The organism is Shinella granuli (genome assembly GCF_004341885.1).
GTDB classification, from domain to species: Bacteria; Pseudomonadota; Alphaproteobacteria; order Rhizobiales; family Rhizobiaceae; genus Shinella; species Shinella granuli.
Map to the genome: position 1 here is coordinate 1 of NZ_SLVX01000006.1, position 54,078 is coordinate 54,078.

General features: G+C 66.8%; 57 protein-coding genes (1 of these 57 only partly in view). 21 read left to right on the forward strand and 36 right to left on the reverse strand.

Annotated elements, in window-relative coordinates:
- Window positions 1-190 precede the first annotated feature (190 nt).
- On the reverse strand, window positions 191-631 hold the full coding sequence (locus EV665_RS11580; protein WP_133034240.1) for a hypothetical protein: 441 nt from the start codon (window positions 629-631) through the stop codon (window positions 191-193).
- A 44-nt stretch (window positions 632-675) separates the two neighbouring features.
- On the opposite strand from EV665_RS11580, the gene EV665_RS11585 reads away from it, so the two are divergent.
- Complete coding sequence (locus EV665_RS11585) at window positions 676-1,539, forward strand: MurR/RpiR family transcriptional regulator (protein WP_133034241.1); 864 nt, start codon at window positions 676-678, stop codon at window positions 1,537-1,539.
- 118 nt (window positions 1,540-1,657) lie between these two features.
- Here the strand turns inward: EV665_RS11585 and EV665_RS11590 are convergent, their stop codons facing one another.
- The 15 genes from EV665_RS11590 to EV665_RS11660 all read right to left on the reverse strand — a co-directional run bounded on the left by EV665_RS11590 (window position 1,658) and on the right by EV665_RS11660 (window position 12,554).
- Entirely contained in the window at window positions 1,658-1,957 is a 300-nt protein-coding gene (locus EV665_RS11590; RefSeq protein WP_064329072.1) for a DUF6522 family protein, read from the reverse strand.
- Window positions 1,954-2,421 carry a group III truncated hemoglobin gene (locus EV665_RS11595; protein WP_133034242.1) on the reverse strand — a complete coding sequence of 156 codons (468 nt, stop codon included), beginning with the start codon at window positions 2,419-2,421 and terminating at the stop codon, window positions 1,954-1,956. The genes EV665_RS11590 and EV665_RS11595 overlap by 4 nt, the downstream gene beginning before the upstream one ends.
- A complete protein-coding gene (locus EV665_RS11600; RefSeq protein ID WP_133034243.1) occupies window positions 2,418-3,203 on the reverse strand; it encodes a DUF2189 domain-containing protein in 786 nt (261 codons plus the stop codon). The genes EV665_RS11595 and EV665_RS11600 overlap by 4 nt, the downstream gene beginning before the upstream one ends.
- Before the next feature lie 15 nt (window positions 3,204-3,218).
- Window positions 3,219-3,428 carry a hypothetical protein gene (locus tag EV665_RS11605; protein ID WP_133034244.1) on the reverse strand — a complete coding sequence of 70 codons (210 nt, stop codon included), beginning with the start codon at window positions 3,426-3,428 and terminating at the stop codon, window positions 3,219-3,221.
- Complete coding sequence (gene ccoP, locus EV665_RS11610; RefSeq protein ID WP_133034245.1) at window positions 3,425-4,303, reverse strand: cytochrome-c oxidase, cbb3-type subunit III; 879 nt, start codon at window positions 4,301-4,303, stop codon at window positions 3,425-3,427. Before ccoP ends, EV665_RS11605 begins: the two co-directional genes overlap by 4 nt.
- Window positions 4,304-4,306: 3 nt before the next feature.
- Window positions 4,307-4,477 carry a cbb3-type cytochrome c oxidase subunit 3 gene (locus tag EV665_RS11615; protein WP_133034246.1) on the reverse strand — a complete coding sequence of 57 codons (171 nt, stop codon included), beginning with the start codon at window positions 4,475-4,477 and terminating at the stop codon, window positions 4,307-4,309.
- A 4-nt stretch (window positions 4,478-4,481) separates the two neighbouring features.
- Complete coding sequence (gene ccoO, locus EV665_RS11620) at window positions 4,482-5,213, reverse strand: cytochrome-c oxidase, cbb3-type subunit II (RefSeq protein WP_133034247.1); 732 nt, start codon at window positions 5,211-5,213, stop codon at window positions 4,482-4,484.
- A 2-nt stretch (window positions 5,214-5,215) separates the two neighbouring features.
- On the reverse strand, window positions 5,216-6,874 hold the full coding sequence (ccoN, locus tag EV665_RS11625; RefSeq protein ID WP_133034248.1) for a cytochrome-c oxidase, cbb3-type subunit I: 1,659 nt from the start codon (window positions 6,872-6,874) through the stop codon (window positions 5,216-5,218).
- 20 nt (window positions 6,875-6,894) lie between these two features.
- Window positions 6,895-7,338 (reverse strand): Rrf2 family transcriptional regulator, encoded by a 444-nt coding sequence (locus EV665_RS11630; RefSeq protein ID WP_133034249.1) that lies wholly within the window; start codon window positions 7,336-7,338, stop codon window positions 6,895-6,897.
- Between the two features lie 172 nt (window positions 7,339-7,510).
- A complete protein-coding gene (locus EV665_RS11635; protein WP_133034250.1) occupies window positions 7,511-8,200 on the reverse strand; it encodes an MOSC domain-containing protein in 690 nt (229 codons plus the stop codon).
- The gene (locus EV665_RS11640) at window positions 8,197-8,736 is read right to left on the reverse strand and encodes a thioredoxin domain-containing protein (RefSeq protein WP_245507698.1); all 540 of its coding nucleotides are present in this window, start codon (window positions 8,734-8,736) and stop codon (window positions 8,197-8,199) included. The genes EV665_RS11635 and EV665_RS11640 overlap by 4 nt, the downstream gene beginning before the upstream one ends.
- Window positions 8,737-8,882: 146 nt before the next feature.
- Window positions 8,883-9,599 (reverse strand): hypothetical protein, encoded by a 717-nt coding sequence (locus tag EV665_RS11645; protein WP_133034251.1) that lies wholly within the window; start codon window positions 9,597-9,599, stop codon window positions 8,883-8,885.
- 34 nt (window positions 9,600-9,633) lie between these two features.
- Window positions 9,634-10,281 carry a MarR family winged helix-turn-helix transcriptional regulator gene (locus EV665_RS11650; RefSeq protein ID WP_133034252.1) on the reverse strand — a complete coding sequence of 216 codons (648 nt, stop codon included), beginning with the start codon at window positions 10,279-10,281 and terminating at the stop codon, window positions 9,634-9,636.
- A gap of 186 nt (window positions 10,282-10,467) precedes the next feature.
- Window positions 10,468-11,862 carry a DUF4360 domain-containing protein gene (locus EV665_RS11655; RefSeq protein ID WP_133034253.1) on the reverse strand — a complete coding sequence of 465 codons (1,395 nt, stop codon included), beginning with the start codon at window positions 11,860-11,862 and terminating at the stop codon, window positions 10,468-10,470.
- A 101-nt stretch (window positions 11,863-11,963) separates the two neighbouring features.
- Entirely contained in the window at window positions 11,964-12,554 is a 591-nt protein-coding gene (locus EV665_RS11660; protein WP_064329086.1) for a DUF4360 domain-containing protein, read from the reverse strand.
- Window positions 12,555-12,777: 223 nt separating this feature from the next.
- On the opposite strand from EV665_RS11660, the gene EV665_RS11665 reads away from it, so the two are divergent.
- Complete coding sequence (locus EV665_RS11665) at window positions 12,778-13,032, forward strand: hypothetical protein (RefSeq protein WP_133034254.1); 255 nt, start codon at window positions 12,778-12,780, stop codon at window positions 13,030-13,032.
- Between the two features lie 9 nt (window positions 13,033-13,041).
- Here the strand turns inward: EV665_RS11665 and EV665_RS11670 are convergent, their stop codons facing one another.
- The 5 genes from EV665_RS11670 to mtnK are packed head-to-tail and all read right to left on the reverse strand — an operon-like array spanning window position 13,042 to window position 18,466.
- Entirely contained in the window at window positions 13,042-14,160 is a 1,119-nt protein-coding gene (locus EV665_RS11670; RefSeq protein ID WP_133034255.1) for a RuBisCO large subunit C-terminal-like domain-containing protein, read from the reverse strand.
- A complete protein-coding gene (locus EV665_RS11675) occupies window positions 14,160-15,161 on the reverse strand; it encodes a transketolase family protein (RefSeq protein ID WP_133034256.1) in 1,002 nt (333 codons plus the stop codon). The genes EV665_RS11670 and EV665_RS11675 overlap by 1 nt, the downstream gene beginning before the upstream one ends.
- A 2-nt stretch (window positions 15,162-15,163) precedes the next feature.
- On the reverse strand, window positions 15,164-16,099 hold the full coding sequence (locus EV665_RS11680) for a transketolase (RefSeq protein WP_133034257.1): 936 nt from the start codon (window positions 16,097-16,099) through the stop codon (window positions 15,164-15,166).
- Window positions 16,100-16,103: 4 nt separating this feature from the next.
- Window positions 16,104-17,198, reverse strand: coding sequence for an S-methyl-5-thioribose-1-phosphate isomerase (gene mtnA / locus EV665_RS11685; protein WP_133034258.1), 1,095 nt, complete (start codon window positions 17,196-17,198; stop codon window positions 16,104-16,106).
- The gene (mtnK, locus tag EV665_RS11690) at window positions 17,195-18,466 is read right to left on the reverse strand and encodes an S-methyl-5-thioribose kinase (RefSeq protein ID WP_133034259.1); all 1,272 of its coding nucleotides are present in this window, start codon (window positions 18,464-18,466) and stop codon (window positions 17,195-17,197) included. Before mtnK ends, mtnA begins: the two co-directional genes overlap by 4 nt.
- Window positions 18,467-18,612: 146 nt before the next feature.
- On the opposite strand from mtnK, the gene EV665_RS11695 reads away from it, so the two are divergent.
- The 5 genes from EV665_RS11695 to EV665_RS11715 all read left to right on the forward strand — a co-directional run bounded on the left by EV665_RS11695 (window position 18,613) and on the right by EV665_RS11715 (window position 22,977).
- Complete coding sequence (locus EV665_RS11695) at window positions 18,613-20,130, forward strand: sugar ABC transporter ATP-binding protein (protein ID WP_133034260.1); 1,518 nt, start codon at window positions 18,613-18,615, stop codon at window positions 20,128-20,130.
- The gene (locus tag EV665_RS11700) at window positions 20,127-21,173 is read left to right on the forward strand and encodes an ABC transporter permease (RefSeq protein WP_162853041.1); all 1,047 of its coding nucleotides are present in this window, start codon (window positions 20,127-20,129) and stop codon (window positions 21,171-21,173) included. The genes EV665_RS11695 and EV665_RS11700 overlap by 4 nt, the downstream gene beginning before the upstream one ends.
- A gap of 46 nt (window positions 21,174-21,219) precedes the next feature.
- A complete protein-coding gene (locus EV665_RS11705; protein WP_133034261.1) occupies window positions 21,220-22,263 on the forward strand; it encodes a substrate-binding domain-containing protein in 1,044 nt (347 codons plus the stop codon).
- Window positions 22,264-22,378: 115 nt separating this feature from the next.
- Window positions 22,379-22,654 (forward strand): type II toxin-antitoxin system Phd/YefM family antitoxin, encoded by a 276-nt coding sequence (locus EV665_RS11710; RefSeq protein WP_133034262.1) that lies wholly within the window; start codon window positions 22,379-22,381, stop codon window positions 22,652-22,654.
- Window positions 22,654-22,977, forward strand: coding sequence for a type II toxin-antitoxin system RelE/ParE family toxin (locus EV665_RS11715; protein ID WP_133034263.1), 324 nt, complete (start codon window positions 22,654-22,656; stop codon window positions 22,975-22,977). Before EV665_RS11710 ends, EV665_RS11715 begins: the two co-directional genes overlap by 1 nt.
- A gap of 50 nt (window positions 22,978-23,027) precedes the next feature.
- Here EV665_RS11715 and EV665_RS11720 read toward each other — a convergent pair whose 3' ends face one another.
- The 3 genes from EV665_RS11720 to EV665_RS11730 all read right to left on the reverse strand — a co-directional run bounded on the left by EV665_RS11720 (window position 23,028) and on the right by EV665_RS11730 (window position 27,033).
- On the reverse strand, window positions 23,028-25,082 hold the full coding sequence (locus EV665_RS11720) for a bifunctional aldolase/short-chain dehydrogenase (RefSeq protein ID WP_133034264.1): 2,055 nt from the start codon (window positions 25,080-25,082) through the stop codon (window positions 23,028-23,030).
- 61 nt (window positions 25,083-25,143) lie between these two features.
- On the reverse strand, window positions 25,144-26,115 hold the full coding sequence (locus EV665_RS11725) for a sugar-binding transcriptional regulator (RefSeq protein WP_064329097.1): 972 nt from the start codon (window positions 26,113-26,115) through the stop codon (window positions 25,144-25,146).
- Window positions 26,116-26,292: 177 nt separating this feature from the next.
- Window positions 26,293-27,033, reverse strand: a complete 741-nt coding sequence (locus EV665_RS11730; protein WP_133034265.1) for an SDR family NAD(P)-dependent oxidoreductase — start codon at window positions 27,031-27,033, stop codon at window positions 26,293-26,295.
- A gap of 98 nt (window positions 27,034-27,131) precedes the next feature.
- Here EV665_RS11730 and EV665_RS11735 point away from each other — a divergent pair, with 98 nt between their 5' ends.
- The gene (locus EV665_RS11735) at window positions 27,132-27,755 is read left to right on the forward strand and encodes a TetR/AcrR family transcriptional regulator (RefSeq protein WP_133034266.1); all 624 of its coding nucleotides are present in this window, start codon (window positions 27,132-27,134) and stop codon (window positions 27,753-27,755) included.
- Window positions 27,756-27,758: 3 nt separating this feature from the next.
- On the opposite strand, the gene EV665_RS11740 is transcribed toward EV665_RS11735, so the two are convergent.
- Entirely contained in the window at window positions 27,759-28,175 is a 417-nt protein-coding gene (locus tag EV665_RS11740) for a DUF2000 domain-containing protein (RefSeq protein ID WP_133034267.1), read from the reverse strand.
- Window positions 28,176-28,304: 129 nt separating this feature from the next.
- Between EV665_RS11740 and EV665_RS11745 the strand changes: the two genes are divergently transcribed.
- Complete coding sequence (locus EV665_RS11745) at window positions 28,305-28,796, forward strand: Lrp/AsnC family transcriptional regulator (RefSeq protein ID WP_133034268.1); 492 nt, start codon at window positions 28,305-28,307, stop codon at window positions 28,794-28,796.
- Between the two features lie 122 nt (window positions 28,797-28,918).
- Here the strand turns inward: EV665_RS11745 and EV665_RS11750 are convergent, their stop codons facing one another.
- On the reverse strand, window positions 28,919-29,839 hold the full coding sequence (locus EV665_RS11750; protein ID WP_162853042.1) for a GntR family transcriptional regulator: 921 nt from the start codon (window positions 29,837-29,839) through the stop codon (window positions 28,919-28,921).
- A 133-nt stretch (window positions 29,840-29,972) separates the two neighbouring features.
- Between EV665_RS11750 and EV665_RS11755 the strand changes: the two genes are divergently transcribed.
- The 9 genes from EV665_RS11755 (at window position 29,973) to EV665_RS11790 (ending at window position 38,845) form a co-directional block, all read left to right on the forward strand.
- On the forward strand, window positions 29,973-31,157 hold the full coding sequence (locus EV665_RS11755; protein WP_133034270.1) for a C45 family autoproteolytic acyltransferase/hydrolase: 1,185 nt from the start codon (window positions 29,973-29,975) through the stop codon (window positions 31,155-31,157).
- Entirely contained in the window at window positions 31,139-32,080 is a 942-nt protein-coding gene (locus EV665_RS11760) for an ABC transporter permease (protein ID WP_064329103.1), read from the forward strand. Before EV665_RS11755 ends, EV665_RS11760 begins: the two co-directional genes overlap by 19 nt.
- Window positions 32,077-32,910, forward strand: a complete 834-nt coding sequence (locus EV665_RS11765) for an ABC transporter permease (protein ID WP_133034271.1) — start codon at window positions 32,077-32,079, stop codon at window positions 32,908-32,910. The genes EV665_RS11760 and EV665_RS11765 overlap by 4 nt, the downstream gene beginning before the upstream one ends.
- Window positions 32,911-32,914: 4 nt before the next feature.
- A complete protein-coding gene (locus EV665_RS11770) occupies window positions 32,915-34,585 on the forward strand; it encodes an ABC transporter ATP-binding protein (RefSeq protein ID WP_133034272.1) in 1,671 nt (556 codons plus the stop codon).
- A gap of 27 nt (window positions 34,586-34,612) precedes the next feature.
- Complete coding sequence (locus EV665_RS11775; protein ID WP_133034273.1) at window positions 34,613-35,464, forward strand: alpha/beta hydrolase; 852 nt, start codon at window positions 34,613-34,615, stop codon at window positions 35,462-35,464.
- Between the two features lie 33 nt (window positions 35,465-35,497).
- On the forward strand, window positions 35,498-37,042 hold the full coding sequence (locus EV665_RS11780; RefSeq protein ID WP_064329107.1) for an ABC transporter substrate-binding protein: 1,545 nt from the start codon (window positions 35,498-35,500) through the stop codon (window positions 37,040-37,042).
- 61 nt (window positions 37,043-37,103) lie between these two features.
- On the forward strand, window positions 37,104-37,328 hold the full coding sequence (locus tag EV665_RS32835; protein WP_245507699.1) for a hypothetical protein: 225 nt from the start codon (window positions 37,104-37,106) through the stop codon (window positions 37,326-37,328).
- Between the two features lie 3 nt (window positions 37,329-37,331).
- On the forward strand, window positions 37,332-38,201 hold the full coding sequence (locus EV665_RS11785; RefSeq protein WP_245507700.1) for a C45 family autoproteolytic acyltransferase/hydrolase: 870 nt from the start codon (window positions 37,332-37,334) through the stop codon (window positions 38,199-38,201).
- Complete coding sequence (locus EV665_RS11790; protein WP_133034274.1) at window positions 38,201-38,845, forward strand: FMN-binding negative transcriptional regulator; 645 nt, start codon at window positions 38,201-38,203, stop codon at window positions 38,843-38,845. Before EV665_RS11785 ends, EV665_RS11790 begins: the two co-directional genes overlap by 1 nt.
- An 86-nt stretch (window positions 38,846-38,931) precedes the next feature.
- Here EV665_RS11790 and EV665_RS11795 read toward each other — a convergent pair whose 3' ends face one another.
- The 10 genes from EV665_RS11795 to EV665_RS11840 form a co-directional block, all read right to left on the reverse strand.
- Window positions 38,932-39,855, reverse strand: coding sequence for a cysteine peptidase family C39 domain-containing protein (locus EV665_RS11795; protein WP_133034275.1), 924 nt, complete (start codon window positions 39,853-39,855; stop codon window positions 38,932-38,934).
- A gap of 225 nt (window positions 39,856-40,080) precedes the next feature.
- Window positions 40,081-42,105, reverse strand: coding sequence for a methyl-accepting chemotaxis protein (locus tag EV665_RS11800; RefSeq protein WP_245507701.1), 2,025 nt, complete (start codon window positions 42,103-42,105; stop codon window positions 40,081-40,083).
- A gap of 669 nt (window positions 42,106-42,774) precedes the next feature.
- Window positions 42,775-44,451 (reverse strand): ABC transporter ATP-binding protein, encoded by a 1,677-nt coding sequence (locus tag EV665_RS11805; RefSeq protein ID WP_133034276.1) that lies wholly within the window; start codon window positions 44,449-44,451, stop codon window positions 42,775-42,777.
- Complete coding sequence (locus EV665_RS11810; RefSeq protein ID WP_133034277.1) at window positions 44,448-45,392, reverse strand: acetamidase/formamidase family protein; 945 nt, start codon at window positions 45,390-45,392, stop codon at window positions 44,448-44,450. The genes EV665_RS11805 and EV665_RS11810 overlap by 4 nt, the downstream gene beginning before the upstream one ends.
- A 215-nt stretch (window positions 45,393-45,607) precedes the next feature.
- The gene (locus EV665_RS11815; RefSeq protein ID WP_133034278.1) at window positions 45,608-47,224 is read right to left on the reverse strand and encodes an ABC transporter substrate-binding protein; all 1,617 of its coding nucleotides are present in this window, start codon (window positions 47,222-47,224) and stop codon (window positions 45,608-45,610) included.
- A gap of 21 nt (window positions 47,225-47,245) precedes the next feature.
- Complete coding sequence (locus EV665_RS11820; RefSeq protein ID WP_133034279.1) at window positions 47,246-48,166, reverse strand: ABC transporter permease; 921 nt, start codon at window positions 48,164-48,166, stop codon at window positions 47,246-47,248.
- Window positions 48,166-49,014, reverse strand: coding sequence for an ABC transporter permease (locus EV665_RS11825; RefSeq protein ID WP_064329114.1), 849 nt, complete (start codon window positions 49,012-49,014; stop codon window positions 48,166-48,168). The genes EV665_RS11820 and EV665_RS11825 overlap by 1 nt, the downstream gene beginning before the upstream one ends.
- Entirely contained in the window at window positions 49,014-49,598 is a 585-nt protein-coding gene (locus EV665_RS11830; protein WP_064329115.1) for an ANTAR domain-containing response regulator, read from the reverse strand. The genes EV665_RS11825 and EV665_RS11830 overlap by 1 nt, the downstream gene beginning before the upstream one ends.
- A complete protein-coding gene (locus EV665_RS11835; RefSeq protein ID WP_133034280.1) occupies window positions 49,595-50,731 on the reverse strand; it encodes a transporter substrate-binding protein in 1,137 nt (378 codons plus the stop codon). Before EV665_RS11835 ends, EV665_RS11830 begins: the two co-directional genes overlap by 4 nt.
- A 182-nt stretch (window positions 50,732-50,913) precedes the next feature.
- Window positions 50,914-51,618 carry a GntR family transcriptional regulator gene (locus EV665_RS11840; RefSeq protein ID WP_064329117.1) on the reverse strand — a complete coding sequence of 235 codons (705 nt, stop codon included), beginning with the start codon at window positions 51,616-51,618 and terminating at the stop codon, window positions 50,914-50,916.
- 283 nt (window positions 51,619-51,901) lie between these two features.
- On the opposite strand from EV665_RS11840, the gene EV665_RS11845 reads away from it, so the two are divergent.
- The 3 genes from EV665_RS11845 to EV665_RS11855 form a co-directional block, all read left to right on the forward strand.
- Window positions 51,902-52,546 (forward strand): flavin reductase family protein, encoded by a 645-nt coding sequence (locus EV665_RS11845; RefSeq protein WP_064329118.1) that lies wholly within the window; start codon window positions 51,902-51,904, stop codon window positions 52,544-52,546.
- A gap of 272 nt (window positions 52,547-52,818) precedes the next feature.
- Window positions 52,819-53,538 carry an ABC transporter permease gene (locus EV665_RS11850; protein WP_064329119.1) on the forward strand — a complete coding sequence of 240 codons (720 nt, stop codon included), beginning with the start codon at window positions 52,819-52,821 and terminating at the stop codon, window positions 53,536-53,538.
- A protein-coding gene (locus EV665_RS11855; protein ID WP_133034281.1) for an ABC transporter permease crosses the window boundary here: on the forward strand, window positions 53,538-54,078 show its 5' portion. Its footprint extends 185 nt past the window's final position; 541 of the gene's 726 nt are visible here — the first part of the coding sequence; it begins with the start codon at window positions 53,538-53,540; its stop codon lies off the right edge, out of view. The genes EV665_RS11850 and EV665_RS11855 overlap by 1 nt, the downstream gene beginning before the upstream one ends.

Consider the following 54,078-nt stretch of genomic DNA (forward strand, 5'->3'; position numbering starts at 1 on the left):
GCTGTTGGATCGCAAAGTTCCCGTCAACGATCATCGCTGGAGCGATGTAATTTGTTTTCTCGATAATGCGATAATTTCACCGGAAGTCAATGGATGACGGGTGTTTGGCGGGCTTTAGTGTAATCTGTTTTCTTTTCAGGTGAAAATGGGAGAAATTTTCATGGCCTGCGCCTGGTGAAAGCGGTGAGGCTCATCGCGGTTGCCTTGAATCCTGTATCGATTTCAACCCGTTCCAGAGCTGATCTAGAGGCATGGAAAAGGGAAGGAGCCCCGGAAAACCGGCGTAAACGTGAAAATGGGACCATGTTCGGACGGTCTGATTTTCACGGGTGGCAGGCTTCTGTTTCGCGCCGCGCATCGATTTGGCATCAACACGTAAAAATTTTTCTGAAAAAGAGAGCCCGCCGGCCTGAAAATCCGTGTCGCGACGGCCGCCACGATCCGCTTCGGCGTGAAATCCGCCGTTCTGTCGGTGGGCGGCGCTTTCCATGGCTGAAGATCCGGGCGGTGTCACGCGGGAGGATGGGAGGGCATCCCGGAACGGTCCGGTGAATTTCAGGCGCCGATCGCCAAGCCCATTGATGCGCGCCGGCACTGTGTTATGACTGGCAGACAAGAAATTCGTTTTCATTTGCGCGCCGGACCGACGCGCCGTGCAGGGGGAGGCCGCAGCCGATGGACCTTTTTCACGCCTTGTCGGATGAGGACGGCCGGCTGTCGGGGCTCGATCGCAAGCTGGCGCAACTGGCCCTCGACGACGTCGATTTCGTCGTCAATTCGTCGATCGGCGAGCTGGCCGACCGCGCCGGGGTGTCGCCGCCGACCGTCACGCGCTTCTGCCGCCGGCTCGGCTGCAAGGGCTATCCGGACTTCAAGGTGCAGCTTGCCCGGCTCACTTATGTGGGCCTGCGCTACGTCAAGCCGGAAGTGCCGACCGAAACGCCCGAGGAAGTGGCCGAGGACATCATCGCCAAAGCGCAGAACGCCCTGTTCCAGCTGCATCGCCAGCTCGATTTCGCCTCGCTCGACATGGCGGCCCGCCTGCTGCGCGGCGCCGATTTCATCCAGGCCTTCGGGGCGAGCGGCAATTCGGCGATGATCGTCAACGAGCTGCACAACCGGCTCTTCCGGCTCGGCTGCCGCATCAACGCCTCGAACGACCACAACATGAACGCGATGATCTCCGCGGCCGCCCAGCCGGGCACGGTGGTGTTCGGCTCCTCCTTCACCGGCCGCGACCCGGCGCTCGTCCACTGCCTCGAACTGCTGCGCCGGCGCGGCATCCCCACCATCGTCCTCACGCAGGGCGGTTCGCCCGTCGCGGCGGCGGCGGATGTGGTGATCTCCGTCGAGCTGCCGGAGGGCAAGAACATCTTCCGGCCCACCTCGACACGCTATGCCTATCTCGCGGTCATCGACATGCTGGCCAATCTCGTCGCCTATGCCGACCGGACCAAGGCGATGAAGACCCTGCGCAGCATCAAGGAGGAGCTGGTCAGCCGGCGCGACGGCGACGACCGCCAGCTCCTCGGCGACTGACGGGCCGGCCGTCCTGCTGGAGAATTTCCGCTTTTCTTCGAATTGCGAAAACGCTCCATCTATTTGTTTTTACGTAATTCCGGACGCAAAACCGCTTCGCACTTTTGCTGGAATTGCTTTACCGCGAGGGTTTCGGCGCCCCGGCGGAAAGCACCTCGACGTGCTGCGTGCCGACCGTGCCGTCCGCCTCGACGACGGCCTGCCAGCGGCGGTTGCCGCAGCGCACCGAAAGCCGCCAGCGCCCGGCATCCTCGCCTTCGCCGCGCTCGACGCGCGAGGCGACGAGGCCGCGGCGCATGTAGTCGCGCAGCGTCTGCGTCGGCCAGCCGAAACGCGCGGCGAGCATGTCTGCCGGCAGGAGGAATTCTCCGGCTTCGTCCCGGCTGAGGACGAGGGGGCTGGCATCGGCGGCACTCATGAAATTGCTTCCCGCGAAATCGGCGTGACCGCCATGGAATCCTCGCCGCGGCTGAAGGCGATGGCGAGGCGGAAGGAATGGGCGATGCGCAAGGCCCGGTCGAGGAAGAGATCGGCGACCTCGGGCGGGCAGAGCCGCTCGACGGTCGCGCGGAACAGCGTGAGCCAGCGGCGGAAATGCTGTTCCTCAAGCTCGGGTATGGCAAGGTGCGGCGGCAAGGGGCGGCCCTCGTAGCGGTCGGTGCGCAGAAGCGTTGCAGACCAGAAGTCGCGCATCTTTGCAAGATGCACCGGCCATTCCTCCGGCGCGATCGCGCCGTCGAAGATCGGGCCGAGCAGTGGATCCTTGCGGATCCCGTCATAGAAACCGTGCACCACGGCATGGATCATCGCTTCGTCGAGCACTTCCGGCAGCGGCTTGCCGTCGATGACGATGGTGCGGTCGGGGGCAGGGCGGCCTCTCATCGGATCGCCCTGTAGCTGTGCCAGGTGCCATGGCCGAGCAGCGGGAAGATGACGACGAGGCCGAGGAACCCCGTCGCGATGGCGACGACGGTGAGCGCCAGCACGATGGCGCCCCAGGCGAGCATGACCGGCAGGTTGCGGAAGGTGAGCGAAATGCTCGTGCCCATCGCGGTGAAGGCGTCCGTCTTTTCCGCCAGCAGCATGGGAATGGCAAAGGTGCTGATGGCGAAGGAGAAGGCGGCGAAGAGCCCGCCGACCGCCGTGCCGACGACGATCATGCCGAGCCCTTCCGGCGTGGAGACCAGCATGGCGACGACATGGTCGAGGCCGGGAAAGGGCCTCAGCCCGACGAAGAGCGCGTAGATGATGACGGCGGCGCGCATCCAGACCAGCATCAGCAGGCAGAGGATCGCGCCCGTATACCAGACCTGCGCGCCGGATTCGGTTTTCACGAAGATCATGCGTGCAAGGCTCGGCGTCACGCCCTCCTCAAGGTCCCGGCTCTTGCGGTAGAGGCCGATCGCCACCAGCGGGCCGACCACCATGAAGCCGGCAAGCGCGGGGAAGAGGATATAGTCGAGCTCCAGGCGGAAGAGGCCCCAGACCACCGCCAGCGACAGGAGGAAGACGGCGAAGCCGTAGGCAAGGCTCGGCAGCGGATTGCGCCAGAGGTCGCGCCAGCCGGCGGCGAGCCAGCCGAGCGCCGCGCCGGCCGGCAGGTTACGGCGGCGCTGTTCGGCGAGCGGCACGGGCGCGTCACCGGTCTTGTCGGTCGTTCCCATGATATCCTTCCTCTCTCAGCAGGAGGGCCGCGCGGCGCGATACGCACCGTCCCGGCCTTCCGTCTTCAGGTGTTGCACGCAATCGGGCTGGGAGGTCAGCGCGACATGGACGAGATGCGCATTGGCGCCGGCAAAGAGCGCAAGGCCCGCCGCGACGATGAGGAACGCGGCGCGCCGCCAGTTGATGCGGCCGGGCGGACGCGTCTCGCTTGCCGCGCTGCTCATCGCCCGTCCTCCGCCAGCGTGCCGACATAGAGCGCCAGCAGCTTGATATCGACCGGCGAAAGGCGGCCTTCCCAGTGCGGCATGTGGCCCTGCCGGCCGGAATAGATCGAGGTGAAGACGCTCTGCGCGTCGCTGCCGTAGATCCAGGCGGCGTCGGTGAGGTCGGGCGCGCCGGCCTCCGTGCTGCCGCGGCCGTCCTCGCCGTGGCAGGCGACGCAGTTGGCGGCGAACACCTCCCTGCCGGCCTCGACCTCAGCGGTGTCGGCCGCGCCCATCGGCAGGGCGGAGAGCGAGCGCACATAGGCGGCGACGGCCCGCACCTGCCTGTCGTCGAGGATGCCGTCGCGGCCGAAGGCCATCATCTGCGAGATGCGCGTCTCCTCGTTGGCGGCGTTGATGCCGATGCGGATCGTCTCGGCGATGGTCTCCGGTTCGCCGCCCCACAGCCAGGCCTTCGCCGCAAGGTTCGGGAAGCCCGGCCCGCCGGTGCCGCGCGTGCCGTGGCAGGCGGCGCAATTGTCGATGAAGAGCGTGCGGCCGGTCTCGCGCACATGCTGCATGAGGGTGTCGTCCGCGGCGATCTCCTGAAGGCTCGCCCCGGCGATGCGGCCGGTCCAGGCGGCACGGGCCGCGGCGGCGTCCTCGACCTGCCGCGTCACGACATCGCGCTGGTCGATGCCGAGCAGGCCCTTCGTATAGGAGACGCCGAGCGGCCAGGCCGGCATCAGGATCCAGTAGCCGATGGCAAAGAGCGTGGTGACGGTGAGGAAGAAAACGACGACGCGCGGGATCGGCGTTTCCAGCTCCTCGATGCCGTTCCATTCGTGCCCGGTGGTGGCCCGTCCGGTGGCGGGATCGTGTCTTTCGGTTGCCATGCCCTAGTCCCCCGGCCGGTCGTCTTTGTCGAGAATGCTCTTCTTGGCGCGATCGAAACGCTTCCGGTTGCCCGGCCAGAGCGCGTAGACGACGACGCCCGCGGCAAGCAGGATCAGGTAGAACAGCCCCCAGCTCTTGGCGAAGGCGACGACGCTGTTGTGGTCGATCTCCATCGCCTCACTCCGCCTTTGCCGTCTGCTGCTGCGCCGCCTGCGTCAACTGGCCGACGATCTGGAGATAGGCGACCAGCGCGTCCATCTCGGTCAGGAGACCGGGATTGCCGTCGAAGGCGCGCACATTGGTCGCCTCGCCGTAGCGCTCGCTGACGCCGGAAGTGCCGGCATCGTCGGGGTTGGCCTGTGCGCGGGCGTCGGCGGTGGCGTTCTCGATCATCGCATCCGTATAGGGTACGCCGACGGCGCGCTGGGCGGCAAGGTGCGCGCTAAGATCGTCGATCCTCAGCGCATTGCGCTTCAGCCAGCCGTAGCGCGGCATCACCGATTCCGGCACCACGTCGCGCGGATTGACGAGATGGGCGACATGCCAGGCGTCGGAATACTTGCCGCCGAGGCGGGCGAGGTCCGGGCCGGTGCGCTTGGAGCCCCAGAGCATCGGGTGGTCGTATTTCGATTCCACGGCCAGCGAATAGGGACCGTAGCGCTCCACTTCGTCGCGCAGCGTGCGGATCATCTGCGAATGGCAGGCGTAACAGCCCTCGCGGATGTAGAGGTTGCGGCCGGCGAGCTCCAGCGGCGTGTAGAGCCGCATGTCGGGCGCCTCCTCCACCGTCTCGTGGATGGTGAAGAGCGGGGCGATCTCGACGAGGCCGCCGATGGAGGCGACGCCGACGATGGCCAGCACGAAGCCGATGGCGTTGCGCTCGAGCTTGCGGTGGAAGAACTCCTTCATCGTCATTCTCCTGCCGGGGCCGCGCCGGCCTTGCCGTAGAGGGGAACGTCGCCGGCAGGCTCTGCAGCGCGCGCCCTTCGCGCCATGCGGATCGTCATCCAGACGTTGAACGAGCAGACGACGGCGCCGGCAAGGAACAGCAGTCCCCCGAAGGCGCGGGCGATATAGTAGGGATGCATGGCGACGAGGCTGTCGATGAAGGAATAGGCGAGCGTGCCGCTGTCGTTGTAGGTGCGCCACATCAGGCCCTGGATGATGCCCGAATTCCACATGGCGAAGACGTAGACGACGGTGCCGGCGAGCGCGAGCCAGAAGTGCACCTCGATCAGTTTGGGCGAATACATGCGCTCCTGCTTCCACATCCACGGCACGAGGGCGTAGAGCGAGCCGAAGGTGATCATCGCCACCCAGCCGAGCGCGCCGGCATGCACATGGCCGACGGTCCAGTCGGTATAGTGCGAGAGCGAGTTGACGGCGCGGATCGCCATGAAGGAGCCTTCGAAGGTGGAGAGCCCGTAGAACACGGCCGCGACCATCATGAAGCGCAGGGTCGCGTCGTCGCGCACCTTGTGCCAGGCGCCGTTGAGCGTGGCGAGCGCGTTGCCGGCGGACGCCCAGGACGGCACAAGCAGCACGATCGAGAAGGTCATGCCGAGGGTCTGCACCCATTGCGGCAGGGCGGTGTAGTGCAGGTGGTGCGCGCCCGCCCACATATACATGAAGGTGATGCCCCAGAAGCTGATGATCGAGAGGCGGTAGGAGAAGATCGGCCGCTCGGCGCGCTTCGGCAGGTAGTAGTACATCATGCCGAGGAAGCCGGCGGTCAGGAAGAAGGCGACGGCGTTGTGGCCGTACCACCATTGCGTCATCGCATCCTGCACGCCGGAAAACAGCGAATAGCTCTTGGCATGGCCGAAGGAAACGGGCACGGCGAGGTTGTTGACGATGTGCAGCACCGCCACGACCAGGATGAAGGCCATGTAGTACCAGTTGGCGACGTAGATATGCGGTTCCTTGCGGCGCTGCAGCGTGCGGATGTAGATGAGGAAATAGACGACCCAGACGACGACCAGCCAGATATCGGCATACCATTCCGGCTCGGCATATTCCTTCGACTGGGTCATGCCCATCAGGTAGCCGGTCGCGGCGATCAGACAGAAGAGATTGTAGCCGATCAGCACGAACCACGGGGCGAACTGGCCGGGCAGTCGCGCGCGACAGGTGCGCTGGAGCACATGGAAGGAGGTGGCGATCAGCGCATTGCCGCCGAAGCCGAAGATGACGCCCGACGTGTGCACGGGCCTGAGGCGCCCGAAGCTCGCCCAGGCGCTGTCGACGAAGGTCAGCTCCGGCCAGGCGAGCAGCGCGGCCACCCAGACGCCGACGAACATGCCGGCCACCGCCCAGGCGAGCGACAGGATGATGCCGGCCCGCGTCGGATCGTCGTAATATTCGGAAAGCCTTTCTTCCGGCGGCTCCGGATCAAACAGCGCGGACAGCACAACGAAGCCGAGGCCGAGGCTGAAGACCAGCACGATATAGCCGTGCACGGCCAGCGGATCTCCCCGCCCGGCCACCGCCATGGCAAGCCCCGTCAGGGCGAGCGCGCCGAGCACGAAGAGGGCCAGATGGCGCTCCGAAACTGTCAATCCCGATATCATCGATCTCTCCCCTCCGTGTCTCACGCCGCTTCGGCAATGCCCAGCAGCGGCCCGAGCGCGGCCCTGTTGCGGACAATATCCTCGAGCGTGTATTTATCGAGAACCGCAAGGAATGCGGCGAGCGCCTCGTGCAGCATACCCTTCAGCCGACAGGCCGGCGAGATGGCGCAGGCCCGCCCGCCTGCCTGCATGCATTCGGCCAGCGAGAATTCCTCTTCCGTCGCCCGGACCAGCGCGCCGACGGCGATCTCGGCGGGCGCCTTCGCCAGCTTGATCCCGCCCGCCCGCCCGCGCGTCGTCTCGACAAGGCCGAGATCGCGCAGGGTCTGCGCCACTTTCAGGAGGTGGTTGCGCGAAAGCCCGTAGGCCTCGGCCACGTCGTTCACCGTGCATACGCGGTCCGGCCGCGTCGCCACGTAGATCAGCATGCGCAGGGCATAGTCCGTGTGAAGCGTCATCCGCATGGCGTCGTCTCCCGGCCGGGGCTTTTAAAAAGTATTCTGGATACCACTTTTAACGCAAGCCCCGCCCGGTCGAAAGTGCAATAGCGTCGCAGGTGCCGGGATATTGCATGATCCAACGCCAAAGCGTTGCCGGTTGGGCGGGCAAGGCTGCGGGCAGCGGCGCTGCGGGATGTCAGCCGGCGCCGGTGAGGCGCTTCGTCCAGTCCTCGACCCGGTTGCTCTCCAGCCGTCGGGCGGCATGGGCGCGCCAGCCGTCGGCAAGGCGCCCGAGCGCGGCGATGCCGGCCAGTTCCGCACGGTTGAGCGGATCGATGTAGAAGGCGCGCCAGATGCGTGCCAGCGTCCATTCCGGCGCGCGGCGCTCGCGCAGGACGAGGCGGTCGGCGGGCGAGACGGTGCCGGGCGTGAGCACCCGGTAGTACCAGCCGGTCCGCCCGCTCGATTGCACCAGGCGCGCCATCTCCGTCCGGCCGAAGCGCTCGTTCAGCTTCCAGCAGGGCTGGCGTCCCTGGCTAACCTCGATGACCGCGGTGCCGAGCTGGAAGACGTCGCCGATCGCCACCATGCGCTCCGTCAGCCCGGCCGTCGAGAGGTTCTCGCCGAAGGCGCCGGGGCCGGCAAGAAGCGGATGCGGCCCCAGATCGCGGGCCCAGTCGGCATAGTGCTCGAAGGGATAGTGGTGCACGGCCTTTTCCGGCCCGCCATGCCGCATCGTATCGCCCTGCCTGTCGCCGGCAAAACCGGTTTCTGAGAGATGGAGCGCATGGTGGACCGGCGCCTTCACGATGCCGCTCGGCACGCCGTGCGCGCCGAGCGGCGCGACGGCGCCGATGCGCAGGCTGAGCAGTGTGACCTCCGTCATGGTTCGACGACCGGAGGCATCGGTGCCGCGCAGCGGCCGTCGGCGCAGGCGCCGTCCCCGGCCGTGGCGGAAAGCGCCATGGCGATCCGCGCCCCGACGGCGATGTCGTCCTCCACGCCGAAGGCCTGGTGCAGGATGGTGCCGTCCCGCCCGATCAGCACGGAGGAGGGCGTTCCGCGCAGCCTGAAGCGCTGCATCGTCACCGGGATATCCGATCCTTCTTCCGCGAGGTCGACGCCCACGGGGGATTTCAGCCGGTATTCGTGGAGGAATGCCCCGAGGGTGACCGGCGACATGGCCGCATGGTGCTCGAAGACCGTGTGGATGCCGATGACCTGCAGGTCGGTATGGGCGAAGACGCGCTCGATGCGCTGGACCTGAGGAAGGGCCTGCGCCACGCAGCCGGGGCAGAGAAGCTGGAAACTGTGCAGGAAGACCGGGCGGCCGCGCAGGCCGGCGAGCGTCAGCGGGACCGGCGTGTTGAACCATTCGCTGACGGCCAGTTCCGGGGCAAGCGGCGTCTCAGGCGCGGTCATCGTCGCCTCCCTGCCGGCAGGCCTCGGCCGGGCCCGTTGCATCGCGGGGGCCAGTGGGGGTAAATCTCGGCACGTTCTTTCCTTTCATTTGCCTGGAGGGGAGGAATGGCCGGTCCGGCAATGGCAGTTGCCGGACCGGCGCCGGATCATTCGGCCGGCACGACCTTACCGGGCAGGCTGAGATCGCCCGAGGCGACCTTGAACACGTTGCTGACGCACAGCAGCGGCGCATGCAGGTTGCCGTTGACCTTCAGCCCTGCCGTCACGCCGTCGAAGGCGGCGCCCTTAATGCCGCCGATCAGCGACAGGGGAATGGCGACGTCCACCGTGTCGCCCTTGAAGCTGGTCGGGTATTGCGGGCTGTCGATGAGGAGCGGCACGCCGGGCCAGGTCTCCGGCACCTTCGGCGTGGTGCCTTCCGGGATGTCGATGACCTTGAGCCCGCCGCCGCAGGCCTTGTCCTCGGCCAGCACCACCCAGTGCGGATGCCAGACATGGCGGTTCTTGCCGCCCTTGACCGCATCGTCGAAATCCGGATGGAAGGTGACGGCCAGCGCGACGATGCCCTGGCCCGCGTCGAAGCCGATCGCGCCGCTGTCGAGGCTCGTCGGCCAGACATAGGCATAGACGCTGGAGCCTTCGAACCTGCCCGTCGCGTCGGGCTTGTCCTTACCGGCCTCGCCGCGCACGCGGGTGGTGAAGATCGCGCTGTCGCCCCGTGTGACGATCGTCGTCTCGATGATGTCGAAGGCGGCCTCTACCGCTTCCGCAGGCTCCGCCTTGATGGAATGGGCCGAGGCTGTCGTCAGCCAGAACAGGGCCGTTCCGGCGGCGAGCGCGCCGGTTGCAAATCTGCCGAGCATGATGGTCTTCCTTTCGTTTGCCTGGAGGGTGGAACTATCCCGCTTGGAATGCATCCCAGGTGGCAGCCCGGGATGCGGGATCGGCTTCATCGTGGTCGCGGCAATCGACGCGCAGGTCTCGCTGGCCGAAGGCGGCATCGACGAAATGGCAATGATGGGGGCGCGCGGCATCCGCATGCGCGAAGGGGGAGAAGTGGCGACAGGTCACGCACATGCGCTGGACGGGGATCGCCTCCGCCACCTGCAGGCGGCGGATCATCTTGACCAGCGTGAGGAGCAGGTCCTCCTGCTCGCGGTCATCGAGCGCGCCGAGGGCCGTGGCGGCAAGGCCGTCGCCGGTGTCCGAGGCCTTGAGGATTGCAAGACCTTCCGCCGTCGGCACCACGCGCACCGCGCGCCGGTCGCCCGCTTCCGGCCGCTTCTTCAGACAGGCCTTGCGCTCCAGCGCATTGATCGAATCCGTCGCCGTCGGCTGCGAGACGCCGAGATGGGCGGCGATCTCGCGCACGCCGAGGCCATCCGCCCCGCGCCCTTCCAGCAGTGTCAGGATGGCAAGCTGCGTCGGGTTGAGCCCGCTCGCCTTCGAGCGGTTCCACTCGTCGATGCGCATGGCCATGCCGATACGGGAAAGGCCTTCGCGAAGGCGCTCGGTGATCGCATGGGGGTTCCTGGGCGTTTCCATGCGGAGATTATATAGGAGTCCTATATATATTCAAGGGTGCAGGGAAGATCGAGCCGCCCGGGGACGGGCGGCGGCCTGACACAGGAATGAGGGAAGGGGCTGCCGCGGGACGGCGCCGGGCGGTTCCCCGCCCGGAGCATTGCGTTTCGAGCCTTGCGCCGCGGCGGGCGCGGCGCCTGGATGGCGTCAGAATGACGCCTTCAACTGGCCGCCGATGTTCCAGTCCGGCTTGTCGTTTTCGCGGAAGGTCGCGGAAACCGCGGTGTCGAGCTGCCAGCGTTCGTCGAACTTCCAGCCGACGCGCCCGCCGAGCGTCGCGAAGTTCTGGTCGTCTGCCTTGCCCCTGGCATCGCCCACCCAGTCGACCGAGGCCTTTGCGCCATCCTTGCCGGCGAAGGTGCGGCCGACCGCGCCGAGGATCGTGTAGTCCAGCTTTTCGTCCAGCCTGCGGCTCCAGGCGAATTCTGCGCTCACCGTGTCCGAGGCCGAACGGCCGCCCTTGATATGGCCTGCGAAGAGGTTCTTGCCGGACGCGTCCTCGTCATAGCCGTCGAGGTCGAGCCAGGCGCGGGTGAAGCGGGTGGAGAGCGCGAATTCGTTCGCCGCGTCCGGCGCATAGATCACGCCGGCCCGGCCATAGGCGCTGAACAGCGAGCCGGAGGCGTTGCCGCTGGCAAGGACGATCGAATCGAGGTTCTGGTAGCTGCGCGAGAACGAGGCCGAGATGTCGGGCGATCCCCAGGCGCCGACTTCGCCGAAGGCGCGCCAGGTGGCCGGCGCGCTCGTATAGCGCACCGCGCCGGCGAAAAGGCCAAGCGTGTCGAGCGCGACATCGGTGCGGTTCGCATGAACCACGGCCGCGCCGCCGAGAACGCTGACGCCGCTGCCGGCCTCCCAGCGTCCGTTGAAGCCGGCCGCCGCATCGGAGCTCGCGAAGGCGGCGACATAGCTGCCCTCGTCGAACCGGCTCTGCTGGCCGAGCAGGTTCTGCGCGGTGTCCATGAGGTCGAGCGCGATGGACTGCCGCTGGCGGGCGATCTGGTCGAGCGAGGCGACCACCGAGGCCGTGGTGGTGTAGCCGATGCGGGCGAAATCGATGGAATCGATCGCCAGCGTGGATTCGAAGCCGTTCTCGTCGAGCGGCCCGGCCGCGCCGAGGATCACGGCGAGGTCGAGCGTCTCCGAGCCCGAAACGCCCACCCTGTCGGAAATGGCGACATCGTCCTGCAGCGGGCCCTTGATCTCGTATTGCAGGATCTGCTTGCCGTCCTGCACGGTGCGCAGCGAGGCGGTCTGGCCGTCCTCGGTCGTGGCGAAGCCGCGATAGTCCACGGCATAGACCGTGTGCCCGCCCGGCTGGGTGACGGGTACGGAGAGCCTGCAGGTGGTGGTCGCGCGCCTCTTGCCCGATGCGCCGCCCGCCATCGCGGAAAAATCGTCGAAGAGAATGCTCGTCGCATTGCCGTCGGGCGAATGCGTTGCGGAGAACGTTCCGTCCGCACAGCCGTTCGCCGCATGGGCAAGCCCTGGAAGCGGGACCGAGGCGGCGGCGAGGAGGGCGAGGCGGATCGGAAGACGCATACGAAAATTCCCTGATGGAGGCCGGGCGGCGAGGGCGCCGCCCGGTTCATGAAGGTGAAGGATAGGGCGTTTTCCCCTTCAGGAAACGCGCCACGCCGGATTTAGCGGCACGTACGCCACTGCAGGCGATAGATGATCGCGGCCTTCACGTCCTGCGTATCGACCGTCGCCATGGCTTCCTGGCCGCGCGTGGTGTTGACGCGGATGCTGGAATTGGTGCGCAGGTTGATGTCCTCGCCGCAGGCCGACCAGATCAGCGATTCCGCCGTCAGCTTGTTGGAGATCAGGTAGTCCTTCTCCTGCGGGCCGGTAAAGGTCTGGCGGAACGCCGGGCCGCGCGTGCCGGCGAAGAAATATTCGACGTTGAACTGCGAGCGGGCGCCGCGCGGCAGCTGGTTGAAGCCGCGATAGTCGATGGCGAGCACCGAGACGCTGCGGCCCTGCGGCACATGGACCGGGATCGCGACGTTGCAGGTCTTGCGGTCGAAGGACTTTCCGGTCTCGCCGCCGGCTTCCACGACATATTCGTCGAACAGCAGGCTGAGCGCCTTGCCGTCGGGGCTCAGCGTCGCCGAGACGCTGTTGGCCGGGCAGCCGCTGCCGCCGTAGCCGGGCTTGCCGAGCGAAATGTCGTCTGCCTGGGCAGCCGTGGCGAGAAGGAGGGATGCAAGCAGGATACCAGCGGTTTTCATGGGATTTCCTCGATTTCGAACCGAACCTGACGTTCGTTCAAGATATGACAGCGGCGACCTGAACCGTCCCTGAGCGATACGTTCATTCTGGAGTCATCCGGCTTGTGCCAATCTGTACGCTGCGCAGTTAACAGCGTTTTAAAGAAAAATGTCCGTAAACGAGCCTTTAAAGGGCAAAACCGTGGCAACCATCCGCCCGGCCGCCGGAGGCGAGGAGAGCCAGATGCGTATTGTCCCCGCCATTCCAGGAATGTTCGTGATCGCTCTGGCAGGCGCCGTGCTTGCCGGCTGCACCACGGAGCGCGCGGCGGATGTCCGCCCCGGCTATTCCGGCGCGGTCTCGCCGGCCATGCGCGCGCACCAGCGGCGGCAGGCGATCCGCGCCGAGGAGGGCGGCTACCGGCGGCTCTACCGGCCGCGCGACTGCCGCTACGGCGCGCGCAATTGCGGCGGCTATGCGACGTTCGACCCGTCCTGATCCGCAAGGTCAGGCATAGACCGCTTCCGCAAGTCGCCGGCAGCCGTCGATAAGGTTCGGCTCCTGCAGCAGCGCGCCGCCGACGAGATACATGACGTCCTTGCCGTAGACCGCGCGCATCTCCGGCACGCGGGCGAAATTCACGCCGCCGCCCGGCGCCGGGACGCCCGCCTTCGGCCCGCCCATCTCCACCGCGCAGGCCTCCGCGATCGACCGGCATTCCTCGCGGGTGAAGCCGAAGCGGCCGCCGAAATTCGGAAACACCACGGCGTCCGCGCCCATCAGCCGGTGCAGCACGCCGTAGAAGGCGCGGTGCGAGAAACCGCAATCCGGCGAAACGACATTCGCGCCGGAAAAGGCGGGATGCGCGACGATGGGCAGGGAAAAGTCCGGATCGGCGGCCAGCATGCGCGCCACGTCGTAGCCGGCAAGCGCCGGGGCGATCATGACGGCGCCCGCGCCGGCGGCCTCCGCTTCCTTCGCCCTTTCGAGGATGGCGTCGGCCGGGCCGGTGATGTTGGGCACGAAGCTGGTCCGTCCGCCGCTCTTCGCATTCGCCTCGCCGACGGCCTCGACGCAGGCCTTCAGCCGCTCGGAGAAGGGCGCGGTCCTCTGGTCGACCAGCCCGTGGTCGTCCTTCACGTAATGCATGCCGCCGAGCGCGAAATCATGGGCGAGGCGGGCCAGCGCGGCCGTGGAAAGGCCGACGGGCTTGATCGCCGACATGAGGAGCGGGATATCGCCGATGCCCGCGCGGGCGCGGAGCCCCGTGATGCCATGACGCGGCCCCTTGCAGAGCGAAAGAATGCCCGGCGAAAGGCCGATGTCCTCGACCTTGAGGCCCGGCTTGATCGAGCTGTTGCCGAAGACGATGTTGAGGAACTGCAGGAAGTCGCCGCCGACATCGTCTTCGGAATAGGAGATCGTCGCGAGAAAGCCCGGTCGACCGTCCGGGGCCTGCTCCAGCGTTTCCAGCCTGCCGAGGATCTCGTCCTCCACATAGCCCTTCGGCACCACGTCGCGCGGGATCTCGACCGTCTGCTCCAGCGCGATGTCGAGCGCCCGGGCTTTGGCCTCCGCCGCATCGGCCGCGCGGACGAAATAGCGGACGGTGAAGCGCGGCGCCATCAGAGCGCCTCGGCCTTCTGGGCCGAATGCACGTGATCGAGGCGCACCTCCGCCAGTTCCTCCTCGCCGATACCAAGCGTCTTGCCGAGCAGCGCCTCGATGGCGGTGACGAGCGCCCCGGCGTCGAGCCCGTATTTCTTCATGAGATAGGGTTTCGACGCGCCGTGCGCGAAGGTGTCGTCGAGGCCGAGGCGCCTGAGGCGGATGCCCAGCCCCTCCTCGGCGAGGATTTCCGCCACCAGCGAGCCGAGGCCGCCGACGATCGTGTGGTTCTCCAGCGTCACGATGCCCTTTTTGCCGCGGGCGGCCTGCAGGAGGCCGTCCCGGTCGAAGGGTTTCAGCGTCGAGGCGTGCAGGTGGTGGACGTAAACGCCGCGCGTCTTCAGCGGCTGGATCGCACGCAAGGCCTCCTCCGTGCAGACGCCCGAGGAGACGACGAGAATGTCGTCGCCCTCCGAAAGCGTGCGCAGCCGGTTGAATTCGAAGGGCGTCGAGAAGAGGCGGGGCACCTCGCCGCGCAGGACGCGCACATAGACCGGCCCGTCGATGCTGTCGGCGACGTCGAGCACGGTCTCGACTTCCGTCGCGTCCCCCGTCTCGAGGATCGTCATGTTCGGCACGGCACGCAGCACGGCGATGTCCTCGATCGCCTGGTGCGTGATGCCGCCGGGCGTGGTGATGCCGGGCAGGAAGCCCATCAGCCGCACCTTGCGGTTGGAATAGGCGATGGAATTGATGAGCTGGTCATAGGGCCGGCGATAGAGGAAGACCGAGAAGGTGTGCAGGAACGGCCGGAATCCCTGCATGGCGAGGCCGCCGGCGAAGGAGAGCATGTTCTGCTCCGCCATGCCGAGCGACAGGAATTGGTCCGGATGCCGGTCGCGGAACCCGTCGACCTCGCAGGACGAGGTGAGGTCGGCGGAAAGGCACAGAACCTCCGGCCGCGCGCTGGCGAAGGCCTCGAACGCCCTGGCGTAGGGACGGTTGACGATCTCGACCATGGTCAGGCCCCTTCCATCGCGTTCACGTCGACGCCGAGTTCGGCGGCGAGCGCCGCCTGCATTTCCAGCCGTTCCTCGGCGCTCTTGAAGCGAACGTAGTGGAGGCGCGGAAAGCGCTTCTTCAGAAAATCCATGCCCTGATAGGGCGAGGTGTTGGCGAGGATGACCAGCGGCTTGCCGGCCTCCGCGCTCTCCGCCGCAGCGCGGAGCGCTTCAAGATCGTGTCCGTCCACCGCGCGGCAGGTGACGCCGAAGGCGGCGACGCGGGCGGCAAGATCGCCGAGGTCGAGCACGGAGGACATCGCCCCGTCGCATTGCTGGCGGTTCACGTCGACGATGACGCGGATATTGTCGATCCCGTGATGGCTCATCGCCGCAAGGCATTCCCAGGTCTGCCCCTCCTGGAACTCGCCGTCGGACATGTAGACCCAGATCTTGCCCCGCTCCTTCTTGCGCAGCCGCGCCCAGGCGACGCCGGAGGCCATGGAAAGGCCCTGCGCCAGCGAGCCCGTCGTCACCTCCATGCCGGGGCTGTGCTCGGCGCCGATCATCTCGACCGAACCGCCGTCCTTGTTGAAATGGTCGAGCGCATGCTCGTCCATGCGGCCCGTCTCGATCAGCGCGGAATAGATGACGAGCGCATAATGGGCGGGCGAGATGAAGAAGCGGTCGAAGTCCGGCCCGGCCGGGCCATGGTAGCCCGCGCCGGTGAAGGCGTCGGGATTATGCGCCGAGGGCACGCCGCGGAAGGGCAAGGGCACCTTGGGCAGCGTGGGCTCGCCGAGCGTCAGAAGTTCGTTGTAGAGCAGCGCCAGGCTCTCGGCGGCCGAGCAGGCCTGGCTGAGATAGCCGCCATTGTTCTTCATCGTGTGGAAGAAGACGCGCCGGCGGATGCCGAGCGCGATGTCCTCGGTGGATTTTTCGTTCGCAAGGCTCATCGTCTCAGCTCCGTTCGGGAAAGAGCGCCTTCAGGCCCTCGGGCGAGGGCGTGGCGATGCCGCGTTCCGTGATGAGGCCGGTGATGAGGCGCGCGGGCGTGACGTCGAAGGCGGGGTTCGCCGCCGGGCTGCCCTCCGGCGAGATGCGCACGCTGGCGATGGAACCATCCTCTGCGCGGCCCTGCACGAAGCTCACCTCGTCGCCGGCCCGCTCCTCGATCGGGATGTCCCTGATGCCGTCCTCCACCGTCCAGTCGATGGTGGGCGAGGGGAGCGCCACATAGAAGGGCACGTTGTTGTCGCGCGCGGCGAGCGCCTTCAGATAGGTGCCGATCTTGTTGCAGACGTCGCCGTTCGCCGTGGTGCGGTCGGTGCCGACGATCACCAGGTCGACGTCGCCGTGCTGCATGAGATGGCCGCCGGCATTGTCGACGATCAGCGTGTGCGGCACGCCATGGCCGTTCATCTCCCAGGCGGTGAGGTAGGCCCCCTGGTTGCGCGGCCGCGTCTCGTCGACATAGACATGGACGGGAATGCCTTCCTCGACGGCCATGTAGATCGGCGCGGTCGCGGTGCCGTAGTCGACGGTCGCCAGCCAGCCGGCATTGCAATGGGTGAGGATGCGCACTGGCTCGCCCGGCTTTTTCTTCGCCGCGATCTCGCGGATCACGTCGAGGCCGTTCGCGCCGATGGCGCGGTTGAGCTCGACGTCCTCCTCCGCGATTTCAGCGGCGCGCGTATAGGCAGCGGCCGTGCGCTCGCCTTCCGGCAGCGGGCGAAGGTGCTCGCGCATCGCGTTCAGCGCCCAGCGCAGGTTGATGGCGGTCGGGCGCGTTTCGTTGAGCTCTTCCCAGACGGCGTCGAGATGCGCATCCGACGGGTCCGTCGCCATGGCGATGGCGACGCCATAGGCGGCGGTGACGCCGATCAGCGGCGCGCCGCGCACCCACATGTCGCGGATCGCGGTGGCGATGTCGGCGACGGTCGTGAGCGTCACGACGCGGAACTCATGCGGCAGCCAGCGCTGGTCGATGATGTCGACCGAGCGGCCGTCCTCGTTCAGCCAGATCGTATGGTAGTGGCGTTCTCCGACTTTCACGCGAGGATCTCCTTTTCAAGCCGCTCCACGGTCTCGCGGATGTCGCGGAGGCTGTGGATGCGCTGCCGGTTGACGGCGAGGTGACGCCCGAGCTTCAGCGCCTTGGTCTCGCAGGGCGCGCGGCGGTCGGGGTCGGCGATGGTTTCGAAATCGGCGTTGTGGGCAAGGCCCAGGATGCGGCGATGGATCTCGATGCCGGCGAAACCCAGCATCTCGCGCCAGATCTCGTCGATGACGATGGCGAGCGCCTGCTCGGCGGCGAGCGGGTCGCCACGATCCTCGAAGAGGCTCGCCTGATAGAGGATGCCCTTGCGCTCCGTGCGCCAGAGATGGGCGAATTCGGCCCGGAACGTTTCCCAGAGCGTCTCGATCGTATCGAGCAGATAAGCGCGCATGCCGTCGCGTGCGCCGGGTGCCGCCTCATGGCCGGCTTGCGAAAAATAGCTCATCCAGAAATTGGCGATCAGCATGCCGACGTCGAAGCTGATCGGGCCGTAGAAGGCGAATTCCGGGTCGATGACGCGCGTCTCGTCGTCCGTCACCATGACGGAGCCGGTGTGCAGGTCGCCGTGGCAGAGCGTCTCGGCCTTGGCGGAGAAGAGGTGCTTCAGCCGCTGCGCCTCCACCTTGAGGTCGCGGTCGGCGCGCAGATCCGCCACGATCGGGTCGAGCTGCGGCGTGGTGTGGCGGTTGAGCGCCGCCTCGAAATAGGGATCGGAAAAGACGAGGTTTTCCGTGATGTCGCAAAGCTCGACATTGTCGGCGAAGAGCGCGAGATCCGCCTTCTTCTCCCGCGTTGCCATGGAAAGGTCCGAGCCGCGGAACAGCGTGCGGGCGGCAAAGAGCCCGAGGTCGCGGCCGATCCTCGGCAGTTCGCGCCCGTCGATCAGCGCGCGGCGCAGGATGACGTGCGGCGTCAGGTATTCCATGACGATGAGCGCCTGCGCCTCATCGAAGACGTAGATCTCCGGCACCATGCCCGGATCGCGCGCGGCCTGCCGCGTCAGCGCGTGATATTCGAAGAAGGAGCGCTTCAGCGGCAGCGGCCAGCTTTCGCCGACGAGCCGCACATAGGGCAGCGCCTGCTTGACGATTGCCGCGCCCCGATCCCCCGTCACGATGAAGACGAGGTTGAGGTTGCCGTCGCCGACCTCCTTGACGCTCCAATGGGACGAATCCGCCCCGATTTTCGCCTTCAGGACGGCGTTGCCGCCCAGCCGATCCGGCAATGTCTCGACGCTCAGCGCCGCGAAGACCTGGCTTTCCATATGCTTCTCCTCCTCGACGGGACGCGGCCTCCGCCGCCAGTCGTCCCACCATCCTTGCGCACAGCTAAGGCGGCATTCTGTCAAATGTCAATGGCCTTGACATTTGATGAGAGCCTATCCTAACCTGCCGTCATCGGGAGGAAAGAATGAGCGGTGAGGCGGTGTTTCGCATCGAGGGCGTGCGCAAGTCCTTTGGGCCGGTGACGGTGCTCCAGGGGGTGGACCTCGACCTCCGGGCCGGCGCGGTGACGGTTCTGATGGGCGCGAACGGCGCCGGCAAATCCACGCTCGTGCGCATCCTCTCCGGCGTCTACACGCGCGATGCCGGCGCCATCACGCTCGCTGGCCAGTCCTTCGAGCCGGGAACGCCCGCCGAGGCGATCCGCGCCGGCGTCGTCACCGTGCACCAGAACATCAATGACGGCGTCGTCGCCGATCTCGACGTCGCCACCAACCTCACGCTCGACCGGCTGAACGGGCGCGGCGCGAAACTGTTCTTCAATCCGCGCCGGGTGCGCCGCGAGGCCGCCGCAGTGGCCGCCCGCATGGGCCTTGCCATCGATCTTGCCGCCAATATCAACGACCTGACGCTCGCCGACCGCCAGATGGTGGCGATCGCCCGGGCCATGGCGCACGAGCCGAAGGTGCTGATCCTCGACGAGCCGACCTCCTCGCTCTCCAGCGCCGAGGCCGACCGCCTGTTCGATCTCGTCGACCGGCTGAAGGCGCGCGGCGTCGCCATTCTCTATATCTCGCACCGCATGTCGGATATCCGCCGCCTTGCCGACAGCATCCTCTCGCTGCGCGACGGCCGCATCACCGGCCGTTTCGAAGGGCCGGAGCTCGATTACGAGGGCGCGGTCAACGCCATGCTCGGCCGCAAGGTCTCGGCCGGCGCGGTCGCCGTGCGCGAGGCGGGCGCTCCGGTCTTCAGCGTGCGGGGCCTGAAGCTCTCCGAGCAGGCGCGGCCGTTCGATTTCGACCTCGGCGACGGCGAGATCGTCGCCGTCACCGGCCTCGTCGGCGTCGGCAAGACGGCGCTCGCCGAAACGCTCTTCGGCGCCCGCGCGCCGGCAGCGGGCGAGATGGCACTCGACGGCCGGGGCTATGCGCCGAAAAGCACGGGCCAGGCGATCGCCCGCGGCGTCTTCCTCGTCGCCAAGGACCGCGCGATCAGCGGCATCGTGCCTGATTTCAACATCTACGAGAATATCAGCCTGCCGTTCCTGCGCCGGCTCTCGGCCTTCGGCGTCGCGAGCCGGCGTGCGGAGAGGGCGAAGGCGCGCCGGCAGATCGACGCGCTCGGCGTCGTCTGCCGCAGCGAGCGCGACGAGATGCAGACGCTGTCGGGCGGCAACCAGCAGAAGGTCATGGTCGGCCGCTGGCTTTCCGAGCCCGCGCGCCTCCTCATCCTCGACGAACCGTTCCAGGGCGTCGACATCGCCGCCCGCCGCGACATCGGCGAGAAGCTGCGCGCCTCGGCCGCCGGCCGCTCCACCATCCTCTTCCTCACCGAACTCGACGAAGCCTTCGAGGTCGCCGACCGCATCATCGTGATGTCGGAGCAGACCATCGTCGGCGCGCACCGCAACGCCGATATCGACGTCGAGCGGCTGCTCTCCGAGATCGCCGGGCAATTCTATCAACAGGTCCATGCATCATGAGCAGCGAACAGAGCAAACAGGCGGCCGCCGGCCCCGTCCCGCCGGCCCTCAATGTCAGGGAAGCCGCCATCAAATACGGCTTCCTCGTGCTGCTCGCCGGCATGGTGCTCTATTTCTCGCTGGTGACGGGCGGTTTCGCCTCGCCGCAGAGCGCTGTCTTCATCCTGCAGTCCGTCTCGATCACCGGCATCCTCGCGCTCGGCGTCACGGCGACGCTGGTCGTCGGCGGCTTCGACCTTTCCATCGGCTCCGTCGCCACCACGGCGATGATGGCCTCGTCCTATGTCATGGTGGTGATGGGCGGCGACGCGCTGACGGCGACGCTGGTCTGCCTTGCCGTCGGCGTGCTCGTCGGCCTCGTCAACGGCATCATCATCGTCTACATGCGCGTGCCGGATCTTCTCGCCACGCTCGGCATGATGTTCCTCCTGCTCGGCCTCCAGCGCATCCCGACCGAGGGGCGCTCCATCGCGACCGGCATGACGCTGCCGGACGGCTCGACGGCGACGGGCGCCTTCAGCCCCGCCTTCCTCGCGCTCGGCCGCCACCGCTTCGATCTGGTCCTGCCCAATCTCGTGCCGGTCTCGGTCGTCGTGCTGATCGTGCTCGCCATCGTCATATGGTTCTTCTTGGAATACACCCGCTTCGGCCGCATGATGTACGCCGTCGGCTCGAACGAGCGGGCGGCGAGCCTCGCCGGCGCCCCCGTCAACGCCTACAAGATCTCGGCCTACATCATCTCCGGCGTCTTCGCCTCGATCGGCGGCATTCTGCTCGCCGCCCGTCTCGGCCGCGGCGACATCGCCTCCGGCAACAACCTGCTTCTCGACGCCGTCGCCGCCGCGCTGATCGGCTTCGCCGTGCTGGGCGCCGCCAAGCCGAACGCCTTCGGCACCGCCGTCGGCGCGCTCTTCGTCGGCATCCTCCTGCAGGGCCTGACGATGATGAACGCGCCCTATTACACGCAGGATTTCATCAAGGGCGCCGTGCTCGTCATCGCCCTGATCTTCACCTTTGCGCTCTCGAAAAGAGGCAAACGCTGAGACCGCTCAGCGGACAACCAAAAGTTCACCAGTGGAGGAGACTGACATGAACCTTACTCGCAGAACCCTGGGCAGGATAACGCTCGGGCTGATGGGCGCGGCGGCCTTCGCCGTGCCGTCCTTCGCCGCCGACATGCCGGCGCCCTTCGACAAGCCGGGCGACGTGAAGATCGCGCTCGTGCGCTACCTTTCGACCGGCGACTTCTTCCAGTCCTATCTCGCCGGCGTCGAGGCGCAGGCGAAAGCCATCGGCGTGGAGTTGCAGGTCTTCGACAGCCGCCAGGACGCGGCCCTCCAGGCCGACATGGTCGACCAGGCGATCGCGCTCGGTGTTCAGGGCATCATCATCCAGCACGGCCTGACGGAATCCATGAAGGAGGCCGCCCAGCGCGCGGTCGACGCCGGCATCAAGGTCGTCGCCTTCGACGTCAACGTCGAGAACGAGAAGATCCCGCAGATCGAGCAGTCCGACCGCGACCTCGCGCGCCTGGCCCTCGAGCAGGCGATCAAGGACAATGGCGAGAGCTTCAAGGCGGGCTATGTCTACGTCGCCGGGATCGCGCCGCTCGACCGCCGCGACGAGACCTGGAAGGAATTCAAGGCGAAGTATCCGGGCATCAACGAGGCCGCCCAGTTCGGCACGATGGACAACCCGATCGCCAACTCGGTCGCCAACCAGGCCCGCTCGGTGATCTCCGCCAATCCCGACATCACCGTGATGTTCGCCCCCTATGACGAATTCGCCAAGGGCGTGAAGATCGCCGTCGACGAGGCGGGCCTCTCCTCCAGCGTGAAGATCTACTCCGCCGACATCTCGACCTCCGATATCGCCGCCATGCGCGAATCCGGCTCCGCCTGGGTGGCGACGGCCGCGACGAACCCGGCCGTGGTCGGCCAGGTCTCCGTCCGCTCGCTGGCCATGCTGCTCGCCGGCGAGGATCCCGGCAAGCAGGTCATCGTCCCGCCAACGCTGATCACCCAGCAGGACCTCAACGACCAGGACATCAAGAACATGGAGGAGCTCGGCGCCAAGCTGCCGCAGTTCGCCCATGCCGACGTCGCCATGCCGGCCTGGATGCCGAAGCCCTGATTTTCGGGCACGTTGTGATTGAGGAAGGGCGGTCCACAAGGCCGCCCTTTCCATTCGGCCCAAGGTTGTCCCGGACCATTTAAAGGACTATATTTGGTCCAAAGGAGCCGTCGCGATGAAGCTTTCCGAACAGGTCCGGCCGATCAGCTACTTGAAGGCGCATGCGCCGGAGGTCGTCCGCTCGCTGGCGGAAACCCGCAGGCCCGTGGTGCTGACCGTGCATGGCGAGGCCAAGGCCGTGCTTCAGGACGTCGGCCAATATGAAGAGACCCAGGAGACCCTGGCCCTCCTCAAGGTGCTGGCGCTGACCAATCGCCAGGTGGACGAGGGCAAGGTGCGCCCCGCCGGCGAAGCCTTCCCGCAGATCCGCCGGCGCCTCGCCGAACGCTGATGGGCTGGCGCGTTCTTCTCTCCGAGGACGCCGAACGGGATATCGAAGACCTCTATCGCTTCATCGCGCGCCGCGACGGGGCAGAAACCGCCGAGCGCATTCTCGGCGAGGTCGAGGCGGCCGCGATGAGCCTCGAAGAATTCCCGGAGCGCGGGAACATCCCGAAGGAATTGGTTTCCATCGGGATCAGCGACTATCGCGAGATCCATCACAAACCCTGGCGCGTGATCTACCGCATCATGGGATCGGACGTCGTCATCTATTGTGTCGTCGACGGCCGCCGGGACATGCAGTCGTTTCTCGAGCGCCGGCTTCTTCGATAGGGTTTCGGGGCGAGCCGCAAGTCGCCCCTTTGTCTTCTCTCTTCGATAGCTCAGCGCATCGCTGCCGCGATATTGCCGCCGTCGACGGTGGTCACGTCGGCGGTCGTGCGTTCGGCGAGCGCGTGGTGCACGAAGGCGCGGGCGACGTCGTCCGCGGTCACTTCGAGGCCGAGCAGGTTGCCGCCCATATAGTCCTTGACGGAAAGGCCGCGGGCCGCGGCGCGGCTCTCGATCATCTCGTCATTGAGCAGGCCCGAGCGGATACGGTCGGCGTTGACGGCGTTGACGCGGATATGGTCGGCGCCGTGCTCCAGCGCGTATTGCCGCGAGAGGAACAGCGTCGCGGCCTTGGGCAGGCCGTAGGCGCCGAATTTCGCCCCCGGATTGACCGCCTGCTTGGAGGCGTTAAAGAGCAGCACGCCGCCGGTCTTCTGCGCCTTCATGATGCGCACGGCGTTCTGCGCGACGCTCTGGTGGGCGAAGAAGTTCAATTCGAAGCTCTTGCGCAGCAGCGCGTCGTCCATCGTGGCGATCGGGCTTTCCCATGCCGCGCCCGCATTGGAGACGACGATGTCGACGCCGCCGAAGGTGGCGACGGCCTGATCGAAGGCGGCGCGCACGCAGGCGGGATCGGTGATGTCGGCGGCGATGCCGATCGAATGGTTGCCGGCGGCCTTCGCCACCGCGGCCGCCTTCCCGCCGTCGAGGTCGAGCACGACGGCATGCGCGCCTTCCGCCACGAAGGCCTTGACGATCGCCGCGCCGATGGCGCCCGCGCCGCCGGTGACGAGCACGACCTGGCCGGTGAACGGCTTCGGCCTGGCGCCCGCCAGCTTCGCCTGCTCCAGCGACCAGTATTCGAGGTCGAAGAGGTCCGGCCGGCTGACCGGCTCGAAGCGGCCAAGGGCTTCCGCGTCGCGCGCCGCCTCGATCCACATCTCGCCGACATCGACGGCAATCGTCGCGTCCTTGTAGGTGCGGCCATGGCCGAACATGCCGAGGCCGGGCACCAGCGTCAGGCGCGGCATCGGATCGAGCATGATGCGCTTGACGTCGTCGCGGGCGTCGTTGCTGCGGAAATAGTCGGTGTAGTCGGCCGCGAAGGCGGCGACCCGTTCGTCGATCACGGCGCGATAGCCCGCAAGGTCGTCCTTCGCCGGGGCCGGCAGCACCATCGGCCCCGTCTTGATGCGGATCGAGAGGTCGGGCGTCGAGACGCCGCGGGCGGCCATGTCCGCGACTTGCGCCGCGTTGACGAAATCAAGGATCGCCGGGGAGGCGCGGAAGACGCTGACCATGCGGTCGTAGCGGCCTTCGCCCCTGTCGACGGCGACGGCGCCGCGCAGCATCGGCGCGATGTCGCCGGGGTCGGCGAGCGCGGCGGGAAGGGCGGCCGGCGTAAACGGGTTGCGGCCGTTCCGCTTCACATGATCCTCGGCCAGCGTGACATGGTGGATCATCCGGTCATAGGCTTCCTTCGCCGTCTCGCCGAAGGTGAAGATGCCGTGCTTGTCGAGGATCAGGCCCTCGACCGTCGGATCCCGGTCGAACACCTCGGCGGCCGCCTTGGCGAGGGCGAAGCCGGGCATGATATAGGGCACGAAGCCCATCTTCCTGCCGAAGAGCTCGGCGCACATGCTTGCGCTCTCCGCCTGGTCGGCGATGGCGAGGATGGCGGTCGAATGGGTGTGGTCGACGAACTTGTGCGGCAGGAAGGCGTGCAGCAGCGCCTCGACGGACGGGTTCGGCGCGCCGGGATCGATGAGGTTGGCGCGCAGCAGCGTCACCATGTCCTCGTCCGAGAGTTTTGCGAGCTTGCGGCTCTTCAGCAGCGGGCCGATCTTCACCGCGGGCAGGCCCGGCGGCTCAATCGTGCCCATGTCCCAGCCGCTGCCCTTGACGCAGAGCACGGCATGCACGTCGCCGACGAGGTCGGTCATCTCCGTCTTCACCGAGGTGTTGCCGCCGCCATGCAGCACGAGCCGCGGCTCGCCGCCGAGAAGCCGCGTCGTATAGGTGCGCAGCGCCAGGTCGCGGTTGACGCCCTTTGCCGCATAGCCGGCGACGACCTGTTCCGCCTCGTCGTCGCGCCAGAGATTTTCCATCGTGTTCAGCCTCCCGATAAACCGGCCCGGCCGGCATCGGCGGACCGCATATTTTCCTGGCTCAGCGCCCGGCCTTGCCGAGCCCCTCGCGGTTCCAGCGGTCCAGCACCCGCCGCGCCATCGATGCCGTGACGATGAGATGCGAGGCGAAGCCGCCCTTCAGCGCCGCCATCAGCGGCTCGAACTTGCTGTCCTCCTGCACGACGAGCATGCGCTTGCGGATCGCGCGGATGGAGGCGAGGTCGGCGGAGATGCAGCGCCGGTTGTGCTCGCAGTCCATCCACTGGCCGTCGTGGTCGATGAGCTGCCCGGCGATGACGCCGGCCGCGCCCCGCTCGCCCATCGCGTGCATGTCGGCGGCCGAGAGCGCACCGCATTTGACGAGATGGCTGTCATCCTCGATGCCACCGACGGAATAGAGCGCGAGCTGGCAGTCGGAAATCGTCGCGAGCTGTTCCCGGATGACCGGCTCGCCGCGCAGCTCCTCGGCCAGCCGCTCGGAGGACAGCACGAGCGGTGCGTAGAAATTGATGCCCTCCGCATTGAGGCGGCGGGCGATTTCCGTGGTGCACTGGTCGGGACGATAGGAATAGGGCGCGCCGAGATTGCCGCAGAGTTGCACGACGGTGACGCCGCTGAGATCGGCGAAGGGCATGACATCGGCGATGTGATAGACGGTGCGGCCCCAGGCGACGCCGATCCGGTCGCCCTTGTTGATGAGTTCGAGGAAGACCGAGGCGGCGACAACGGGCATTTCGGCGGCCGGGTCCATGGCCTGCCGGTCCTCCGGCACCAGCCAGGCCGTCGTCAGCCCCGTGGCGTCCTCCAGTTCGCGGGCGAGAACGTCGTCGGAAAAGAGGTCCGTCGAGGTGGTGATGGTGACGATGCCCATCTCGCGCGCCTTGCGCAGATACATGGCGATGGAGGCGCGGGAGATTTCCAGCTTCTGCGCCACTTCATCCTGCCGCAGCCCATGCGTATAATAGAGCCAGGCGGCCTTGTGGATGATCTGGTCGTTGGCGCGGATGGGCATTGAGGGTCTCTCGCGAAGGGGTTCTGACATTATTCATTGTCGCTGACAAAAGTCAATGCGCCGGAAACGCGCTGCCCGGAAGCCTTACGGCTATGCGTTTTCCTTCACACGAAAACAGCGGAAGGGCATCGGCCGCTTCCGCTGTCCGGGTCTTCCATGAAAGGCGCGCCGCGCGTCCTATGCGTTGGTGCCGCCGTCGATGACGTGTTCGGCGCCCGTCACGAAGCGGGCCTGCGGGCCCGCCAGCCAGGCGACGAATGCCGCGATGTCGTCCGGGCTGCCGAAGCGTGGGATCGCCATCGTCGCGCGCTGCATGTCCGCCGTCTCCCCTGTTGCCGGGTTCATGTCCGTATCGGTGGAGCCCGGATGGATGATGTTGGCGGTGATCCCTCTTGGCCCGAGGTCGCGGGCGATGCCGCGCGTGAAGCCTGACAGCGCCGCCTTGCTCAGCGCATAGAGGCTGATGCCCGGCCAGGGCACGCGCTGCGCCAGGTTGCTGCCGATGGTGATGATCCGGCCGCCATCGGGCATGTGGGCGATGGCCTGCCGGGTGGCGACGAAGACGGCGCGCACATTGACGTCGATCGTGTGGTCGAAATCCTCCAGCGTCAGGTCGGAGAGCGGCGCGGCATGGAAGATGCCGGCATTGTTGACGAGGATGTCGATGCGGCCCCCGGCCTTCGCCGTTGCGTCGACGGCCGCCGCAAGGGCCGCGGCGTCGCGATTGTCGGCCTTGATGGCGACGGCCTTCCCGCCGGCGGCCTCGATGGCCGCAACGGTGGCCGCGGCTGCCGCCTCCGCGCTGGCATAGGTGAGAGTGACGCGCGCGCCTTCCTGCGCCAGCCGCCGGGCGATCGCCGCGCCCATGCCCCTGCTGCCGCCGGTGACGAGGGCGGTTTTTCCGTCGAGATTTGCCATGTCCTACCTTTCTGTATTGATCGATACATAATTACTGGCCGTCTTGCCGAAGCGCGTCAAGTGAATTATTTATCGGTCGATACAAAAAGGAGGCGAGAATGGCGCCACGCGGCCGACCCCGGGCGTTCGACAGGGATGCGGCCCTGCGCAAGGCCATGGAGGTCTTCTGGGCGAAGGGGTATGAGCGCGCCTCGCTCGCGGACCTCACCGAGGCGATGGGCATCAACGCGCCCAGCCTCTATGCGGCGTTCACCAGCAAGGAAGCGCTGTTCCAGGAGGCGCTGGCGCTCTATTCCGCAACGGAAGGCTGCGACATCTGGGAAGGCGTGCCGGCCGCCCCGACCGCGCGAGCCGCCTGTGCGCACCTGCTGCGCGCCACCGCCGAGGCCTTCGCGCGCGACGAAAAGCGCCGTGGCTGCCTGGTCGTGTTGTCCGCGCCGCAGACGGAAGGGTCCAGTCCCTCCATATGTGAGGCGCTGAAACACCATCGCGCGGCGACCACGGCCGTGCTGCGCGAGCGCCTGCGGCGGGCGGTTGCGGAGGGCGACCTTCCCGCGGCGGCCGATGTCGAAGCCATCACGGCCTATGTCGTCACCGTGCAGCACGGCCTCTCCATCCAGGCGCGCGACGGCGCGTCCCGCGAGACGCTGCTGGCCATCGCCGACTGCGCGATGGCGGGCTGGGAGAACCTCGTGTCCGTCGGCCGCCCGCCGGCGGCGTAGTTGTCAGCGGAGCAGTTTCAGGGAACCCGTCAGGGATTTGATCCATCGGCTTTCGCCGACGAGCCCGAGCCCATCGATGCTCTCCTCGCCGAGATCGCGCTCGGGGAACGTCGCCTCGTAGTCGGCATAGCTGTGCAGTGCGCGCGCGAAGGACGGGAAGGCGACGATGACGCGGCCGTCCTGCCGCGGCAGCGCCTTGGCCAGCAGCGCGCCGATCGTCCGGCTGTTCGCCTGCAGCACCGGCACGGGCCTGTTGGCGCTGATGTCGATCGTCGCCTGTCGGCGGTCGGTGAGCTGGCGGGCGCCGAGCGCCGGCATGGCCGCCCCCATGCCGATCGAGACGGCCGCGATCGTATTGGCGAGATGGCCCGGCGGCAGGTCGGGATTGACGATGATGGCGAGGCGGATGTCCTGAAGCATGATGGCCTTTCTCCTGGTTGCGGTGCCGGCAAGACTACAGGGGGAAGGCAGGCAGGTTCTTTCTGATCTTGCTGGAAAGAGCGAAATAAAGGTAGATTCTGCCCGTTGTAGCAAACATAGGGGCAGGATATGCCGGATACGCTCGCCGCATCGGATGTGAGGATCCTGAAGGCGCTTCAGGAGGACGGGCGCTTGAGCAATCAGGCGCTTTCGGGCACGGTGGGCATGTCCGCCTCGCCGTGCTGGCGGCGGGTGCGGCAGCTGGAGGACGAGGGGATCATCCAGCGCTACATGGCGGTGCTGGGGCGGCGGGAGATCGGCCTCGGGGTCCTCGCCTTCATCCGCGTCAAGATCGACAGCCACACCGAGGCGGAGGCAGAGGCCTTTGCCAGCGCGGTGATGAAGCTCGATTGCGTTGTTGCCTGCTACAGCATCGCGGGGGATGCGGATTTCCTGCTGCAGGTCGTCTCGCAGGATCTCGACACCTATTCCGACTTCGCCATGAGCGTCGTGCGGCGGCTGCCGGGCATCAAGGAGATGCAGACCACCTTCGTCCTCAAGGAGATCAAGCCCTTCAGCGGCCTGCCCTTGCCTGCCGAAAACGCCCGCCGCGGCCGCTAGGGTTTCGACCGGGCGCGGGATCGCCGCGCCCGGCCCGGCACAAGCGCTTCACCGAGGAATGGACCATCGTCATGGAGGGCAGGCAGCCGTGACCGGGGCTGCTTCCTCCGGGCGTGCGGCGGTCAGTCGCGTTCGCCCGTGCCGTATTCCAGCGCCTGTTTCAGGTGCTGGCGCAGCAGGGCCTCGGCCCAGTCGAGATCGCCGTTTTCCACCGCGTCGAGAATGGCGAGGTGCTCGCGGCAGGACTGCTCGATGCGTTCGGCCGGCAGCTCGAAGAAGGCGGCCGATTCCTGCATGCGGCGCAGGTTGTTCTGGTGGCGGATCGCGTCGGTGAGGAACCGGTTGCCGGAAAAGCCGGCAAGGTTCTCGTGGAAGAAGGCGTTGACGCGGAACCACTCGTCGCTGCCCGAGCGGCTGGCGGGATCGCCAAGGATGCGCTCGTGCGCGCGGCGGATCTGCGCGGCGATCTCCCTGTCCACCTTGAAATACGGCGTGCGCAGCGCCGAACATTCGACGATGGTGCGGAACTCGTAGCTCTCCCGATAGGCGTCGTCGCCGACCAGCGTATCGACGAAGCGCCAGCCATGGCCGGGCAGGCGCTGCGCCAGCCCCTCGGCGGCAAAGCGCATCAGGAGCTTGCGCACGGTGCCGCGCGACACGCCGTAGCGCGGCATGAGCTCGGCCTCCGACACGTCCTGCGGCAGGGCGCCCTGTGCCCGCTCGCGCAGCATGCGCCGGTAGAGGTCCTCGATCGGCGAGACCGGCAGGATTTCGGCAAGGTCGAGCGTCGAGACGTCGCGCGCGACGCGCAGGCCTCGTTTCTCCATCGGCTGCAGCACGCCCTTTTCCACGAGCAGGTCGAGCGCGCCCGCTATCGGCGAGCGCGACACGCCGAAGAGCCGCGCCAGCTCGGGCGCCGAAATGCGGGTGCCGACCGTCAGGTCCGCATCGCGGATCCGGTCGATGATCCGGCGGGCCAGATCGAGCTGCAGGGTGCTGGGGCCGTCCGCCTGCTCGGCGTCCGAAAGGTCCGTGTCGTCCATGGGTTCCTCATGATCATTCGCATTATAGCGCGAACACAACGCAATGCGACCCGGTAAATTTCCAAAATTAGTGCTTTTCATATCTACAAAATACATTAAGCTGCGATCAAAGACGGAACCGAGGCAGCGGCATATGGCAGAGATCACCCCTTTTCCCCTCATCGAGATAAGCGGCCCGCCGCGCGAGCGTGGCCGCCTGTACGGCGAGAAGGCGCGCGAGCGCATCCGCCTCTCGGCCGGCCTCTACACCAGCCAGCTCCACAGGCTCGGCTTCGACGACGCCAATATCGAGCGCCTTGTCGCCGCCTTCCTGCCGCGCATCCGCGACTGGGCGCCGGACCTGGTGGCGGAGATGGAGGGCATCGCCGAAGGGGCGGGCATCGGCCTCTCGGCCATCGTCCTCGTCAATGCGCGCACCGAGGTGCTGCAGCTTGCAAGGCTGGAGGCGGGCGCTGCCGACGAGGAGCCGGACGGCTGCACCGGCGCCGTGCTGCTGCCGGAGGTGACGCGCGACGGCACGGTCATCCACGGCCAGAACTGGGACTGGCGCGCCGAATGCGCCGATACCTCCGTCGTGCTGCGCATCCTGCGCGACGACGGGCCGGATATCCTGACCTTCACCGAGGCCGGCGGCCTTGCCCGCAGCGGCTTCAACGCCGCCGGCATCACGATCACCGCCAACTATCTCGAAAGCGACCGCGATTATCGCGAGATGGGCATTCCGCTGCCCTTCATCCGCCGCCGGGCGCTGGAGGCGCGGCATTTCGCGATGGCGCTGCGCGTCGTCGCCATCACGCCGAAATCCGGCTCCAACAACATGATGCTGAGCACCGCCGAGGGTTATGCGGTCGATCTCGAATGCGCGCCGGACGAGGCCTTCCCGATCTACCCGCAGGACGGCATGATCGTGCATGCCAACCACTGGCAAAGCGCCGTCGCCCTTTCCAAGCTAAAGGAAACCGGCCTTGCCAATGTGCCCGACAGCCTCTACCGCGATCACCGCGTCCTGACGGTCCTGCGGGAAAGCGGCGGCAAGCTCGGCGTCGAGGACCTGAAGCGCGCCTTCTTCGACGATTTCGCCGCGCCCTTCTGCGTCTGCCGCGCGCCGCTCGCCAAGGAGGGCGGCAATCTCTCGGCGACGGTGGCGATGATCCTCTGCGAGCCGGCGAAGGGCGTCATGGAGATCGCCCCGCTGCCGGCGATCAACCGCACCTTCGCGCGCTATGAGCTGGCCATGGACGACGACGCCTTCGCCCGTGCGGCCGGCGCCGCCGATGAAACGCTCGGCAGGGGGAAACGATGGTCCGCTTCCTCCTGACCCGCATCGCCACGGCGATCCCCACGCTGTTCCTCGTCTCCGTCACCGTCTTCGCGCTGATGCGGGCGATCCCCGGCGATCCGGCGGCCCTGATGCTGGGGGACCTCGCCCAGCCCGGCCAGCTGGAGGCGCTGCGCGCCGAGATGGGCCTCGACCAGCCGATCATCGTGCAATATCTCTACTGGCTCGGCGACGTGCTGAGTGGCGATTTCGGCCGATCGATCGCGACGCGCCAGCCGGTGCTGCCGCTGATGCTGGACCGCTTCTCCGTCTCGGCCACCATCGTCCTCGTCGCCGTCTTCTTCGCGACGCTGATCGCGGTGCCGGCCGGCATGTTCGCCGCCTGGCGGCAGAACCGCGCCGGCGACATTGCCGTCATCGCCACCTCAACGCTGCTGCTCTCCATCCCCAGCTTCTGGCTCGGGCTGATGCTGCTCTTGATCTTCGGCCTGCAGCTCGGCTGGTTGCCGGTGGTCGGCTACGTGCCGTTCAGCCGCGATTTCGGCAGCGCGCTGCTCTACATCATCCTGCCCGTCGTGACGCTGGTCCTGGTGGAATCCGGTTCGATCACCCGCATGGCGCGGGCGAGCACCATCGAGGTGGCGCGGCTGGAATACATCACCCATGCGCGGGCCAAGGGGCTTTCGGAGGCGACCGTCATGTGGCGCCATGCCTTCAAGAACGCCTTCGCTCCCACCCTGACGCTGATCGGCCTCGTGCTCGGCAGCCTGCTCGCCAACATCGCCGTCATCGAGACCGTCTTCACCATTCCCGGCCTCGGCCGTCTGCTGGTGGATGGCATCTATGCCCGGGACTATCCCGTCGTGCAGGGCTGCATGCTGTTCACCGCCTTCCTCTACGTGGTGGTCAACCTGCTGGTCGATCTCCTCTATCCGCTTCTCGATCCAAGGGTGACGGCATGATCGCGCGGGCATTCGGCCTTCCGGCACTGCGTTTCAACGGCCTGATCGGCGTCCTCGTCGTCGGCCTCCTTCTCCTCGTCGCAGTCTTCGGCCCGTGGCTCGCGCCCTACGATCCCCTGAAGCTCGATCTCATGGCCCGCTTCCAGGGCCCGTCCGCGGCGCACCTGCTCGGTGCCGACGAGTTCGGCCGCGATCTCCTCAGCCGGCTGATCCACGGCGCGCGCACCAGCGCCTGGATCGCCTTCGCCACCGTGGTCTTCGCCATCGTCTTCGGCACGGTCCTCGGCGTGCTCGCCGGCTTCCTGCGCGGCTGGACGGACCGCATCCTGATGATGGTCAACGACGCGCTGCTCGCCTTTCCCGGCCTGCTGCTCGCGCTCGGCTTCATGGCGGTGTTCGGCGCCAGCCGCAACGGCATCATCGTGGCGCTCGGCATCGCCTACATGCCCGTCGCCGTGCGCGTGGTGCGCGGCACGGTGCTGTCGATCCGCGAGCGGGAATTCGTCGAGGCCTCGCGGGTGATCGGCAACAGCGGCGTCGTCACCATGCTGCGCCATGTGCTGCCCAACTGTCTCGCGCCGATCATGGTGCTGGCGACGACGATGTTCGGCTGGGTCGTGCTGTCGGAAAGCGCACTCTCCTTCCTCGGTCTCGGCGTGCCGCCGCCGGCGCCGAGCTGGGGCAACATGCTCTCCACCGGCCGCCCCTACATCAACCAGGCGCCGTATATCATCATCCTGCCCGGCCTCTGCATCTCCATCACGCTGCTCGGCGTGAACCTGCTCGGCGATGCGGTGCGCGACTGGCTCGACCCCAAGATGCAGGATTGATCCCATGGCTGGCATCGAGACCGTGCTTTCCGTCGAAAACCTTTCCGTCCGCATGGGGCAGACCGGCCTCACCGTGGTCGACCGCCTCGACTTCGCCCTGCCGGCCGGCGAGATGCTGGCGCTGGTCGGCGAATCCGGCTCCGGCAAGACCATGGCCGCCCGCTCCGTGCTCGGCCTCCTGCCGCCGCCCTTCATGGCGACGCCGGAAAGCCGCATCCGCTTCAGGGGCACGGACCTCGTCAGCGCCCCGCCGGAGACGCTGCGGCAGATCCGCGGCGCCGGCATCGGCATGGTGTTCCAGGAGCCGATGGTCTCGCTCAACCCCGCCATGACCATCGGCCGGCAGATGGCCGAGGGGCTGGCGCTGCACAGGAAGCTCGGCAAGGCCGAGATCCGCGACATGAGCCTTGCCATGCTGGAGCGCATCCGCATCCAGGATCCGGCACGCTGCCTTGCCGCCTTCCCGCACGAATTCTCCGGCGGCATGCGCCAGCGCATCATGCTCGCCTCCGTCATGCTGCTGAAGCCGGCGCTGCTCATCGCCGACGAGCCGACGACGGCGCTCGACACGCTGATCCAGCGCGACGTGCTCGACCTGATGGTGGAGCTGACGCAGGAGAACAACACCGCGGTCCTCCTCATCAGCCACGACCTCGGCATGGTCTCGCACTATGTCCGCAACGTCGTCGTCATGCACAAGGGCAGGGCGGTGGAGCACGGCGACAGCCGGGAGGTGCTGCACGCCCCGAAACACGACTACACCCGGCGCCTCGTCGACGCCCTGCCGCGCCGCAGCGCCGGCGGCAGTCGGTCGGGGGGCGCGCCGGCCGAGCCGCTGATCGAGCTCAAGGACGTGGTCATCGATTATCCCGGCCGCGCAAGGCTCTTCGGCCGGGCGGAGGGCAAGCGCGCCGTGCACGGCGTCGATCTTGCCATCAACCGCGGCGAGACGCTGGCGCTGGTCGGCGCTTCGGGCTCCGGCAAGACGACGCTCGGCCGGGCGATCGTCGGGCTGGTGACGCCTTCCAGCGGCACGATGGCCTTCCGCGGCGCGCCGCTCGCCTACCGGAGCGATGCCGGCGGCCGGGCGCTGCGCCAGGCGATCCAGATCGTCTTCCAGGATCCCTATTCCTCGCTCGACCCGCGCCAGCGCATCGCCGGCATCGTCGGCGAACCGTTGAAACTCGATCCGGCGCTGGACCGGGCACAGCGGCAGGCGCGGGTGGAGGAGGTCTTTGCCGAGGTCGGGCTTGCCCCGGAACTCGCCGACCGCTTCCCGCACCAGCTTTCGGGCGGCCAGCGCCAGCGCGTGGCGATCGCCCGCGCCATCGTCAGCCGCCCCGCCTTCGTCGTCGCCGACGAACCCGTCTCCGCGCTCGACATGACCGTGCAGAAGCAGATCCTGAAGCTCTTCCGCGATCTTCAGGCCCGCTACGGCTTCGCCTGCCTGTTCGTCTCGCACGATCTCGGCGCGGTCGAGCAGGTGGCCGACCGGGTGGCGGTGATGGAGAACGGCCGCATCGTCGAGACCGGCACGCGCGACGACGTCTTCGACCGGCCTGAGCACCCCTATACCCGCCGCCTGCTCGACGCCGCCATGCTGCTCGACCGCACCTTCGCGGGCGCGGATGGCGCGGGCGGTTCGCGCCTCCTGTCGGGTACGGCGGGCTCATAGATTTTCGATACGGAGAGGAGACCATCCATGCGCAATGTCAGCGGTCACGGCCGGAAACTGTCCTATTACGATTTCGGCCACACGACCGTCTATGCCTCGCGGCTCGACCCGCGCTTCCCCTATTGCGCCTATGTGCCCGACGACTACGAGGAGGACGGCGAGAAGACCTATCCGCTCGCCGTCATCGTGCACGGCACGGAGCGCGGCATGCAGGCCTATCGCGATGCCTTTGCCGATTTCGCCGAGGCCAACGGCGTCATCGTGCTGTGCCCGATGTTTCCCGCGAACATCTGCTTTCCGGGCGATCTCTCCTCCTACAAGATGCTGCGGGACGGCGACCTGCACTATGACGCCGTCATGCTCGATATGATCGCCGAGATGCAGGAAAAGTACCGCATCGCGGGCGACCGGGTGATGATGTACGGCTTTTCCGGCGGCGGGCACTTCACCCACCGGTTCCTCTACCTCCACCCCGAGCGCCTGCTCGCCGCCTCGATCGGCGCGCCCGGCGTCGTGACGCTGCTCGATTTCGACCACGATTTCTGGGTCGGCCTGCGCGATTTCGAGAAGGTCTTCGGCAAGCCGGTCGATCTCGACGCAATCCGCAAGGTCGCCGTGCAGATGGTGATCGGCGGCGACGACCGGGAGACCTGGGAGATCACCATCACGCCCGACGACGCCTGGTACATGCCCGGCGCCGACCTTGCCGGCGCCAACCGCAACGATCGCATGCGCGCGCTGAAGAAGAGCTTCGAGCAGCACGGCATCGCCGTGCGCCACGACATCGTGCCGGGCATCACCCACGATGACCGCCAGCTCATAGGCAAGGTCAAGGACTTCTTTGCACAAACGCTGGACGCAATCCGCGAGCGCTCCTGACGATAACGAAGCGGGGAACACCAGGAGATCACCATGAAACGCACATTCCTGATTTCGACGGCGCTGGCCGCGGGCCTGCTGCTCGGCGCCTCGGCCGAGGCGGCAACGCTGAACATCCGCATCAACGCCGATATCCGCGGCACGGAAGGCATCGACCGCGACGCCAATACCGACACCGTGCTGCACCATATCTTCGAGACGCTGGTCGGCTTCCGCGCCGATCTCAGCATCGGCCCCGCGCTCGCCGAGAGCTGGACGGTGTCGGAGGACGGCAGGGCCTACACCTTCACCATCCGCGAGGGCGCGACCTTCCATAACGGCGATCCCGTCACGTCGGCGGATATCAAATGGAACTGGGACCACCGCGTCGCGGCGGGCGCCGAATGGTTCTGCAACGGCTTCTTCGACGGTTCGCAGGGCCTGAAGGTCGAGGCGCTGGAAACGCCCGATCCCCGCACCGTCGTCTTCCGCATCAACGAGCCGAACGCGCTCTTCCTCGCCCAGCTCGCCAACATCCAGTGCAACGGCTGGGTCGCCAGCCCCAAGAATGCCGGGCCGGACGGCAAGTGGATCGACGGCAGCGCGATCGGCAGCGGCTCCTTCAAGCTGAAGGAATGGGTGAGAAGCCAGTACATCACGCTGGAGAAATACGACGGCTACACGCCGCCGAAGGAAAAGGCGAGCGGCTATGCCGGCGACCGCACGGCACTGGTCGACGAAGCGAAATTCCTGATCATCCCCGATACGTCGGCCGCCGAGACGGCGCTCTTCGCCGGCGAGATCGACGTGCTGCCGAACTTCGAATCCCAGCGCATCGAGGATGCCAGGGCGCGCGGCCTGAAGGTTATGACGACGTCGGGCCTTTCCCTGACGCCGCTGCTCATCCAGACGACCGACCCGTTGATGTCGAACGTCAAGCTGCGCCAGGCGATCGCCCGTGCCATCGATTTCAAGCAGATCGCCGCCGCCCGCACGGCGAACCTTGCCGATTTCAACCCTTCCGGCGTGCCGCAGGCGAGTGCCTTCTTCGATGAGGATTTCCTGAAATGGCCGGAATACGATCCGGAGGCCGCCAAGGCGCTGCTGGCTGAAGCCGGCTACAAGGGCGAAGTGATAAAAATCCAGACCAACACCCGCTATCAGGGCATGTATGAAAACAGCATCCTGGTGCAGGCCATGCTGGCCGGCGCCGGCATCAATGCCGAGCTGGAAGTGCTGGACTGGGCCGCGCAGCTCGACAATTACCTCGCCGGCAAGTTCCAGATGCAGTCCTTCGGCTATTCCGCCCGCCTCGATCCTTCGCAGTTCTACGGCGTCATCATCGGCGACAAGAAGGCCGAGCCGACGGCACAATGGGACAATCCCGAGGCCTGGCAGCTTTACCTGAAATCGACCAAGACGACGGATTTCGAGGCGCGCAAGGCCGTTTTCAAGGAAATCCACGCGCTGATGGCGAAGGACCTGCCGATCTTCGGCCTCTATTATGAGCCCGTCGTCGCGGCGGTGGGCGCCAGGATCGAAGGCTTCGACGTCTGGGCGGCCGACAAGGAGCGGGCCTGGGGCGTGAAGAAGGACTGATCCCGGAGCTTGCGTCGGGGCTTTCCGCGCCCCGACGGCCGTGTCCTGTCTGGAGGAAACCATGCGTACCGAAGATCTTCCCGTCATCGATTGCCCGAAGGCGCCGCTTGCCCGCGGGCGGGCGCATGGCGAGGCGCTGCGCGGCACGATCGCGGGCAAGGTCGAGCGCTGGCAGGCGGCGATCGGCAAGGCCTATGGCCGGTCGGCGGCGGCCTTCCTGCCCGTCTTCCTGTCGGTGACGGACTTCCGCACGGCGATCGCCGCCCATGTGCCGGATCTCCTGTAGGAGGTGCGCGGCATTGCGGAAGGTGCCGGCATTTCCGAGGAGACCGCCTATGCCCTCCAGCTTATGGACGAGGAATGGTGGTTCGGCGGCTTCGACGGCGAGGGCCATTGCAGCAGCCTTGCCGTCGCGCCGGTGGCGGGACGCGGCACGATTGTCGGCCAGACCATGGACCTGCCGCGCTGGCACGATGGCGCGCAGGCCGTGCTGCGGCTCGATGACGGCGACAGCGAAACGCTGGTCTACACCTCCGCCGGCCTGATCGGCCTGATGGGCATCTCCGGCCGCGGCCTCGGCATCTGCGTCAACACGCTCGCCCAGCTCGACTACAGCCCGTGCGGGCTTCCCGTCTCCTTTGCCATGCGCGGCGCGCTGGCGCAGGAAAACGCGGCCGCGGCCGCGGACTTCCTTTCCCGCGTCCCGCATGCCTCCGGTCAGACCTACCAGATCGGCGACCGCGACGGCATCCGCACGCTCGAATGCGCGGCCGGCAGTGTTGCCGAAATCGCCATTGCCGGTGGCCTCTCGCTCCACACCAACCACCCGCTCGCCAACACGTGCGTTGCGCCGAATGCCAGGCTGGAGGGCAGCGGCGATTCGCGAACCCGCCTTCGCAGCCTGCACACCGATTTCTCGCGCGGGCCGGCGGATGCCGAGACCGCAAGACGCGCCCTTGCGGCGCAGCGCAAGGGCGGCGCCGTCTCCATCGTGCCGAAGGGTCCGCCGCGCAGCGATACCAGGCTCGGCCTCATGCGGCAGATGACGGTCGGCGCCGTCGTCTACGAGATCGACAGGACGGTGTCGCTCTCCGTCGCCGCCGGGCCGCCGAGCGTTGAAAGCTGGCGGCGGCTGGCGGTGCGCGGCGGCCGCGGCTGATGTACACGTCCCGGCATTTCGCCATGGCGGATGAACGCGACATGCGTGCCGCCATCGCGCGCTACGGGCTGGCGACGCTGGTCTCGCACAGCCCGTCCGAAGGATTGCAGGCGACCGCCGTGCCCGTGCTGTTCGACCCGGATGATCCATCGGGACAGCGCCTGATCGCGCACATGGCGCGGGCCAATCCCCATTGGCGCGCCATCGCGGATGACGAGATGGTGCTCCTGCTCTTCCGGGGACCGGATGCCTATGTCAGCCCCGGCCATTACCGCATGGAGGAGGATGTGCCCACCTGGAACTATTCGGCGGTGCAGGTGCGGGGCCGGCTCGCTCATGCACGCGATGCGGCGGAAAACCGCCGCGTGCTGGAGCGTACGGTGGAGCATTTCGAGGCAAGGCTCGGCACCGGCTGGCGCCTGTCGGGTATCAGCGCGGCGGTGGTGGAGATGTATGCTCGCGGCACCGCTTCCTTCTCGGTTGTGATCGACAGGATGGATGCGGCGCACAAGATGAGCCAGGACAAGCTGCGGGAGGATGTCGCGGCGGTTATCACGGGCCTGTCCGCCACCGAGGACGAACAGGCCCGCGCGGTCGCGGAGGTGATGACGTCGGTGACACTGGTCCCCGGCCGCCATCGTTGAGGCACCTGCGGCGAGGTTCGTGCGGTTCCAGCAGAAGTGCGCAGCGGTTTGCGTCCGGAATTGCGTTAGAACAAAAGTTGGAGCGGTCAGGTCGGCAGGGCCTCAAGGAGGGCGTCGTAAGTCGGGGCGAGCGCCCGCAGGTGCGCGGCGGCGGTTGCATCGTCCCGGTTGACCAGCGGATATTGCAGGGAGCCGATGAGCCGGGCCTGCCGGTCGAGGATCGCCGCTGCCCGCGTCTCGCCGATCTGCATGAGGCAGGTGGCGGCGTCCGCGGTGCGGCGGGCGCCGACCCGGACGGCGAAATGGATGAGGTGGTTGCGCAGGTCCTCCTTCATGTCCTTTTCGACCATGGCCGCAAGAGCCTCGGCCGCCTCGCCGTTGCCGATCGTCCCCGGCGGCACCTCGCTGGTGCCGGTGCAGGACAGCCATTTGCGCGCGGCGGGCAGGGCAGCGCGGATGACATCCGCGCCGGAGCGCGCGGTGATCCGGCGGAAGCCGCAACGCAGGGTGAAGGGTGTGCCGTAGTCGAGGGTTTCCATGCGCCAGGCCTTCAGGAAAAGGTCGAGCGGCAGCCGCGCATAGGGATAGCCCTCCGGATCGTGCATCAGGACCGATGTCTCATCCATCTCGATGACGACGACATAGTGATCCGCCCCGATCGGTCCCACCCGTCCCGGCTGGTGCCCGAGATGGCCCATCTCCACGGGGCCGATCCAGACCGGCCCATCGGCCAGCGCCGCCTTGAGCGTGCTAAGCGCCGATTGCGGATCGTCGCCGCGCACGAGGTCGGATGCCCAGCCCAGTGCCGCCAAGGCATCGTCGAAGCTTGCTTCCGGCGTCCAGCCATAGGGATCGAAAAACGGTAGGGTCCCCCCGAGCAAATGCATGCCGAAAGCGCTGCTCGTTGCAAATTCAATTACATTGGGCGGCGGCGACATTTCGCCGAACATCATGGCGAAGGCGTTTGAAAAACAATAAGGTCCGGAGCCGGTATAGGAAAAATGTTTCATTCTTACTGTCTCCTTGTTGAAAGAGACGGAGATAGAAGAAGAAACTCACAAATTTTGTCAACGGACGCAAATTTCTTTCTTTTCGCTGCATCAGGGAGAGACGGACGATGGGACGGTCCGGGGTCTTGTGGGAGCCCGGCTTCGGGTCGCAAGCGGGCCGGCCGGGACCGCGTTCCCTGACGATGCCGGGCCAACCGCGAAGGCCGCAGGTGGCCCGGCATGGTCTCAGAATTCCTCCCAGTCGCTCTTGGTGTCGAGCGCCGCATTGCCGCTGAAGGCGGCCGCGACCTTGCGGCCGAGCGTGCGGGCGGGGGAGGCGATGGCAGGGTCGATGCTCCGGGCGGTGCGCGGCCCGCCGGCCTGGGCGGCGGAGGTGCCGTCCAGCCGGAACTGGCTGACCAGTTCGCGCAGGCGCACCGCCTCGTTGGCGAGCGTGTTGGAGGCCGCATTCGACTGCTCCACCATCGCCGCATTCTGCTGCGTCGTCTGATCCATGGCATTGACCGCGGTGTTGACCTCGGCAAGCCCGACGGACTGCTCCTTGGCCGATGTCGCGATCGATTCCATATGTGTGTTGATCTCGACGATGAAGCCGCTGATGGTCTTCAGCGCCGAGCCTGCATCGCGCACCAGCTTCACGCCGTTGCCGACTTCCGTCGAGGAGTTCTGGATCAGGCCTTTGATTTCCTTGGCCGCCTGGGCGGAGCGCTGGGCGAGCTCGCGCACTTCCTGGGCCACGACCGCAAAGCCCTTGCCGGCCTCGCCCGCGCGGGCTGCCTCCACGCCCGCATTGAGGGCGAGCAGGTTGGTCTGGAAGGCGATCTCGTCGATGACGCCGATGATGTTGGAAATCTGCTGCGAGCTCTCCTCGATCTTGCGCATCGCCTCTTCGGCATGGGACACGACCTCCGCGGATGCGGCCGCCGATTGGTTGGCGCGGCCGGCAACGTCCTTGGCCTCCTCGGTGCGCTTGGAGGAGTTGGCGACGTTGACGGTGATCTCGTCGAGGGCTGCAGCGGTTTCCTCCAGCGAGGCGGCCTGCTGCTCCGTCCGCTTCGAAAGGTCGTCCGTGCCGACCGCGATTTCACGGGTACCGGTGTCGAGCGTCGAGATGGAGCCGGAGATTTCCGAAAGCGTGGTGCGGAGCTGGGCGACCGAGCGGTTGAAATCGTGGCGCAATGCCTCGAAATCCTGGGCGAAGGCGTCGTTGAGCTGGAAGGCGAGGTCGCCGGAGGCGAGGCGTTTCAGGCCGGCGGCAAGACCGGAGGTCGCAATGCGCAGCCGCTCGGCGGCGTCGGCCTCGGCCTTTTCCTGCATGGCGATGCGCTCGGCTTCCGCGCGCTTGCGGTTTTCCGTTGCCTCCTGCTCCAGCCGCCGGTTGGCGATGGCGCCCTGGCGGAAGATTTCCAGCGCCTTGCCCATGTCGCCGATCTCGTCGTTGTTCTTGGCAAGGTCGATCTGCGTGTCCAACTGGCCATCGGCCACAAGACCCATGGAATTGCCGAGCTGGTACATGCCGCCGATGATGCGCTTGAAGGTCACGTAGCCGACGATGGCGAGCATCAGCAGGAGCGCGCCCAAGGCCGTGAGGGTCAATGTCCAGTAGAAGGCGGCGCGGGCGTTCGCCGCGTCGACGGCGCCCTGCGTGCGGTGTTCGAGCTTCACGAAGAAGGCATCGACCGGCTTCATGATCTCGGCCTTGAACTTGTGATACTCGGGCGAAGCGAGCATCTGCGCCGCCTTGGCCTTGGCCTCCGGGCCCAGCGTGGCGGTGCTGTCCACGAGGTTCATCGCCTCGGTCTCGAGCTTGACCAGGGCATCGGAGCGCTTGCCGGCCTCATCGAGCAGGGCGAATTCCTCGTCGGCGAAACCGGCCTGTTTCATCAGGTCGAGGATGGAGATGGCGGGACCGTCGGGACGCGGCTTGGCTTCTCCGCCCGCGACGAAATCCCAGTAGATGCGGTGGTAGTCTTCCGGGCGCGGCCGCGTGCCGTTGCGGATCTCGATGACGGCGTTGTACTGGTGCTTGTAGGACGCATCCCCCGTTTCGGCATAGGTGCGCACCAGGCGGGTCAGATCGTCGGACGACTGGCGGAAACCGTCGGCGAGCAGATAGGACCGGTATTTCTGGTCATAGGCGTTCGTGACGTCGCCGGCCGCACCGGCATATCCCCACAGGCTGCCCGCAAGGCCGGCAATGGCAATGCCGGTGGCCGAGGCGAGAATGAGGAATTGGGTCTTGATTCTCATGATGGACAGTTCCTGATGTGGACATGCCTCTTCTGCCGCGCCGAACTCATTTCTGACGTCATGAAGTCATGCCGCACATGAGTGCTATACCCGACGCCATCGTCGGAATGCATACAGGATTTGCTCTATAATAGTTAGGGAATTGATAATTCCTCCTGATGTTCTTCTAATGTCAGTATTTTTACAGTATGCACCTGTTGCGTGTATTGCGTATTTCGGAGGCCACAATGAATTCTGACAATTGTTATTTCAGAATTCTGGATTTTTTGTCACTTATTTTTCATGTTCAGACGTGACGCTGAAGTTGTATTTTTGATTACATTCAATGTTAGCGAATATTAGAATTTAAGAAAAAAGGAATTCGAAGCAGGTCAAGCCGATGGAATTCCGGTTCTATTCCGGTTTTCCCGAATGCCATTGCGTAAGTGCGGGGGATATCTTTATTCGGTAGCCTGTCCTGACGGACGACGGTGAGGGTTATTGTCGAAGGATGCGGCAACCCGGCCATGCGGAAGAGGCGCGCGAAACCCGCAAGGGGCAGGCGCGAGCGCAGGGGGCGAGGATCTTGCAACGCGAGGCTGCGCGCCATTGCCGATTTCGGCATGTTTTTTTACCGCCGGTGCATCTGGACGCGGTCAATTTTTTGCGTCGGAGCGGTCCGAACGCGCCTCAGCCGCTCCGCGCCATGCGATAGCGGGCGGGGTCGGGGATCGGCACGGCGGCCATCAGGTTGCGCGTGTAGGCGTCGGCCGGGGCCTCGAAGACCTGCCGGCGCGGGCCGATCTCGACGATGCGCCCGCCGCGCATGACGGCGACATGGTGCGACATCTTCTCGATGACGGCCATGTCGTGCGAGATGAAGAGATAGGCAAGGCCCATCTGCTCCTGCAGCTCCAGCATCAGGTCGAGCACCCGCGCGCGGACCGAAACGTCGAGCGCTGCCACGCTCTCGTCGGCGACGATCAGCTTCGGCTCCAGCGCCAGCGCCCGGGCGATGCAGATGCGCTGGCGCTGGCCGCCGGAAAACTCGTGCGGATAGCGGCTGCCGGCATCCGGCGGCATGCCGACGCGCCTGAGGAGCGCCGCCACCCGGTCTTGCCGCTCGGAGGCATTGCCGACGCCATGGATGACCAGCGGCTCGGCGATCGCCGCGCCGACCGTCATGCGCGGGTCGAGCGAGGCATAGGGATCCTGGAAGATCATCTGCGCGACACGGCGCACGGGGCGCATGGCGGCAGACTTCAGGCCGCGGGTTTCCCGCCCGTCGATCGAAACGCTGCCTTCGAAGGGAATGAGGTTGAGCACGGCCTTGCCGGTGGTCGATTTGCCCGAGCCGCTTTCCCCGACGAGGCCGAGCGTCTCGCCCGCCTTGAGGACGAAGGAGATGTCGCTGACGGTTGCGGGAGCGATGCGCGACCGGTTGAACCAGCCGGCGCGCGCGCCATAGGTGACGCTGAGGTCCTTGACGGCGAGGATCGGCCTTTCCGCCGGCGGGGCCTCGGCCTGCGTCAGCCGTGGCGGCCCGTCCGTGCCGGCATGGGCGCCGAGGCGCGGCACGGCGGCCAGCAACTGGCGCGTATAGGGCTCTGCCGGGCGCGCGAAGATGTCGAGCGCGTCGCCGGCCTCGACGATCCTGCCTTGCTGCATGATGGCCACCCGGTCCGCCATCTCCGCGACCACGCCCATGTCATGGGTGATCATCAGGATGGAGGTGGAGAATTCGCGCCTGAGCTCGCGCATCAGGGTGAGGATCTGCGCCTGCACGGTGACGTCGAGCGCGGTGGTCGGCTCGTCGGCGATCAGCACCTTGGGCCGGCAGGAGAGCGCCATGGCGATCATCACGCGCTGGCGCATGCCGCCGGAAAGCTCGTGCGGATATTGCTTCAGCCGGCGCGGCGCCTCGCTCATGTGCACGGCGTCGAGCATCGCGCGGGCGATGGCCTGCGCGCCCTCGGATATGTCCTCGCGGTGCTCGCGGATGGCCTCCACCATCTGGTCGCCGATGGTCATCACCGGGTTCAGCGAAGTCATCGGCTCCTGGAAGATCATCGCGATGTCGCCGCCGCGGATCTTTCTGAGCGCCCGGTGCGGGATGCCGAGGATGTTGCGGTCCTCCAGCCGGATTTCGCCGGACGATACCTTCAGCGAGGCCTTCGGCAGAAGGCCCATGATGGCAAGCGAGGTGACGGACTTGCCGGACCCCGATTCCCCCGCAAGGCAGAGCGTCTCGCCGGCGGCAAGGTCGAAACTCACGCCGTCGAGGATGCGCTTCAGCCCTTCGGGCGTGCGCGCATCGACGGAGAGGTTGCGGACGGAGAGAACCGGGGCGGCCTGGTGCGATGTCACGCGAAGACGATCCTCGGGAAGTAGAAGGAGACGACCCAGTTCGGCATGTCGACGATCTCGCTGATCCTGAGATCGCCGCAGACGGAGCAGAGCATGTAGGCATCGACGGGACTGTAGCCGTGCTCGGCGACGAGGAGGTCGATCATGCGCATCAGCGCCTCGCGGGCGCCGGTCATCAGGTCGGGGCCGATGCCGGTCGTCACCTCGTAGCCGGCGCCGTCGAGATGGCGCGTCACAGGCTCGCTCGTCGTGAAGCGCGGCGTCTGGAGGTTGGCGCCCTTCACGAGGTCGAGCGTGAGTTCGACATTCATCTGGCTCTCGATCGCGGTGCCGCAGACCTCGCCGTCGCCCTGCGCGGCATGGGTGTCGCCGACGGAGAACAGTGCGCCCTCCACCTCGATCGGCAGATAGAGCGTCACGCCCGCCGTGAGGTCGCGGATATCCATGTTGCCGCCGACGCGGCGCGGCGGCACGACGGAGTGGAGGCCGGCTTCGGCCGGGGCGACGCCGATCGTGCCGGTGAACGGCTTCAGCGGCACGCGGCCGCCGGGGCCGAAGGCGGAGGGCGCCATGCTCGCCGTGTCATAGGACCAGATGTGCAGCGCCGGCTCCTTGAACTGGTCGGCGAGCAGGCCGAAGCCGGGAATGTTCGCCGTCCAGCCGTGGCCGGAGGGGTGGAACTTGCGGATCGTCACCTTCAGCGCATCGCCGGGCTCTGCGCCTTCCACATAGACCGGGCCGGAGACCGGGTTCACCTTGGCGAAATCGAGCGCGGCAAGCGTTTCCAGCGTCGAATCCCGGCCGAGCTGGCCGCCGGAGGAATCGAGGCATTCGAAGAGGATGGTCTCGCCTGGCCTCGCCGTCAGTGCGGGCGGAAAGGCGCGGTCCCAGCCGAAATTATGCTGCGCGCGGTGGATGGTGTGGGTGCAGGCGACGCACATGGAAGGCCTCCCGGTCGTTTGTTGTTCTCTTGTCTGCAATGCCCCGTGGAGGCGGGGCATATGCGTTTCGAAAGCCGGCGATATCCCCTCTGCCTGCCGGCATCTCCCCCACAAGGGGGAGAAAGCTTGCAGCCTGCTTGGCGCCCGAAATTTCGCCGGCGCCGCCGCCGGGCAAGCCCTCCCCCTCATGGGGAGGGGTCTTCGCATCGACCACCTTACGGCTTCACGAAGATCGCGTCGTAATTGATGACGCGCGTCGGATCGATGTAGATGTTGTCCGGCCCGCCCATGCGCAGCGACTTGGCGACGACGCGGCGCTCGTTGATGACGGGCACCCAGGGCGCATCCGCCATGATGTCGGTGAAGATCTTGCCCCAGGCCGCCTGGCGCTCCGCCGCCTTGGCGGGATCGGACATGGCGTCGGCCTCCGCCGCGCGTTTGTCGATCGCCTCGTTGCAGTACCACGGCCAGTTCCAGCCGCCGGAGACGGCGCCCGAGCAACCGAGGATCGGGCCGTAGAAGTTGGACGGATCGGGGAAGTCGGCGATCCAGCCCATGCCGCCGGACCAGATCATCGGCGCCTCGCCCTTCGTGCCGCCGGCGGCGATCACGTTGCCCTGCGCCAGCGCCCGCACCTCGGCCTTGATGCCGATGGCGGCGAGATCCTGCTGGATCGCCTGGGCGATGCGCGGCTGCGGGTCGGTGTTGGTGGAATAGAGCACCGTCTCGAAGCCATCCGGATGGCCGGCCTCGGCGAGCAGCGCCTTGGCCTTCTCCACGTCATAGGCATAGCCGGTGAAGGCCTTGTCGTAGCCGGGCATCAACGGCGGCAGGATCTGCGTGGCGGCGGTCGCGCGGCCGTTCAGGATGCGCGTGATGCGCTCCTTGTTGATCGCCATGTTGACGGCTTGGCGCACCTTCACGTCGTCGAAGGGCTTCACCTTGGTGTTGAGCGTGACGTAGCCGGTGTGCAGTTGCTCGCCGTCGACGATCATCGCCGCGCCGTCGGGCGAGTTCTTGATCTCCAGGAACTTTGCCGGCGGAATGCCGTCGCCGGCAATGTCCACCTCGCCCTTCTGGAGCCGGAGGAGCGCGACGAGCGGCTCCTGGCCGACCTCGATCGTCACCTTGTCGACATGCGGCACGTCCTTGACGAAATAATCGGGGTTGCGCTCGAAGACGAGCTTCTGGCCGATCGTCCAGTCCTTCAGCACCAGCGAGCCGGAGCCGACCGGCTTCTTGCCGAAGTCGCCGGCGGCCGCGTCCACCGCCTCCTTCGGCACGACGGAGGCGAAGTTGATCGCCATGACATGCAGGAAGGTCGCGTCGGGCCGCGACAGGTGGAAGACGACGGTCGCATCATCGGGCGTCTCGATGCCCGAAAGCACCTCGGACGTGCCGTTCGTCAGGTCGTCGAAGCCCTTGATCGGGCCGAAGAAGCCGGCGCCGGGGCCTTGCGTCTTCGGGTTGACGGCGCGCTCGATGGAATATTTCACGTCGGCAGCAACGATCTCGCGGCCATTGGTGAACTTCACGCCCTTGCGCAGCTTGAACGTATAGGTGAGCCCGTCGGGCGCGACCTCGAAGCTTTCGGCCAGCGAGGGCACGAGATTGGCGGTGCCGGGCTCGTAGTCCATCAGGCGCGAGAACAGGCTCTTGATCATCGACCAGTTGACCCAGTCATAGCCGATATGCGGATCGAGCGTGGTGATGTCGTCCTTGTAGGTGACGACGATCTCGCCGCCCTGGGCGGGCGTTTCGGCCTTGGCCGAGAGTGCGGACAAGGCGAGCACGGCCGCCGTCGTCGTTGTCAGTAACCAGCGATTGAACATTTTTCGTTCCCCTTTTTGGTTTCAATGCGAACGGATGCGCGGATCGATCATCGGCGCGATGAGGTCTGCGACGAGATTGCCGAGGATGATGGCGAAGGCGGAGGTGAGCGTGACGCCCATGATGATCGGGATGTCGACCTGCTGGATCGCCTGCCAGGCGAGCTGGCCGATGCCCGGCCAGCCATAGACCGCCTCCACCACCACGACCCCGCCCATGAACTGGCCGATATCGATGCCGATCATCGCGACGACGGGCAGGATGGCGTTGGGCAGGGCATGGCGCAGCACGACGCGTCGGCCGGAAAGCCCTTTGGCGCGGGCGGTGCGGATGAAGTCCTGGTTGAGCACGTCGATCATCGCCGAGCGCGCCATGCGCGCATACCAGCCGGCGCCGAGAATGCCGAGCGTCATGGCGGGCAGCACGACATGGGCGGCCGTGCCGTAGCCGCTCATCGGGAACCAGCTGAGCGTCGCGGCGAAGACATAGAGCAGCAGCAGCGCGACGACGAATTGCGGGGCGGAAACGCCGACGAAGGCCGATGCCATGACGAAGCGGTCGAGCGCCCCGCCGCGGTTCAGCGCGGCGACGATGCCGAAGGTGAGGCCGAGCAGCACCTCGACGAAGATGCCGGCCGCCATCAGCGTCAGCGTCGCCGGCAGGCGGGCGGCGATCAGCGTCGCGACCTCGGTCTTCTGCGCATAGGACCGGCCGAGATCGCCCTGAACGAGATTGCCGAGATAGGCGAGGAACTGGGTCAGCAGCGGCTGGTCGAGGCCGAGCTCGCGGCGGATGTTCTCCACGGTCTGCGCCGTCGCGCTGCGCCCGGCGAGCATGCGCGCGGGATCGGCGGGCAGCGCATAGAGCAGCACGAAGGTGATGGCGGCGACACCGAAGAGGATGAGGCAGGACTGGACGAGGCGCCTTGCGAGAAGTCTTGCCATCAGCCGCGGCCCCGCTGGGTCGGGTCGAGGATGTCGCGCAGCGCATCGCCCACCAGGTTGAAGGCGAGTGCCGTCAGCAGGATGACCGCGCCGGGGAAGAAGACGAGCCAGGGCGCCGCCTGGAAATAGCTCTGGCTCTCGAAGATGATGTTGCCCCAGGAGGGTTCCGGCGGCTGCACGCCGATGCCGAGGAAGGAGAGGGTGGCTTCCAGGAGCACGGTCGTCGCGATGCCGAGCGTGCCCCAGACGATGGCGGTCGGCACGAGATGCGGCAGGACGTGCCTCAGCACGATGCGCGCATTGCCGGCGCCGAGCGCCCGTTCGGCCATGATGAAGTCGCGCTCCACCAGCCCGCGCGTCTCCGTATAGACGATGCGCGCCACCTGCACCCAGTTGACGAGCGCGATGACCATGGCGACGATCCACAGGCTCGGCTTCAGGATGGCGGCGAGCACGATGGCGAGCAGCAGCGCCGGAAAGGCCATCATCAGGTCGGTGAAGCGCATCATGGTGCCGCCGACCCAGCCGCGCATGTAGCCCGCCGTGACGCCGACGAAGAGGCCGATGGCGACGGCGACGCCATTGGCGACGAGGCCGATGATCAGCGAGGTGCGCGCGCCGTAGAGAAGGCGGGAGAGCAGGTCGCGGCCGAGCGTGTCGGTGCCGAGCAGGAAGTCTTCGCCCGGCGGCATCGGCGCGCCCTCGAGTGTCAGGCCCTCGAACATCTGGTTGTCGGGCGCATAGGGCGCCAGCCACGGCGCGGCGATGGCGGCGATGACCACGGCAAGAACGATGACGAGACCGAACACCGCCGCGGGCTGGCGGCACAGCTCCTTCAGCACCCGCATCAACCGACCTCGCGCAGGGATTCCGAGCCGCCGAGGAAGAAGGCGGCGAGCTGTTCGATCGGCAGGCGGCGGCGCATGGCGCAGTCGCGCAGGATCGCATAGGCGCGTTCCTCGTCGATATGGCGTTCGGCGGCAAGGCGTTTTACGGCGGCGAAGACGAGCGGGCGCAGCTTCAGTCGCTCCTCCAGATGGGCGATGCGGCGGCGCGCCTCCAGGCGCTCCTCGTGCAGCGAGACGGCGAGCACCAGAGCCGGATAGACGGTGGCGGCGGAGACCGGCTTGGGGATGATCGCGCCCGCGCCGTGGCGCAGCGCCCAGGCAATGCGGCCCGGCGCTTCCGAGCCGAGCAGCGCCACGACCGGGCAGGCCGGCGCGGCGTCGGAGAAGGGCAGCAGCTCGTCCCAGCCCCGGTCGGCGTCGATCAGCACGAGGTCCGGCAGGTCGGCGGCGGAAAGCGGCGTCCACTGCACCGCCACCGAAACGCCGAGCAGGCCGAGCTGGCGGCGCAGGCGGTCCGTGTTGCCGTCCGCCTCGCTGAGGACGACGGCGCGCCAGCCGGTGAAGTTCGGGGTCTTCAGCGTCATGACACGATCCTCAGGCGCGGGGCGGGCCGTGTCGTGGCGCCCGTCAGATAGGGATCGGCGGCAAGCGCCGGGGCGGACGCGATGACGTCGAAGCCGTGCCGCTCGTTGATGCGGCCGAGCAGGAAGGGCAGGGCCGCATGGTTGGTCGCCGCATCCACCCGCATGTCGCCGAAGAGCGAGGGCCAGTCGCGGGCCAGCACCTCGGCGCGCACGCGCTCCGGCGCATCGGAGCCGGCGGCCTCGATCGCGGCGATGCACAGGCTGACGGCGGTATAGGCGCTGGCGAACAGGCTGGAGACGATGCGCTCCCCGCCACTCCAGTCCTTCAGCCGCGCCTTGAAGGCATGGTTGCCGGCCGTGTCGAGCGTATCGAAATAGGAAGCCGCGCAGAGCTGGCCGGTGGCGACGCCCGCGCCGATGTCCGACAGTTCGCATTCCTGCAGGTCGCAGCTCGCGACGGGGCAGTTCTCCGGCAGGAAGGCGGGGTCGCGCGCGCCGAGCGCCCGCATGGCGGCAAGGAAGGCGTAGCTGGAGGGGCCGACGAGGTTGTTGAGCACGAAGCTCGGCCGCTTTTCCGCGATGTCGGCGACGATGCGCTCGACGGCGGTCTCCTCCAGCGGCAGGTAGCGTTCGCCGAGCACCGTGCCGCCGGCATTGTGGATGAGCTCGCGGGCCAGCCGGTTCATCTCCCAGCCCCAGACATAGTTGGCGCCGACGAGATAGGGCCGCGCACCGTGGCGTGGCAGGAGATAGTCGAAGAGCGGGATGAGGTGCTGGTTCGGGCAGCCGCCGATATAGATGACGTTCTCGTTGGCCTCGAAGCCCTCGTAGGGACACATGTACCAGAGCAGGCCGTCATGCTTCTCGACGAGCGGGATGACCTCCTTGCGCGCCGTCGAGGTGATGGTGCCGATGATGTGCCGGCAGCCTTGGTCGCGGATCAGGCTGCGCGCGCCCTCCAGGTAGGCGGCCAGGTCCGCCCGCGGGTCGAAATAGGCGGGCTCGATGCGCTCTCCGCCGCGCTGGCGATAGTCGTGGAAGGCGAATTCAGCGCCCTCGCGCGCATCCCGTCCCATCGAGCCATAGGGCCCGGTGGTCGAATAGAGGATGCCGATCTTCACGCGGTCTACCATTGGCCACCAATACAAAAAGCCCACAGCGATGGTCCCGGAAGCCGGGTCGCTGTGGGCGCTATTGCCCTTCGACGAACGAGGTCATGTGAAAGCGGCGGGCAAGGCCGCCCGCGCATTGAAAACGATTGAAATACGCTGAAACCGTCTTTGTCAAGCACCCCGCCGCACGCGGCGGAGGCGGGTCAGGCGAGGCCTTCGGCCGCCGCGTAGGCGCTGAGCACGTCCTTGATGTTGCGGTCGTCCTCGCGCGGCAGCAGGGCGCGCGTGGTGATGGAATCGAGATGGTGCGTCATCAGCTTCGAGGCGACGTCGGCGTTGCCGGCGATCAGGCTGTCGAGCAGTTCCTGATGCTCGGAAACGGCGCATTCGGAGGAATGCGGCCGGCCGTAGAGCGCCAGGATCAGCGAACTGCGGGCGACGAGCTCGTTCACGTAGCGGATCAGGCTGGCATTGTTCGTCATCTGCGCCAAGAGGGTATGGAACTCGCCGGCAAGGCGGATGGAGGTGGCGTGCTCCTTCTTGGCGGCGTCCTCGGCCTCTATGTGGGCGGACAGCGTCTCGATCTGGTCCGGCGTCAGCCTGCCGGCGAGGGTCTCGACGACGAGGCGCTCCAGCGCGGCGCGCGTCAGGAACAGGTTGCGGCCCTCCTCGAGCGTCGGCCGCGCCACGGTCGCGCCCTTGTTCGGCCTGAGGTCGACGAGGCCTTCCTCGCTGAGGCGTACCAGCGCCTCGCGCACCAGCGTGCGGCTGACGCCCAGCCGCTCGCCGATCGAATCCTCCGGCAGCTTGGCGCCGGGCGACAGGGCCTGGTCGAGAATGGCGCGCTTCAATGCACGGTGAACGGCCTGCGAACGACCGCGGCCGGATTCGCCAACTGTCTTTGCCATGCGGCAGTCTCCAGAATCGCAAAAGTGGCGTGCAAATTGCACACAAACGGCAGGCCTGTCCACCGGTGTGCACTTCGGTGCCGGCGATCCGGCCGGTTCCGCCAACCGGGCGGCCTTCGGCCGTGTCCGGATCTCGTCGATGGCTGCAGATTTTGAAAGCGCAGGAGCGCAGATATATTGCATACAATAATTGCATCCTATAAATAGAGATATCGCATGCGTGACGGAGACTGGCAACTGGCCGTCTTCGGCGCCGGCGAGCGAAAGCCGGAGAGGAGCGCCGATGGATAGCCGCAGCACCGAAATCGAGAAGGGCGAGAGGACCGCCTTCGACTTCACCAAACTCAGCGCGCGCGAGCGCTACAAGCTGATGATCGGCACGATCATCCCGCGCCCCATCGCACTGGTGACGACGGTCGACGAAAACGGCCGCTACAACGCCGCCCCCTTCAGTTTCTTCAACTGCCTTTCGGCCGACCCGCCGATCCTTGCCATCGGTGTCGAGAACAATCCGGACATGTCCTTCAAGGACACCGGCCACAACATCCGCGTGACGGAGGTCTTCACCGTCAATATCGTCTCGCGTGCCATTGCCGAGGCGATGCATGTCTGCGGTGCTAAGTATCCGCGCGGCATAGATGAATTGAAGGAGGCGGGCCTTACCGCCATGCCCGGCGAGCGGATCGCCGCGCCCTGGATCAAGGAGGCGCCGGCGGCTTTCGAATGTCGCCGCCATGTCACGCTGGAGCTTGGCAAGTCGCGCCAGATCATCATGGGCGAAATCCTTTTCGCGCATTACCAGGCGGGCGCCGTGGACAGCGCCATGCATGTCGATCCGAACGTCATCGACGCCATCGCGCGCCTCGGCGGCGACACCTGCTCGACCATCCGCGACCGGTTCGAGATGCTGACCCCCAAGCTCGGCTGATCCGCGCCGTTGCTCCCCGAACCGTTCCACGCCCCGCATCGGCCCGCCGGCCCGCGGGGCGTCGTCTTTTCGCGGAAGACGGCACGCGAAAATCGGATTCTTCTATTGTCAGTTAATTGACAAGAAAATTGTATACGTTATAAAGCTGACATCGTCCGTCGAAACGGGCCGGCCGCGGGGAGTGCGGCCGCAGGAGGAGCAGCGATGATTGAAAAACGGTGGCTGACCGCCCCCGGCGGAGGCGGCTTGCCTGCCGTACGGGGAGGCGCCTGATGCAGGGTCCGTCCTTCCTTGATCTTGTCGGTTTCGGCCCGGAGGGCTGGGGCGCCGCGCTCTTGATGGCGACCGGCATGACGCTGGCCGTCGCCACCGGCGGCTTTGCGGCGGGTTCCGTCATCGGCGCGGGCGTCGCCGGCGCAAAGCTGTCCCGCAGCCGGGCGCTGCGCGCCTTCGGCGACGGTTATACGACCGTGCTGCGTGGCATTCCCGACCTGCTCGTCATCTATCTCTTCTATTTCGGCGGCAGCGCCGCGCTCGGCGTGGTGGGGCAGCTCTTCGGCGCGGACGGGTTCATCGGCATGCCGGCCTTCCTGACCGGGGTCCTCGCCATCGGCGTCGTTTCCGGCGCCTACCAGGCGGAGGTCTTTCGCGGGGCGTTCAACACGATCAGCCGCGGCGAGCTGGAAGCCGCCCGCGCGGTCGGCATGCGAACGGGGCTGCGGCTGCGCCGCATCATCGTGCCCCAGGTGCTGCGCTATGCCATTCCCGGCCTCGGCAACACCTGGCAGCTCGTCTTGAAGGAATCGGCGCTGATATCCGTCACCGGCCTCGTCGAGCTCCTGCGCCAGTCGCAGATCGCCGCCGGCTCCACCCGCCGGCCCTTCGACTTCTACATCACCGCCGCCGTGCTCTATCTGGTGATAACCGCCGTCTCCTCCTACCTCTTCCGCCAGGCGGAAGCCCGCGCGCTGCGCGGCGTCAGGAGGGCGTGATGGATTTCACCTTCCTCTGGGAAACGTTCCTCAAGCTTCTCTCCGGCGTGCCGCTGACGCTCAACCTGGCGCTCGTCTCCACGGCCTTCGGCGCGCTGCTTGCGGTGCTCCTGACGCTGATGCGGCTGTCGTCCTGGCGCCCGGTCGGCTGGGTCGCGCAGTTCTACGTCTTCGTCTTCCGCGGCACGCCGCTGCTCGTGCAGATGTTCGTCATCTATTACGGCCTCGGCCAGTTCCGCCCGACGCTGCAGGCCTGGGGCCTGTGGGTGTTCTTCCGCGAGCCCTACTGGTGCGCCATCTTCGCGCTCAGCCTCAACACGGCGGCCTACGGTTCGGAAATCCTGCGCGGCGGTCTCCAGGCCGTGCCGCACCGGGAGGTCGAGGCGGCGCGGGCGAGCGGCATGTGGGGCTTCCTGCTCTATCGCCGCATCGTCTTCCCGATCGCCATCCGCCAGGCGCTGCCGGCCTATGGCAGCGAGATCATCCTGATGGTCAAGGCGACCTCGCTCGCCTCCGTCATCACCATGCTCGAAGTGACCG

What these genes read in the sequence shown, in the direction of transcription:
- EV665_RS11605 (WP_133034244.1), bottom strand. Translation starts at nt 3,428, where the DNA reads ATGAGCAGCGCGGCAAGCGAGACGCGTCCGCCCGGCCGCATCAACTGG.
- EV665_RS11845 (WP_064329118.1), top strand. Translation starts at nt 51,902, where the DNA reads ATGGATAGCCGCAGCACCGAAATCGAGAAGGGCGAGAGGACCGCCTTC.
- EV665_RS11780 (WP_064329107.1), top strand. Translation starts at nt 35,498, where the DNA reads ATGAAACGCACATTCCTGATTTCGACGGCGCTGGCCGCGGGCCTGCTG.
- EV665_RS11640 (WP_245507698.1), bottom strand. Translation starts at nt 8,736, where the DNA reads ATGACCGCGCCTGAGACGCCGCTTGCCCCGGAACTGGCCGTCAGCGAA.
- ccoO (WP_133034247.1), bottom strand. Translation starts at nt 5,213, where the DNA reads ATGAAGGAGTTCTTCCACCGCAAGCTCGAGCGCAACGCCATCGGCTTC.
- mtnK (WP_133034259.1), bottom strand. Translation starts at nt 18,466, where the DNA reads ATGGAAAGCCAGGTCTTCGCGGCGCTGAGCGTCGAGACATTGCCGGAT.
- EV665_RS11580 (WP_133034240.1), bottom strand. Translation starts at nt 631, where the DNA reads ATGAAAACGAATTTCTTGTCTGCCAGTCATAACACAGTGCCGGCGCGC.
- EV665_RS11770 (WP_133034272.1), top strand. Translation starts at nt 32,915, where the DNA reads ATGGCTGGCATCGAGACCGTGCTTTCCGTCGAAAACCTTTCCGTCCGC.
- EV665_RS11730 (WP_133034265.1), bottom strand. Translation starts at nt 27,033, where the DNA reads ATGGCAAATCTCGACGGAAAAACCGCCCTCGTCACCGGCGGCAGCAGG.
- EV665_RS11820 (WP_133034279.1), bottom strand. Translation starts at nt 48,166, where the DNA reads ATGGCAAGACTTCTCGCAAGGCGCCTCGTCCAGTCCTGCCTCATCCTC.
- EV665_RS11590 (WP_064329072.1), bottom strand. Translation starts at nt 1,957, where the DNA reads ATGAGTGCCGCCGATGCCAGCCCCCTCGTCCTCAGCCGGGACGAAGCC.
- EV665_RS11765 (WP_133034271.1), top strand. Translation starts at nt 32,077, where the DNA reads ATGATCGCGCGGGCATTCGGCCTTCCGGCACTGCGTTTCAACGGCCTG.
- EV665_RS11585 (WP_133034241.1), top strand. Translation starts at nt 676, where the DNA reads ATGGACCTTTTTCACGCCTTGTCGGATGAGGACGGCCGGCTGTCGGGG.
- EV665_RS11715 (WP_133034263.1), top strand. Translation starts at nt 22,654, where the DNA reads ATGGGCTGGCGCGTTCTTCTCTCCGAGGACGCCGAACGGGATATCGAA.
- EV665_RS11700 (WP_162853041.1), top strand. Translation starts at nt 20,127, where the DNA reads ATGAGCAGCGAACAGAGCAAACAGGCGGCCGCCGGCCCCGTCCCGCCG.
- EV665_RS11800 (WP_245507701.1), bottom strand. Translation starts at nt 42,105, where the DNA reads ATGAGAATCAAGACCCAATTCCTCATTCTCGCCTCGGCCACCGGCATT.
- EV665_RS11675 (WP_133034256.1), bottom strand. Translation starts at nt 15,161, where the DNA reads ATGGTCGAGATCGTCAACCGTCCCTACGCCAGGGCGTTCGAGGCCTTC.
- EV665_RS11705 (WP_133034261.1), top strand. Translation starts at nt 21,220, where the DNA reads ATGAACCTTACTCGCAGAACCCTGGGCAGGATAACGCTCGGGCTGATG.
- EV665_RS32835 (WP_245507699.1), top strand. Translation starts at nt 37,104, where the DNA reads ATGCGTACCGAAGATCTTCCCGTCATCGATTGCCCGAAGGCGCCGCTT.
- EV665_RS11735 (WP_133034266.1), top strand. Translation starts at nt 27,132, where the DNA reads ATGGCGCCACGCGGCCGACCCCGGGCGTTCGACAGGGATGCGGCCCTG.
- EV665_RS11830 (WP_064329115.1), bottom strand. Translation starts at nt 49,598, where the DNA reads ATGACGCTGAAGACCCCGAACTTCACCGGCTGGCGCGCCGTCGTCCTC.
- EV665_RS11825 (WP_064329114.1), bottom strand. Translation starts at nt 49,014, where the DNA reads ATGCGGGTGCTGAAGGAGCTGTGCCGCCAGCCCGCGGCGGTGTTCGGT.
- EV665_RS11850 (WP_064329119.1), top strand. Translation starts at nt 52,819, where the DNA reads ATGCAGGGTCCGTCCTTCCTTGATCTTGTCGGTTTCGGCCCGGAGGGC.
- EV665_RS11835 (WP_133034280.1), bottom strand. Translation starts at nt 50,731, where the DNA reads ATGGTAGACCGCGTGAAGATCGGCATCCTCTATTCGACCACCGGGCCC.
- EV665_RS11645 (WP_133034251.1), bottom strand. Translation starts at nt 9,599, where the DNA reads ATGCTCGGCAGATTTGCAACCGGCGCGCTCGCCGCCGGAACGGCCCTG.
- EV665_RS11665 (WP_133034254.1), top strand. Translation starts at nt 12,778, where the DNA reads ATGCGTATTGTCCCCGCCATTCCAGGAATGTTCGTGATCGCTCTGGCA.
- EV665_RS11740 (WP_133034267.1), bottom strand. Translation starts at nt 28,175, where the DNA reads ATGCTTCAGGACATCCGCCTCGCCATCATCGTCAATCCCGACCTGCCG.
- EV665_RS11790 (WP_133034274.1), top strand. Translation starts at nt 38,201, where the DNA reads ATGTACACGTCCCGGCATTTCGCCATGGCGGATGAACGCGACATGCGT.
- EV665_RS11725 (WP_064329097.1), bottom strand. Translation starts at nt 26,115, where the DNA reads ATGCCCATCCGCGCCAACGACCAGATCATCCACAAGGCCGCCTGGCTC.
- EV665_RS11810 (WP_133034277.1), bottom strand. Translation starts at nt 45,392, where the DNA reads ATGTGCGTCGCCTGCACCCACACCATCCACCGCGCGCAGCATAATTTC.
- EV665_RS11815 (WP_133034278.1), bottom strand. Translation starts at nt 47,224, where the DNA reads ATGTTCAATCGCTGGTTACTGACAACGACGACGGCGGCCGTGCTCGCC.
- EV665_RS11595 (WP_133034242.1), bottom strand. Translation starts at nt 2,421, where the DNA reads ATGAGAGGCCGCCCTGCCCCCGACCGCACCATCGTCATCGACGGCAAG.
- EV665_RS11750 (WP_162853042.1), bottom strand. Translation starts at nt 29,839, where the DNA reads ATGGACGACACGGACCTTTCGGACGCCGAGCAGGCGGACGGCCCCAGC.
- EV665_RS11650 (WP_133034252.1), bottom strand. Translation starts at nt 10,281, where the DNA reads ATGGAAACGCCCAGGAACCCCCATGCGATCACCGAGCGCCTTCGCGAA.
- EV665_RS11795 (WP_133034275.1), bottom strand. Translation starts at nt 39,855, where the DNA reads ATGAAACATTTTTCCTATACCGGCTCCGGACCTTATTGTTTTTCAAAC.
- EV665_RS11655 (WP_133034253.1), bottom strand. Translation starts at nt 11,862, where the DNA reads ATGCGTCTTCCGATCCGCCTCGCCCTCCTCGCCGCCGCCTCGGTCCCG.
- EV665_RS11760 (WP_064329103.1), top strand. Translation starts at nt 31,139, where the DNA reads ATGGTCCGCTTCCTCCTGACCCGCATCGCCACGGCGATCCCCACGCTG.
- EV665_RS11755 (WP_133034270.1), top strand. Translation starts at nt 29,973, where the DNA reads ATGGCAGAGATCACCCCTTTTCCCCTCATCGAGATAAGCGGCCCGCCG.
- EV665_RS11720 (WP_133034264.1), bottom strand. Translation starts at nt 25,082, where the DNA reads ATGGAAAATCTCTGGCGCGACGACGAGGCGGAACAGGTCGTCGCCGGC.
- EV665_RS11840 (WP_064329117.1), bottom strand. Translation starts at nt 51,618, where the DNA reads ATGGCAAAGACAGTTGGCGAATCCGGCCGCGGTCGTTCGCAGGCCGTT.
- EV665_RS11615 (WP_133034246.1), bottom strand. Translation starts at nt 4,477, where the DNA reads ATGGAGATCGACCACAACAGCGTCGTCGCCTTCGCCAAGAGCTGGGGG.
- EV665_RS11670 (WP_133034255.1), bottom strand. Translation starts at nt 14,160, where the DNA reads ATGGCGCCGCGCTTCACCGTCCGCTATTTCGTCCGCGCGGCCGATGCG.
- EV665_RS11695 (WP_133034260.1), top strand. Translation starts at nt 18,613, where the DNA reads ATGAGCGGTGAGGCGGTGTTTCGCATCGAGGGCGTGCGCAAGTCCTTT.
- EV665_RS11660 (WP_064329086.1), bottom strand. Translation starts at nt 12,554, where the DNA reads ATGAAAACCGCTGGTATCCTGCTTGCATCCCTCCTTCTCGCCACGGCT.
- EV665_RS11745 (WP_133034268.1), top strand. Translation starts at nt 28,305, where the DNA reads ATGCCGGATACGCTCGCCGCATCGGATGTGAGGATCCTGAAGGCGCTT.
- EV665_RS11710 (WP_133034262.1), top strand. Translation starts at nt 22,379, where the DNA reads ATGAAGCTTTCCGAACAGGTCCGGCCGATCAGCTACTTGAAGGCGCAT.
- ccoP (WP_133034245.1), bottom strand. Translation starts at nt 4,303, where the DNA reads ATGGCAACCGAAAGACACGATCCCGCCACCGGACGGGCCACCACCGGG.
- EV665_RS11630 (WP_133034249.1), bottom strand. Translation starts at nt 7,338, where the DNA reads ATGCGGATGACGCTTCACACGGACTATGCCCTGCGCATGCTGATCTAC.
- EV665_RS11680 (WP_133034257.1), bottom strand. Translation starts at nt 16,099, where the DNA reads ATGAGCCTTGCGAACGAAAAATCCACCGAGGACATCGCGCTCGGCATC.
- ccoN (WP_133034248.1), bottom strand. Translation starts at nt 6,874, where the DNA reads ATGATATCGGGATTGACAGTTTCGGAGCGCCATCTGGCCCTCTTCGTG.
- EV665_RS11635 (WP_133034250.1), bottom strand. Translation starts at nt 8,200, where the DNA reads ATGACGGAGGTCACACTGCTCAGCCTGCGCATCGGCGCCGTCGCGCCG.
- EV665_RS11775 (WP_133034273.1), top strand. Translation starts at nt 34,613, where the DNA reads ATGCGCAATGTCAGCGGTCACGGCCGGAAACTGTCCTATTACGATTTC.
- EV665_RS11600 (WP_133034243.1), bottom strand. Translation starts at nt 3,203, where the DNA reads ATGGGAACGACCGACAAGACCGGTGACGCGCCCGTGCCGCTCGCCGAA.